The organism is Rhodococcus sp. Ni2, assembly GCF_021352185.1.
GTDB classification, from domain to species: Bacteria; Actinomycetota; Actinomycetes; order Mycobacteriales; family Mycobacteriaceae; genus Rhodococcus_F; species Rhodococcus_F qingshengii.
Window position 1 is genome coordinate 1027148 of record NZ_WOXZ01000001.1, and the last position, 57671, is coordinate 1084818.

Annotated in this window: 57 protein-coding genes (2 of these 57 running past the window's edge); 16 read left to right on the plus strand and 41 right to left on the minus strand. The window is 62.1% G+C overall.

Annotation, left to right across the window (positions count from 1 at the left end):
• The 3 genes in view from GN300_RS04885 to GN300_RS04895 are tightly spaced (at most 2 nt apart) and all read left to right on the plus strand, a layout consistent with a single transcriptional unit that may run on beyond the window.
• Positions 1-64, plus strand: partial view of an ATP-binding cassette domain-containing protein gene (locus GN300_RS04885; RefSeq protein ID WP_007731456.1) — the end only. Its footprint begins 1148 nt before the window's first position; the window shows 64 of its 1212 coding nt (coding positions 1149-1212); the start codon falls outside the window, past its left edge; its stop codon occupies positions 62-64.
• 2 nt (positions 65-66) lie between these two features.
• Positions 67-885 carry an ABC transporter permease gene (locus tag GN300_RS04890; protein WP_003939758.1) on the plus strand — a complete coding sequence of 273 codons (819 nt, stop codon included), beginning with the start codon at positions 67-69 and terminating at the stop codon, positions 883-885.
• A complete protein-coding gene (locus GN300_RS04895; protein ID WP_003939988.1) occupies positions 882-1877 on the plus strand; it encodes a glycine betaine ABC transporter substrate-binding protein in 996 nt (331 codons plus the stop codon). Before GN300_RS04890 ends, GN300_RS04895 begins: the two co-directional genes overlap by 4 nt.
• A 27-nt stretch (positions 1878-1904) precedes the next feature.
• On the opposite strand, the gene GN300_RS04900 is transcribed toward GN300_RS04895, so the two are convergent.
• Complete coding sequence (locus tag GN300_RS04900) at positions 1905-2681, minus strand: trans-aconitate 2-methyltransferase (protein ID WP_030535206.1); 777 nt, start codon at positions 2679-2681, stop codon at positions 1905-1907.
• A gap of 75 nt (positions 2682-2756) precedes the next feature.
• The gene (locus tag GN300_RS04905) at positions 2757-3794 is read right to left on the minus strand and encodes a phosphatidylinositol-specific phospholipase C domain-containing protein (RefSeq protein ID WP_063315822.1); all 1038 of its coding nucleotides are present in this window, start codon (positions 3792-3794) and stop codon (positions 2757-2759) included.
• Positions 3795-3984: 190 nt separating this feature from the next.
• Here GN300_RS04905 and GN300_RS04910 point away from each other — a divergent pair, with 190 nt between their 5' ends.
• Positions 3985-5523 (plus strand): long-chain fatty acid--CoA ligase, encoded by a 1539-nt coding sequence (locus tag GN300_RS04910; protein WP_063315821.1) that lies wholly within the window; start codon positions 3985-3987, stop codon positions 5521-5523.
• A gap of 19 nt (positions 5524-5542) precedes the next feature.
• Here the strand turns inward: GN300_RS04910 and GN300_RS04915 are convergent, their stop codons facing one another.
• The 4 genes from GN300_RS04915 to GN300_RS04930 form a co-directional block, all read right to left on the minus strand.
• Complete coding sequence (locus GN300_RS04915) at positions 5543-6607, minus strand: acyl-CoA dehydrogenase family protein (protein ID WP_063315820.1); 1065 nt, start codon at positions 6605-6607, stop codon at positions 5543-5545.
• Positions 6604-7731: an acyl-CoA dehydrogenase family protein gene (locus tag GN300_RS04920; protein WP_063315819.1), complete on the minus strand. Its 1128-nt coding sequence runs from the start codon at positions 7729-7731 to the stop codon at positions 6604-6606. The genes GN300_RS04915 and GN300_RS04920 overlap by 4 nt, the downstream gene beginning before the upstream one ends.
• Positions 7732-7789: 58 nt before the next feature.
• Entirely contained in the window at positions 7790-8938 is a 1149-nt protein-coding gene (locus GN300_RS04925; protein ID WP_178377370.1) for a TetR/AcrR family transcriptional regulator, read from the minus strand.
• Positions 8939-9060: 122 nt separating this feature from the next.
• A complete protein-coding gene (locus GN300_RS04930; protein WP_021332060.1) occupies positions 9061-9615 on the minus strand; it encodes a TetR/AcrR family transcriptional regulator in 555 nt (184 codons plus the stop codon).
• 186 nt (positions 9616-9801) lie between these two features.
• Between GN300_RS04930 and GN300_RS04935 the strand changes: the two genes are divergently transcribed.
• Positions 9802-11025, plus strand: coding sequence for a cytochrome P450 (locus GN300_RS04935; RefSeq protein ID WP_063315818.1), 1224 nt, complete (start codon positions 9802-9804; stop codon positions 11023-11025).
• Positions 11026-11031: 6 nt separating this feature from the next.
• Here GN300_RS04935 and GN300_RS04940 read toward each other — a convergent pair whose 3' ends face one another.
• The 11 genes from GN300_RS04940 to GN300_RS04990 all read right to left on the minus strand — a co-directional run bounded on the left by GN300_RS04940 (position 11032) and on the right by GN300_RS04990 (position 22535).
• A complete protein-coding gene (locus tag GN300_RS04940; RefSeq protein ID WP_207624343.1) occupies positions 11032-12417 on the minus strand; it encodes a lipase family protein in 1386 nt (461 codons plus the stop codon).
• Entirely contained in the window at positions 12417-13700 is a 1284-nt protein-coding gene (locus tag GN300_RS04945) for a hypothetical protein (protein WP_063315816.1), read from the minus strand. Before GN300_RS04945 ends, GN300_RS04940 begins: the two co-directional genes overlap by 1 nt.
• Positions 13701-13996: 296 nt before the next feature.
• A complete protein-coding gene (locus GN300_RS04950; protein WP_233405571.1) occupies positions 13997-15070 on the minus strand; it encodes a hypothetical protein in 1074 nt (357 codons plus the stop codon).
• 1 nt (position 15071) lies between these two features.
• Positions 15072-15671: a signal peptidase I gene (locus tag GN300_RS04955; protein WP_063316043.1), complete on the minus strand. Its 600-nt coding sequence runs from the start codon at positions 15669-15671 to the stop codon at positions 15072-15074.
• 8 nt (positions 15672-15679) lie between these two features.
• Entirely contained in the window at positions 15680-16285 is a 606-nt protein-coding gene (locus tag GN300_RS04960; RefSeq protein WP_021332053.1) for a SipW-dependent-type signal peptide-containing protein, read from the minus strand.
• Between the two features lie 9 nt (positions 16286-16294).
• Entirely contained in the window at positions 16295-16966 is a 672-nt protein-coding gene (locus tag GN300_RS04965; RefSeq protein WP_233405572.1) for a signal peptidase I, read from the minus strand.
• 65 nt (positions 16967-17031) lie between these two features.
• Entirely contained in the window at positions 17032-17574 is a 543-nt protein-coding gene (locus GN300_RS04970; RefSeq protein ID WP_019745195.1) for a hypothetical protein, read from the minus strand.
• A gap of 26 nt (positions 17575-17600) precedes the next feature.
• The gene (locus GN300_RS04975; RefSeq protein WP_003939763.1) at positions 17601-18101 is read right to left on the minus strand and encodes an alternate-type signal peptide domain-containing protein; all 501 of its coding nucleotides are present in this window, start codon (positions 18099-18101) and stop codon (positions 17601-17603) included.
• Between the two features lie 218 nt (positions 18102-18319).
• A complete protein-coding gene (locus GN300_RS04980; protein WP_233405573.1) occupies positions 18320-19261 on the minus strand; it encodes an Ig-like domain-containing protein in 942 nt (313 codons plus the stop codon).
• Between the two features lie 722 nt (positions 19262-19983).
• On the minus strand, positions 19984-21579 hold the full coding sequence (locus tag GN300_RS04985; protein WP_063315812.1) for an amidohydrolase: 1596 nt from the start codon (positions 21577-21579) through the stop codon (positions 19984-19986).
• Positions 21576-22535 carry a DMT family transporter gene (locus tag GN300_RS04990; RefSeq protein ID WP_021332049.1) on the minus strand — a complete coding sequence of 320 codons (960 nt, stop codon included), beginning with the start codon at positions 22533-22535 and terminating at the stop codon, positions 21576-21578. The genes GN300_RS04985 and GN300_RS04990 overlap by 4 nt, the downstream gene beginning before the upstream one ends.
• A gap of 51 nt (positions 22536-22586) precedes the next feature.
• On the opposite strand from GN300_RS04990, the gene GN300_RS04995 reads away from it, so the two are divergent.
• Together GN300_RS04995 and GN300_RS05000 are read left to right on the plus strand one after the other, a co-directional pair.
• A complete protein-coding gene (locus GN300_RS04995; protein ID WP_021332048.1) occupies positions 22587-23144 on the plus strand; it encodes a TetR/AcrR family transcriptional regulator in 558 nt (185 codons plus the stop codon).
• Between the two features lie 208 nt (positions 23145-23352).
• Positions 23353-24993, plus strand: a complete 1641-nt coding sequence (locus GN300_RS05000; protein ID WP_063315811.1) for an ABC-F family ATP-binding cassette domain-containing protein — start codon at positions 23353-23355, stop codon at positions 24991-24993.
• 68 nt (positions 24994-25061) lie between these two features.
• Here GN300_RS05000 and GN300_RS05005 read toward each other — a convergent pair whose 3' ends face one another.
• From GN300_RS05005 to GN300_RS05030, 6 genes are all read right to left on the minus strand, one after another.
• Positions 25062-25550, minus strand: a complete 489-nt coding sequence (locus GN300_RS05005; protein WP_007731425.1) for a nuclear transport factor 2 family protein — start codon at positions 25548-25550, stop codon at positions 25062-25064.
• Positions 25551-25576: 26 nt separating this feature from the next.
• On the minus strand, positions 25577-26890 hold the full coding sequence (locus tag GN300_RS05010; protein ID WP_007731424.1) for an MFS transporter: 1314 nt from the start codon (positions 26888-26890) through the stop codon (positions 25577-25579).
• A gap of 76 nt (positions 26891-26966) precedes the next feature.
• Entirely contained in the window at positions 26967-28424 is a 1458-nt protein-coding gene (locus GN300_RS05015) for an FAD-dependent oxidoreductase (RefSeq protein WP_050654819.1), read from the minus strand.
• Positions 28421-29203, minus strand: coding sequence for an SDR family NAD(P)-dependent oxidoreductase (locus GN300_RS05020; protein ID WP_063315810.1), 783 nt, complete (start codon positions 29201-29203; stop codon positions 28421-28423). Before GN300_RS05020 ends, GN300_RS05015 begins: the two co-directional genes overlap by 4 nt.
• Complete coding sequence (locus GN300_RS05025; protein WP_007731420.1) at positions 29196-30032, minus strand: SDR family NAD(P)-dependent oxidoreductase; 837 nt, start codon at positions 30030-30032, stop codon at positions 29196-29198. The genes GN300_RS05020 and GN300_RS05025 overlap by 8 nt, the downstream gene beginning before the upstream one ends.
• 49 nt (positions 30033-30081) lie before the next feature.
• Positions 30082-30531: a nuclear transport factor 2 family protein gene (locus GN300_RS05030; RefSeq protein WP_042452740.1), complete on the minus strand. Its 450-nt coding sequence runs from the start codon at positions 30529-30531 to the stop codon at positions 30082-30084.
• 138 nt (positions 30532-30669) lie between these two features.
• Between GN300_RS05030 and GN300_RS05035 the strand changes: the two genes are divergently transcribed.
• The 6 genes from GN300_RS05035 to GN300_RS05060 all read left to right on the plus strand — a co-directional run bounded on the left by GN300_RS05035 (position 30670) and on the right by GN300_RS05060 (position 36139).
• A complete protein-coding gene (locus tag GN300_RS05035; protein ID WP_003939719.1) occupies positions 30670-31392 on the plus strand; it encodes an IclR family transcriptional regulator in 723 nt (240 codons plus the stop codon).
• Between the two features lie 114 nt (positions 31393-31506).
• Complete coding sequence (locus GN300_RS05040; RefSeq protein ID WP_007731415.1) at positions 31507-32472, plus strand: pirin family protein; 966 nt, start codon at positions 31507-31509, stop codon at positions 32470-32472.
• Position 32473: 1 nt separating this feature from the next.
• A complete protein-coding gene (locus GN300_RS05045) occupies positions 32474-33220 on the plus strand; it encodes a pirin family protein (protein ID WP_003939960.1) in 747 nt (248 codons plus the stop codon).
• A 115-nt stretch (positions 33221-33335) separates the two neighbouring features.
• A complete protein-coding gene (locus GN300_RS05050; protein WP_003940511.1) occupies positions 33336-34118 on the plus strand; it encodes a pirin-like bicupin family protein in 783 nt (260 codons plus the stop codon).
• A 44-nt stretch (positions 34119-34162) separates the two neighbouring features.
• A complete protein-coding gene (locus GN300_RS05055; protein WP_063315809.1) occupies positions 34163-35089 on the plus strand; it encodes a PaaI family thioesterase in 927 nt (308 codons plus the stop codon).
• Between the two features lie 66 nt (positions 35090-35155).
• On the plus strand, positions 35156-36139 hold the full coding sequence (locus tag GN300_RS05060; protein ID WP_063315808.1) for an intradiol ring-cleavage dioxygenase: 984 nt from the start codon (positions 35156-35158) through the stop codon (positions 36137-36139).
• A gap of 13 nt (positions 36140-36152) precedes the next feature.
• Here GN300_RS05060 and GN300_RS05065 read toward each other — a convergent pair whose 3' ends face one another.
• From GN300_RS05065 to GN300_RS05075, 3 genes are read right to left on the minus strand one after another with little or no spacing between them, the layout of a single operon-like run.
• The gene (locus tag GN300_RS05065) at positions 36153-38513 is read right to left on the minus strand and encodes an excinuclease ABC subunit UvrA (protein WP_063315807.1); all 2361 of its coding nucleotides are present in this window, start codon (positions 38511-38513) and stop codon (positions 36153-36155) included.
• Between the two features lie 52 nt (positions 38514-38565).
• Positions 38566-38976 carry a VOC family protein gene (locus GN300_RS05070; protein WP_003940539.1) on the minus strand — a complete coding sequence of 137 codons (411 nt, stop codon included), beginning with the start codon at positions 38974-38976 and terminating at the stop codon, positions 38566-38568.
• A gap of 5 nt (positions 38977-38981) precedes the next feature.
• Positions 38982-39431, minus strand: coding sequence for a helix-turn-helix transcriptional regulator (locus tag GN300_RS05075; protein ID WP_030535180.1), 450 nt, complete (start codon positions 39429-39431; stop codon positions 38982-38984).
• Positions 39432-39543: 112 nt separating this feature from the next.
• Between GN300_RS05075 and GN300_RS05080 the strand changes: the two genes are divergently transcribed.
• Positions 39544-41502, plus strand: coding sequence for a M13 family metallopeptidase (locus tag GN300_RS05080; protein ID WP_063315806.1), 1959 nt, complete (start codon positions 39544-39546; stop codon positions 41500-41502).
• A 67-nt stretch (positions 41503-41569) separates the two neighbouring features.
• Here the strand turns inward: GN300_RS05080 and GN300_RS05085 are convergent, their stop codons facing one another.
• From GN300_RS05085 to GN300_RS05145, 13 genes are all read right to left on the minus strand, one after another.
• Positions 41570-41896 (minus strand): YnfA family protein, encoded by a 327-nt coding sequence (locus GN300_RS05085; RefSeq protein ID WP_003940244.1) that lies wholly within the window; start codon positions 41894-41896, stop codon positions 41570-41572.
• A gap of 16 nt (positions 41897-41912) precedes the next feature.
• The gene (locus GN300_RS05090) at positions 41913-42998 is read right to left on the minus strand and encodes an ABC transporter ATP-binding protein (protein ID WP_007731405.1); all 1086 of its coding nucleotides are present in this window, start codon (positions 42996-42998) and stop codon (positions 41913-41915) included.
• A gap of 15 nt (positions 42999-43013) precedes the next feature.
• Positions 43014-44345 carry an ABC transporter substrate-binding protein gene (locus GN300_RS05095; protein WP_003940485.1) on the minus strand — a complete coding sequence of 444 codons (1332 nt, stop codon included), beginning with the start codon at positions 44343-44345 and terminating at the stop codon, positions 43014-43016.
• Between the two features lie 37 nt (positions 44346-44382).
• The gene (locus tag GN300_RS05100) at positions 44383-45285 is read right to left on the minus strand and encodes a carbohydrate ABC transporter permease (RefSeq protein WP_042452747.1); all 903 of its coding nucleotides are present in this window, start codon (positions 45283-45285) and stop codon (positions 44383-44385) included.
• Positions 45282-46256 carry a carbohydrate ABC transporter permease gene (locus tag GN300_RS05105; RefSeq protein WP_003940557.1) on the minus strand — a complete coding sequence of 325 codons (975 nt, stop codon included), beginning with the start codon at positions 46254-46256 and terminating at the stop codon, positions 45282-45284. Before GN300_RS05105 ends, GN300_RS05100 begins: the two co-directional genes overlap by 4 nt.
• 74 nt (positions 46257-46330) lie before the next feature.
• Positions 46331-47254 carry an Ig-like domain-containing protein gene (locus GN300_RS05110; RefSeq protein ID WP_007731397.1) on the minus strand — a complete coding sequence of 308 codons (924 nt, stop codon included), beginning with the start codon at positions 47252-47254 and terminating at the stop codon, positions 46331-46333.
• 216 nt (positions 47255-47470) lie between these two features.
• Positions 47471-49153, minus strand: coding sequence for an FAD-dependent oxidoreductase (locus GN300_RS05115; protein ID WP_007731395.1), 1683 nt, complete (start codon positions 49151-49153; stop codon positions 47471-47473).
• Positions 49154-49234: 81 nt separating this feature from the next.
• On the minus strand, positions 49235-50128 hold the full coding sequence (locus tag GN300_RS05120) for a hypothetical protein (protein ID WP_063315805.1): 894 nt from the start codon (positions 50126-50128) through the stop codon (positions 49235-49237).
• A 10-nt stretch (positions 50129-50138) separates the two neighbouring features.
• Complete coding sequence (locus GN300_RS05125) at positions 50139-50357, minus strand: dodecin (protein WP_003939815.1); 219 nt, start codon at positions 50355-50357, stop codon at positions 50139-50141.
• A 15-nt stretch (positions 50358-50372) separates the two neighbouring features.
• Positions 50373-51584, minus strand: coding sequence for a serine hydrolase domain-containing protein (locus GN300_RS05130; protein ID WP_003940004.1), 1212 nt, complete (start codon positions 51582-51584; stop codon positions 50373-50375).
• A gap of 108 nt (positions 51585-51692) precedes the next feature.
• Positions 51693-52193: a DUF6764 family protein gene (locus tag GN300_RS05135; RefSeq protein WP_063316042.1), complete on the minus strand. Its 501-nt coding sequence runs from the start codon at positions 52191-52193 to the stop codon at positions 51693-51695.
• Positions 52194-52286: 93 nt separating this feature from the next.
• Entirely contained in the window at positions 52287-53327 is a 1041-nt protein-coding gene (ligD, locus tag GN300_RS05140; protein ID WP_003940248.1) for a non-homologous end-joining DNA ligase, read from the minus strand.
• Positions 53327-54373: an ATP-dependent DNA ligase gene (locus GN300_RS05145; protein WP_039973226.1), complete on the minus strand. Its 1047-nt coding sequence runs from the start codon at positions 54371-54373 to the stop codon at positions 53327-53329. Before GN300_RS05145 ends, ligD begins: the two co-directional genes overlap by 1 nt.
• Before the next feature lie 109 nt (positions 54374-54482).
• Between GN300_RS05145 and GN300_RS05150 the strand changes: the two genes are divergently transcribed.
• A complete protein-coding gene (locus tag GN300_RS05150; RefSeq protein ID WP_007731384.1) occupies positions 54483-55100 on the plus strand; it encodes a hypothetical protein in 618 nt (205 codons plus the stop codon).
• 87 nt (positions 55101-55187) lie between these two features.
• Here the strand turns inward: GN300_RS05150 and GN300_RS05155 are convergent, their stop codons facing one another.
• A complete protein-coding gene (locus GN300_RS05155; RefSeq protein ID WP_007731382.1) occupies positions 55188-56339 on the minus strand; it encodes a magnesium and cobalt transport protein CorA in 1152 nt (383 codons plus the stop codon).
• A 302-nt stretch (positions 56340-56641) separates the two neighbouring features.
• Positions 56642-57259: a TetR/AcrR family transcriptional regulator gene (locus GN300_RS05160; RefSeq protein WP_003940047.1), complete on the minus strand. Its 618-nt coding sequence runs from the start codon at positions 57257-57259 to the stop codon at positions 56642-56644.
• A 100-nt stretch (positions 57260-57359) separates the two neighbouring features.
• On the opposite strand from GN300_RS05160, the gene GN300_RS05165 reads away from it, so the two are divergent.
• Positions 57360-57671, plus strand: the start of a protein-coding gene (locus tag GN300_RS05165; RefSeq protein WP_007731375.1) for an SDR family NAD(P)-dependent oxidoreductase. The gene runs 603 nt beyond the window's last position; the window shows 312 of its 915 coding nt (coding positions 1-312); it begins with the start codon at positions 57360-57362; its stop codon lies off the right edge, out of view.

A 57671-nucleotide genomic window follows, 5' to 3' on the forward strand; every position in this document is an offset into this window, starting at 1 on the left:
AATGCGCGAGGAGCATGCGCACGACCACGACGAAGAGCCAGACACCGAGAACGTCGAGGGTTGAACATGACTGCCACGACAGAGGAGCGCGTCTCCGCGCCTGAGATGGAACCGGACGCCCCCGATCTGGGTGCGGCCGAGAACGCCGCCACGCGCCGTGCGGAACGGATGCGACTGTATGTGCAGCCGGTCATCGTCCTGATCCTGGTTGCGGGCGTGTTGATCTGGGCATTCAGCCGAGATCTCAACGCGACGCAGAAGGCGAGCATCAACCTCGACAACATCGTCACTCTGACCTGGCAGCACGTACTGATCACCGCCGCCGTGGTCATCATCGTCGTCGCCATCGCGGTTCCACTCGGAACCCTGCTGACCAGGCCGAAATTCACCCGCCTGGCACCGTTCTTCGTGGGAATAGCCAACATCGGAGCCGCAGCGCCTGCCATCGGCCTGCTCGTGCTGTTCTATCTCGCGACAAGAACGACCGGCTTCTGGATCGGCGTGTTTCCCATTGCGTTCTATTCGTTGCTTCCGGTGCTGCGCAACACCATCCTCGGCTACCAGCAAGTGGACAAGACCTTGATCGATGCGGGGCGCGGGCAGGGAATGTCTTCGCTCACGGTCCTACGTCAACTCGAGTTCCCGATGGCCGTCCCGTACATCCTTGCAGGACTGCGTACTTCGCTCGTTCTGGCCGTCGGTACCGCGACGCTGTGCTTCCTGGTCAGTGCCGGCGGACTCGGCATTCTGATCGACACCGGATACAAGCTCCGCGACAACGTCACCCTCGTTGTCGGTGCCGTACTGGCGGTGTCGCTGGCCTTGCTGATCGACTGGCTCGGCGCGCTCGCCGAAACTTATCTCGGGCCCAAGGGATTGCGATGACCAAGACTTCGATCACCAGAACGTGGGGCTGGAAACTCGCGGTTGCCACGATCGGCCTCACACTTGTCGCTTCGTGTGGTCTCGAGTCCGGTGGCGCACTGCCCCTGGCCGTCGGCCCCGGCAGCATCGAGCCGGTTCCGGAGCTCGAGGGTGTGAAGATGACCGTCGGCTCCAAGGACTTCACCGAGCAGATCGTGCTCGGGTACGTCATCGAATTCGCGATGGCCGCTGCGGGCGCGGATGTTCGAGATCTCACGAACATCCAGGGCTCGAACAGCACCCGTGACGCACAGTTGAACGGCCAGATCGATCTTGCGTACGAATACACCGGAACCGGCTGGATCAACTACCTCGGCAACGAGACACCGCTTCCCGATTCGCAGGCGCAGTTCGAGGCCGTCCGCGATGCTGACCTTGCTGCGAACGACATGGTGTGGACCGATCCGGCGCCGATGAACAATACGTATGCATTGGCGATGAGCAAGGAGACCGCTGAGAAGACCGGTGTCAAGACCGTTTCCGACTACGCGAAGTTGGTCGAATCCGATCCCGGAGCTGCGGTGACGTGCGTCGAGACCGAGTTCAACGTCCGCCAGGACGGATATCCCGGCCTGGCAGCGAAATACGGTTTCGACGCCTCTCGTGCCCAACGCCAGATCCTGCAGACCGGCATCATCTACCAGGCGACAGCCGATGGCGATCAGTGCAAGTTCGGCGAGGTGTTCACCACCGACGGTCGCATCATCGCACTTGATCTCGTTCTGCTCGACGACGATCTCCAGTTCTTCCCGAAATACAATCCGGCACTGGTGATGAAAAAGGACTTCGCGGAAGCACATCCGCAGGTAGCAGAAGTCATGGCACCGATCTCGGAGCGACTGACCAACGAGGTGATGACCGAGCTCAACCGGCAGGTCGACGTCGACGGCAAGGAGCCGGCGGACGTGGCCCGCGACTGGCTGGTCTCGGAAGGCTTTGTCACGGCGCAGTGATCGGCTGACCGCAACCCAGCCGAGTAGTTACCGTTTGCGTCCGACGCAGAACACCCGCCGGAACGGAAAGAGCGTTCCGGCGGCTGTTGCGGGGTAGGCCTCCCTCAGCAGATCGGAATACTGACGCTCGAACTCCGGAGCGTCAGCTTCGCCGAGAACGTCGAGCACGGGTCGTAACCCCGTCCCCCGTACCCATCCGAGCACCGGGTCGGCACCTGCCAGCACGTGTACGTACGTCGTCTCCCAGGCGTCGACGTCGAATCCGTGTTCTTGGAGACGCTGCGCGTACTGAACTGGACTGTCGACGCCTTCCGGGCCGCGTAGGACGCCACCCAGTCGCTCACTCCATTCCGCTGATTCCGCGAGATCTCGCATGAGCGCATGGGACGGAGCATCGAAGTTACCCGGCACCTGCCACGCCAGCCACGATCCGGATTCCAGGGTGTCCGCCCACTGGTCGATCAGCTCGCGATGGCTCGGAACCCACTGCAATGCAGCGTTACTGACGACCACGTCGTAACCGGTGGCGTCGAAGGACATGATGTCCCCCAACTCGACGGTGACGTTTCCCGGTAGGTCTGTAGGGGCCTGCGCGACCATTTCGGGAGACGAGTCGAATCCGGATACCGAGGCGTCCGGCCATCTTTCCCCGAGCATCGCGGTCAGGGTGCCTGATCCGCAGCCGAGGTCGGCTACCCGCGTCGGGTCTTCGGTGGCCACCCGTGACACCAGGTCCACGAACGGGCGTGACCGCTCACCCGAATAGCGGCCGTAGACTTCGGGATTCCACGTGACAGTGCGCATGAACCCATCCTGCACCCTGTTCCTGAGAATTGCCGCCCGTCAGATCTCGCTCTTCACGATCCGGCCTTTCGAAAATCACCGACGCGGCACCACGGTGGACAGTACGTTCGGCAACCTCGACCAGTCCGCGGTGATGTAACTTGCGTGCTGCCCGGCCAACAGGTCGAGACGCTCGCTCGCCTCGGTTTCGGTGGCATGGGTTCCGTCGATCTGCGGAGCGACCTTGTGCGCGTCGGTCATGACGAGCAGGTAGCCGCGATCGTGGTACCAACTCGGATCCACGACTCCGGCGGTGTAGTCGAGAGCGTCACCGTCGAAAATCACGAACCACGGACGGATCCCCGGGTCGGTATAGCGGTCGAGACGTGGGTCTCCCGGTGATGCACGGTGAACAGCGGGAAAGGCGGCGCCGAGTTCGACGAGCCCGGCGGAGGACAGATCTCGCAGGTGCGTCGCATACTGCCGGTCCGTCCACTCCGTATCGAGAGGGTTTCCCTCCTCGATCGTTCCCGGTATCAGCTCGAACAGAAATTTCCCGGTCATTTCGGAGGTGCTCGGCCATCCACGCTCGGTGACGGCGGCATCCGGGGTGGAGTAGGACTCCCCCATCAAATCGGCCGGCGTGAAAACCGCGTCTCCGAGTGTCCCGAGAATCAGGGCGTCGAGATCCGCGGGCCCACGTCCGTACCCGGCAGTGAACCCGTCCTTGATTTCCAACTTGATCATCACCGGCGGATGCTCGGGATTGGCCTCGTGCCACGCCCGCATATCTGCCAGGCATCCACGGAATCCCTGATCTCGTAGACCGCTTCGCAACCCGGATGCGTCCTGAGCGCCGACGCAGTTGCTGTCGCTCACCACCGGATTCATGTGCGACACACGCCAGTCCGGACCGCCCCCGTTGGTCCACAGGTCCAGCTCGAGCAACGACGCCCCGGAATCCAAAGCGTCGGCGAAGTACGGAAACGTCGCCTTCTCGTAGGAATTGTGGACCCCGACTGACGTGGTCTCGGAAAACGAGCGCACTTGGTTCGTAGTCGTTTCGGCGCCGGCAGAGGGCGCCGAGACGACCGCCACGAACGCACTCATACCGGCTACCAGGATTGCTCGCATGTTCGACACTCTCGCAGAAATCACCCCACGGCAGGATGGAATCGTCAGAGTTAACTGGACAATCGTCTAGATTGCACCGGAGTGGGGCATGATTTCAGGCGGTGGGTGAGGGCAATTGTCAGGCCAATAGCATCAGTGCCGGAACTGATCCGAGTCAGAGCACTCGCCGCACACTCGCAGGAGGAATCGCATGCAGCTGACTCAATTCGTTCACCGATCCCTACGAGCGTCGCCCGAAGCGGTGATGACGATCTCCGATGGCCGAGTGCGCACGTCTCGCGAATCGGTCGACCGGATCAAGAGGCTCGCGGGCGGGCTGCAGACGTTAGGCCTGCGCACCGGTGACAGAGTCGCGATCTTGGCATCGAACTCCGACTACTACCACGAGGCGCTCCTGGCCTGCTGGTGGTTCGGAGCAGTGGCCAGTCCGGTCAATTCTCGCTGGAGCACGGCGGAAATCACATACGCCCTGGAAGATTCAGGGTCGACGGTATTACTCGTGGACGAGAATTTTGCTTCCGTCGGATCTACCCTTCGCGAGGCGTGTCCAGGCCTGACCACTGTCGTCTACTGCGGCAACGACCGAGTTCCGGACGGAATGCTCGACTACGAACAGGTGATCGCGGAGGCGATTCCGGTCGACGATCTGCGCGTCGGCGGCGACACGCTTGCACTACTCCTCTACACCGGCGGGACCACCGGAGTGCCGAAGGGCGTGATGATCAGCCATCAAGCGCTGATGACCTCGGCGCTGGGCACTCTCGCGGCAGGCGGCGTGGCAATCAGCAACGGAACGAACCTCGCGGTGAACCCTCTGTTTCACATTGCCGGGATCGTCGGATGGTTGGCTCAGTCGCTGATGGATGGAACCCAGGTCTTCGTAGCGAACTTCAGCCCACGGACGTTCCTCGAGGCCGTGGACCGCTATCGCCCGACAACCGTGGGTCTGGTGCCGACAATGCTCCAGATGTTGGTCGCCCACAAAAACGAAACGGGCGAAGACGCAACCACCTACGATCTGTCCAGCGTCAGGATCCTGAGATACGGCGCTTCGCCCATATCTCCGACGCTTCTCGGGCAGGTCATGCAAATGTTCCCCAACAGTTCCTTCGCTCAGGGCTACGGGATGACTGAAACCGCGCACATCAGCATGCTGAGTCCAGCCGATCACCTCGAAGGTGGTGATCTCCTCCGCAGCGCTGGTCGCGCGCTCCCTCATTGCGAGGTGAAAATCGTCGACCCGGCCGGCTCGGAACTCCCACCCGGCAAGGTGGGCGAAATCGTCACGTTCGGCAGCCACGTCATGCTCGGATACTGGAACAAACCGAAGGAGACCGCAGAAGTGCTCCGCGACGGGTGGATGCATACCGGCGACGCCGGATACCTCGACGCCCGCGGTTACCTGTTCATCGTCGATCGCATCAAGGACATGATCGTCACCGGTGGCGAGAACGTCTACTCCACCGAGGTCGAAAACGCTCTGGCACAACACGAATCCGTCGCGGCCTGTTCCGTGATCGGTCTGCCCGATGCCCAGTGGGGCGAGCGTGTCCATGCCGTGGTCGTCCTTCGGCATGGTTTCGACGCCGACGCCGACGAACTGCGCGCTCACGTGAAAAGGCTGATAGCCGGATACAAATCTCCGCGCACCTTCCAATTCGTCGATGCATTGCCGCTGTCGGCAGCAGGCAAGGTGCTGAAGCGCGATCTTCGTTGCAAAGCAACGTAATCCTTTACGACGGTCAGGATTACAGCTTCAATGTCGGTTCTGGGTCGGTGATCAAGCGGTGCAGTGACGGCGACGCCGCTACGGCCTCTCCTAGTTGCGTCGCACTCGCGATTTCGTCGCCGAACTCCGATCGCCAGGCGTGCAGTCGACGCGTCAGTTGTTGCAATCGGTATTCGCGGGTCATGCCGATTGCACCGTGTGCCTGGTGGGCGGCGCGGACGCTCACGAGCGCATTCTGCGAAACCACCAATTTGGTTGCGCTCACTTCGAAGTCGGCGTCGCCTCTGATGAGTGCATGTGCAGTGCGATCGACGGCCACCGTGGACATCGAAGCCATCTGAGCAAGCGTCACGATATGCTGCTGGACTGCTTGAAACTGCGCGACGGGCCTACCGAATTGCACCCGGTCGGACACATAGCGCCGGGTCAACGTCGACGCCGACTCCATCGCTCCCGACATCTGCACCGAGCGCAAGAACGCGCCGAGCTTGCTGAGAATCCGGGCATCGACCGGGTTGTCGCCGTCAATGGTCCGCGCTTCGGAGAACGTCAGGCTCTCACGCGGTTGCCCCGCAAGATCCGTCCCGCCACCGATCTCGGCGTCGGAGATGTCAAGGAGTACGACGCGATCACCGAGAACTGCTGCCAGCACTGATGCGGCACTACCCCACGGCACGTCGTGAAAGGTTCCCGACAGGAAACCGTCGTCGGTCCGGCGCACATCGTCGCGCGGCGAACCCGGGGCGACCGTTGCGATTCCGGAGGGCACGGGTAACCCGCCCGCCGTTGCCAGCCTGCCCGCGAGGTACGTCTCGGCGAGCGGCAGCGGCGCAGCGTGCCTCGCCGCCGCGCGCTGGACAGTCACGGCGTCGAGGAGCGAGCCACCGGAACCACCAACCGATTCGGGAAGACCGACCAGAGGTAACCCTAGTTCGACTGCCGCGCTCCATAATCCGGCGGGCAGACCGCCGATCTCCGCCTGCGCTACCACCTCGGTGCCGGACTTCTCGGCGAAAAATTGCTCGACCATCGATTCGAGGTCGGCGTCGAATGTGTACGCGTTGATCTGTGACCCCGAATTCATCGGTCCAACCCTTTCATGATCACGGTGCGGAGAATTTCGTTGGTACCGCCGCGAATCGACCACGACGGCGCCACCAGCACGGCCCGGGCGAGCAGCGACTCGTACGGATCGTCGGATGCAAGGTCCGGAGCCCGGCCGAGGTGCCGCGCGACGGTCGCAACACAGTCCTGTTCGAAGCGTGTTGCCATCTCCTTGATCAGCGCGGCCTCCGTGACCGGCGAGCGACCGGCGTCGACCATCCGTGCGATGGACAGCGACATCCCGCGAAAAGCCCAGCAGCGTGCGGTAATCGAGCCCAGATCGGCGAGGGCAGCTGGACCGCCTTGCGCTGCTTGGTTGGCCGCGAAGTTCTCGAGGACCGGCATCAGCGACATCCAACGGTCGACGCCACCTCGCTCGAGTGCGAGTTCACCGGTGTTTTGTCCCCAGCCCGCTCCGACGTCTCCGAGGCGACGCGAATCCGGCACGAAAACATCCTGGAACGACACCTCGCAGAAGTCCTCACTACCGTCGATGAACGGAATGGGTGAGACGGTCAGGCCCTCGCTGTCGCGATCGACGATCAGCTGAGTGAGTCCGTTGTGCTTGTCTGCCGAGGTTCGAAGCAGGGCGAGTATGTGTGTGGCGTGGAAGGCGCCGGTGGTCCAGATCTTGGTGCCGTTGACTTTCCAGCCACCATCGACACGTTCGGCGCGAGTGCGCACCGATGCCAGGTCCGAACCCGAGTCGGGCTCACTCATCCCGATCGAGAACGAGAACTCACCGCTCGCGATACCGGGAAGGAAGAACCGCTTCTGTTCTTCCGTGCCGTTGGCGGCGATGCTCGGACCCGACTGTCTGTCTCCGATCCAGTGATAGCCGACCGGCGCTCCCCGCGCGAGAAGTTCTTCGACGACGACCAATCGATCCACTGCTGACCGTCCGCCCCCGCCGTATTCCTTCGGCAGCGACATGCCGAGCCACCCACGTCGACCCAGATCTCGCGAGAACACCGGATCCACCGCCCCGGCCATCCCGAGTCCGAGCGAGTAGGTACCGGGGGTGAGTCGCTTGTCGAGGTACTCCCGCACTTCAGCCTGAAGAACAAGCTCCTCGATCGTCAGTTCTGTTGCGTCGAAACGCATGACGTCTCCGATCAGTTTCGTGAGTCGATCCGCCGCCCGTGGCGCTTACCCGAATTTTTCATGCGCCCAGCAGCAGGGCGCAGCCGATCTCGAAGAGTCTGTCCGACAGGTCGTCGCGACGGCGAAGCCGGCCGATTCGGACGGCGTTCTCCACAACTGTCAAAGTGGCATTGACGGTGATCCTGGCGGTGGCGGACTCGAGGCCCGGACGGACTTCTTCGAGCATCTTGACCCATAGCGCGACGTACTCACGTTGATTCTGTTCACACGTGCGGCGGAACTTGTCCGGTAATTGGTCGAGTTCGCTGATCAACAACCCGATCAAATGACGCTCGTTGATCGCGAAATCGATATGTGCGGCAAGCAATCCGGACAGCGCGTCCTCCGGGCCGGTTGCGGCGCCGAGAGCCTGTGCAACGCCGAGCCGGCGACGCTCGCCGCCCCTCGAGACCGCGGAGATCAGCAGGTCGATCTTGGCATCGAAGTGGTTGTACACATTCGGGCCTGTCGTTCCTGCAGCCTCACCGATGTCCTCGGTATTGACTGCTTGATATCCACGCTCGTCGAACAGCCGAATTGCTTCGGTCAACAAGAGTTCACGTCTGGGTATCACAACGGGCAGGTGACCCGTTGCCGCCACGACTTTCACTTCTGAGCGACCCAGTTCCGCGTATGCAGCGCGGTCTGCCAACTCGACAAGCAGCAGTTCCATCTGACGCCTCGGCAAGGACACTCGATGCGAAGACACACTGTTGAAGACTGCGATGACAGCCCAGGCGAGCAGATAGCTGTCTTCTTCGTCGAGGTCGGGACGCTCAATTCGGATCAGCGCTGCATCGCGCGAAGCTGCACTCTTGAGGGTCGAACGCATTTCCTCACGTTGCTCGTCAGGCAGATAGCGTGCCTCTCGCTGCCACAGGAGCGACAGACCCCGACGTTTGGACACCGATGCCGCAAGTTCGGTGATCAGTGTTTTCAGATCCTCGGCACCTGCGACCCGATCGTAGAGCGATTCGATGCCTGCGTTGACCGCGGCGTAGAGGAGATCCGGCTTGTTCTTGAAGTGCCGATAGAGCGCAGGTGCCGTGATTCCAACTGCAGCAGCCACCTGAGCGACAGACACGTTGTGATAACCGTGCTCACGGAAAAGCTCACCTGCAGCCGCAAGAATCTGCTGCTTACGGTCGCGGGGCCTGCGTACGACCATCGTGACTCTCTCCTTCGCGGCAGCGGACAAGCTCAGAGTACCGAGCCGAGGAATGAAGCAATGAACCGAACCGTCTACAGCAGCGACGATCCGATGCACCGTTCACGAACACGGAATCCCGCTCAGGAGTAGATGAACGACTCGACCATCCCTCGTTCGGCGGCCCTGTCTGCAAGAGGCCACGCCAACAGCATCAACACGATCCGAACCACCCACTGCGACTCTTGACCTTCAGGATCCAATCCTGCAAGTTCCAGTGCAGTACGCGGGAGCAACGGCGAGGACACGAGATACTCGTCGATTCCGTTGGCCCGCGCTGCCGCAAGGCCGTGGCTCATGGCAGCGTCGGATCTGATCGCGTCGACGGCGACGAGGATCGACTCCACGATGCGCTCGTCGCCGTGCAGTGATTCGACGGCAGTTGCGACCTTGCTCGCCACGGATGCCGCGCCTCGTGACAACAACCCCTCGCGGATCGCGGACTTGCCACCTACGTAGCGGTAGAGCGTTGCCCTCGAACAGCCTGCGCGGGCAGCGACGTCGTCGGCGTTGAACCGATCGAATCCCTGTTCTCGAATCAGCTCTGCCGCAGCCGCGAAGATGCGCTCGGTTGCGAGTTCACGGCGGTTACCGCCGGCCAACCAGTCGGCGGCGCGGCGCTCGTTTGCACCGGTCACTCTCCGTCACCTCGTCTCACTCTGAGACAGATTCAATCAGAGATCTCTATGCCAAGGAAGGCGGTGAGCCTCTGACCTGGGGGGAAGCATGGAAGGCTCAACGTGCGTGAGATTTTCTCAAAATGCCAGTTCAGAGGCATTTTCCACCTGTTGACTTCTCCTTCCTGGCCGTGAAATCTTCCCTTCGTGACACCATCGACGCTCGACATCAACCCTTTCCTGCCGTCGAACATCGACGACCCGTACCCGCTATACGACGTACTCCGGCGCGAGCACCCCGTGTACCGCATTCCTGATACCGACTTCTATTTGGTGTCCACGTGGGAATTGGTCACAGAAGCCGTTTCCCGTACCGACGACTTCTCTAACAACCTCACCGGCGTGCTGGTTCGTACACCGGACGGTTCGGCCGTGACCTTCGACATGAACGGCGGCGGCCAAGCTGTTCACGTTCTCGCGACTGCCGACGAGCCCGACCATCAACACCAGCGCAAACTTGTCTTGCCGACACTGGTCGCCAAACGTATACGAGCACTCGAGCCGGTGATGACCGAGTACACGCAGCAGTTGTGGGACAACGGCTTCGACGGTCGACGGATCGAATGGGTCACGTCGGTAGCGGACACGCTGCCGCTGCAGATGGTTGCCACGCTGATCGGCCTGCCGGCACACGACGTCCCCCAATTGCTGGCGTGGTCGTACGACAGCACCGAACTTCTCAGCGGCATCGTGACGTCGGAGCGTTTGACAGGCGTCGTCACCTCGGCGGCCGAACTCACCGGGTACCTCTACAGCAAGTTTCGTGACGCACGGGCTCACCCTGTGGATGATCTACTCGGAGACCTCGTCCGTTGCTGTGACGCAGGCGAACTCAGCGAAGACGTGGCCGTGCTGATGTTGGTGCAACTCGTCGGTGCGGGTGGCGAATCGACCGCCGGACTGATCGCCAACTCTGCACGGTTGCTCGCCGAGCGCCCTGAGATTCAGACGCAGCTGCGCGAGGACCCTCTACTCGTGGGCGCGTTCCTGGAAGAAACGCTCAGACTCGAGTCACCCTTTCGCGGACATCACCGACATGTCAACGCGGACACGACACTCGGTGGCATGACACTGGCCGCCGGCAGTCATCTCATACTGCTGTGGGGTTCGGCGAACCGCGACCCCGAGTCGTTCGCCGAACCACAGGTGATGAACCTCGACAGAGTCAATCCCCGAGCACATTTCGCCTTCGGCAAAGGAGCACATTTCTGTGTCGGGGCCGCGCTGGCTCGTCTGGAAGCAAAGATCGCGATCGCAGTCCTTCTCGAAAACAGTGCGCACTTCACAATCGATTCCGAATCCCCACCCCCTTGGGTCCCCAGCATGTTCGTACGCCGCCATCAGAGTTTGCGTCTCGCTGTCACCGGATAGTTTCACTCAGTTGTCGAAATTGTGGGCTATCCAGTCGATCGTCTGCATTCCGAACAGATCAGTTCCCCAACCGTATGGATCCGTGAATGCGCGGTCCATACTGCAGTCGGTGGGCTGGTAGCTCACGTCGGTCCCTCCACTCCTGTACGTGTCCGCCAGTTCTCGCGCATCAGCTGCCGGTACAAGTGACATCGGGGAGTCGTCCTTTGCACACGACGTTATCAATACCTTCGACGCCGGAGCAACGTGGCCCAGTACGTTGTCGTCGTACGCGCGCTGGAAACTGAATTCTGTGATCGGATCGATCCCCGGCTCGAAAAGGCTCGCCAGCGGCACGAACGGAAGCGTGAAGTACGCCGGCATCTGGCACTCATCCCGGTACACGTCGGCAATCGCTCGGCCCACGGGATTGAGCTTGTCGTTCAACTTCATCTCGGGGTACCAGGGTTCGAGGCCAAGGAGCGTCGCAAATCCGAAGCCGGCACCGACCGAGGAATCTGTTGTCTCCATGAATGTTCGGGGCTTGATCACCATTCCCTCGAGGACTGTCGAGACGATGTCGAGTTCCGGTGCGTAGGACTGCGCAGATTCGGCGGCGAATGCAGTACCGACTCCACCACCAGCGATTCCGAACAACGCAATCTCCGCCTCAGGATTCAGCCCGGAATCCTGCACCTGAAATGCTGCACGCACAGCATCCAACTGCGCGTGCCCCGCGAACTTACCCGCGAAGACCCCGTGGGGATCACGGTCTCCGTTGTTCCCGACGTCGGAAATTACTACGGCATAACCTTTTCCGAACATCAGCGCCAGCGGACCCAAGGCCGACCAGGAGGCGCCGTCCAGCGGATCGCCGCCGGTCCAGTGTGAACTCGGATGACAGTAGCCGCCGACGCTGTCGTTGGCCTCCTGGTAGCTGATGACTTTCTTCTCCGATGCCGGTGTTCCGTCGATCGGGATCATCATGATCCCGGTGCTCACCACCGGCGTCGAACCGTCGATTCCGGTTGTGACGTACATGATCTTGTAGGCGTCGAGCTGTCCCGGTTTGTATCCCGTGAACAGTACATCCACCTTCTTCGACTTCAGGAGGTCACCGGGACGCTCGACGCCGGTCAACACCGGCTCGTCGTAAAACGGATCATCGGCGGTGAGCGCAGTGAAGATCTCCTCTTCCGATGCGAACTCCCCCGACCTGAGCGCACCGACCGTGAACCCGTTGAAAATCTCTCCCAGAGTGGGAGTATCGGTCCGAAACTCCTGGGATACCGGAGCTTGCGCATCGTCTGGAACACCACTGCCTGGGGCCTCGGCTTCAGCAGTCGCAGGCAGAACCAGCGCAACGGTCAGCGCTACCAGCGGGGCAAACCTTCGAAATCTGGCACCCGACATCACTGAACCGTCACTTTCAAACTGGAGAGGGCCGATTCGAGCGTTTGTGGGAGGGTCACCATCGGGCGGTGACTCTCCAATTGAATTTCGTAGGGAACACTTAATGTGGCTACGAGCCGTGGCCAATCTTCTTCGACCATCGCTCGGTACTTCGGCAAGAGCTGTGAGGTGATGTAGTCCCACCGTTCCTCGTACACCGACCAGTTCCAATCCGGTAGGGGCAGTGTCACTGTCGCGGTGCGTCCGTCCGCCAGTGTTGTCGCGAACTCGAGAGACCGAAACGAGCGAGGCGGTACGACGCCGGCGACCGAAGGTGAACCGGCGACAGTCGATGCGTAAGTGATCGCCTCTCCCACATCACCTTTGTAGGCGCGCACGGTATCCCACTGGTCGCGGATGATCATCCCTTGCTCGCGTTGGAGCAGTGCTACGTTCCCACGTGCAATCCGATTCGAATCGCCGGAGGCTACATCACGCCAGGCGTCCATGACATCCTGACCGAACAATCCGGCACTCTGCATTTCCTCCAGCGCGGGAAGTCCTTCATCCACGTATGCCTGATGCATCGGCATCAGATCCGAGAAGATGTTCTTCTGCATCACCAGGATCATCCCCAGCACATAATCCAAGTCGTCCGCCGTGACGTTCCTGCCCACCGCGGCGAGCGCGCGCAGCCCTGCCGGCAATTGGTTCAGCGCTTGCATGCCAACCTGATCCGTGACCTGAGAAACTATCGAATTGGCAACATATTGCAGATTCGGAAACGAGTACATGTCCGCCATCAGTTCGAAGTCGATCAGTCCCCCGCCGAAGTCCGCACCAACCTGTCCGCCCATGCCCGCCCACTGCAATTCCGGGTGTCCGAGTTGCAGATCCTCGTAGTAGCGGTACGACTTCACCAGGTTCGTGCGATTAGCCGACACTCCGGCGCGCGGATTCCACGATGAGAGATCGATTCCGGCGGCTTCCGTGGCAGCGACCAATCGATACTGAAACAGCAAGGCCGCATAGGATTCCGGACTGCGACCACTGGCGCGGGCTTCTTCCACAAGGGCTTGCAAGGTGCCGAGATCAGTCGGCAACGCGGGATGGACACCGCCCGGACCGTGTTCGGCATTCCGATTCACCAAAGGCAAATTCAGGTACTCGTCCAGCTCGGACGCCGACGCTGAAATCTGTACCGAGAGCAACGCGGACATCGCCAGCGCACATGCCGTCGCGGCTGCCAATACGTCGCGCGCCCAATGACGTCGCCGAACACCTGCCCCCAGGTTCATCCGCATGTCTATCCCTGTACTCAGGTCGGCATCGCCCCGATCGACGTCGACACCATAAACTTACTTTGCAGTAAGATAACTCGAGCCCCGAATAAGTGCCAATCCACTGCGAACACTTCAGGCATCTCTACACGTCGTTGCCGTCTGCAGTTGGATTATCCAGTTCACGGGCGGCCGAAACCTCTCCAGCGGGCGACCAGCCGGTTACCTGATTGGCCACACCGTCGGAACATGCGGACCTACGACTGTTCCCCCGGGTCCGGAGACTCGGGGGAACAGTCGAGAGGTCGAGTGATGAGCCGTTACCCGAAGTCGGGCATGTTCTGCCCGCTGTCCTTGTAGAACTTCCACGTGCCGTCCTGCGGCGACTCCATGATGCGGTAGACCTCGGTTGCCCCGACAATCCACAACTGGCCGTTGTACCAATGCAGAGTGGAACCCGATTCGACACGGCCACTTGCGAGTTCGTTGCCTTCGGCGTCGACCACTGCAACCTTGTTACCACCCGCAGTCCAGCCGCCGGTGAGGCCGCCACTCTCGACTGTGTCCGTCAGAACCGGCTTCGGATCAGCCGAGGGAGTGGTCTCCGGCGACGTGGTTTCCGGGGTGGTCGGTGCCGGAGTTGTCGTGCTCGGTGCCGTCGTGGTCGTGGCCTCCGTTGTGCTGGTCGGCTCGGTAGACGTTGTCGGATTGGCGGTCTCGCTCGTGGACGGAGCTTGGGTGGTGGTCGTCTCCAACGCATCAGGCTCGTTCGGCACCATCGCTTCGGCCTGCATCCTGCTGAGCGGATTCCCCCCATTCGGCGCCGGGGTGCTCGGATTCCAGGTGGAGACGTTCTCCCACTGCGCATTCGCCTTGTTTGTGCCAGTGCTACCTTCACATTCTGTGCGGCTACTCACAAGATCCTTGTGCGACATGCCCTTATTGGAAACCGTGTAACCCGAAGATGTCGCCGGACCATTGACCGTATACACCCGGGCATAGAGCCCATCACCTCGTGGACTGACAGCTGTGATGCCGCTGATTTTTCGATCATTTGCGGCCTTCGGGAAGGGTCCTTGTCGGACTACACCGCTACCGCGATCCACCAGCTCGACCACATAGCCTGTCGCACCTGGAACTTCGGCCCAGGTGATTTCCGCCCGGTTGGCCGCCAAGTCGTACCAACGATCGGGGTTTGTAGTGCAGGTCACCGACGAGGTCAAAGGCGTCGGATAGAAGTTGCCCGTCGCCACCTGTGCACCAGTCGAATTGACCACGTCAGTTGGATTGGCCAACGTCCCGCTGGCCTGAGCCAGGCCGAAAGCCACTGCAGCAGCGCCGCCGATGGCGATCAACGACCGCAGCGACTTCATGCGGGTGCTAGCCCGACGCATTTCAATCATTATGAGCCTCCTGAAGCTTCCCGCAGGTTTCGTCAGCATCGACGCGGGCGTCATTTGTAGTGGCGGCGCGGGCATTCTCCAGACGCCGGTCTTTAGTTCGTCCAAATGCGATGACCAGCACCGCGCCTACCAATCCGCCGCCGAGGAAGGTTGCGAGCGGGCTGGAAAGCCAAGCAACGACATAGCCGAGCCCACCGACGCTGATGAACACTCGGTCGGCCTCGGTGATGGTGTAGGGCAGTCGATCAGCCACATTGTTGGCATCGCCCTTGAGCGTGGCGAGCACGGTGTCCGCTCCTGCCGATTCGAGTTCGACTACACGGTGGGTGATGCGCACGCCTTGGTCGTTGTCGACGCTGATCACGTCGCCGACAGCCAGTTCAGTTGCAGGCACGGTCTTCGCCAGCGCCAGCGCACCGGTGGAAATTGCAGGTTCCATCGAACCCGAGCGAAACACCAGCGGTTTGATCCCGAATATCAGGGACGCGAGAGTGGCGATTATGCAGATGAGTCCGGCGACCGCAGCCACATTCAAGGCAATTTCCTTGCCACGACTGCGTCCCACGCTCACCTCCTCATCGGTGCTGTCCATCGCGATGATCACTGCCCCGTTGCGGTGAAGTTGAAGCCCAGATCGGCGATCTTGAACTGCTCCGTCTGACCCGCGGTCGAATCGACGGTCACCTTGATGCACACCTGCTCCGAAACACCGGCAGCGAGTGATCGGCCAGAGACGAGTGTCGGGTTCCCGGAGAACGCTTGCTGCGTCCCGATGATCGGTCCTGAACAGGTACTGCCGTCGTTGGCGCCGGTCTGATGTAGCGAAACCTTGAGCTTCCCGATCAGCGCGGACGAGCCAGTGGCCGTTGCCGATACCGCCCACTGGAAGTTGGCCGTTCCGGTGTTCTGAACCGTCAATGCCCCGGCCTCACTCTGGCCTGGCAGCATGCTGTTGCGCTTGAGTTCGGTGAATTGGTGTGCGGGCCGCTGGTTGTCGACTTTCAGCTGGACCGACGAAGTGCTGAACATGCCGGTGGTCGCAGTAGCGCTGTCGGACCACGCCGCCATCGTGCCGACCGCTCCGAGGCCCAGGACCATGCCCAGTGAGAGCACGGCCCGGGTCCGTATCCAACCGGTCTCGCCCAGACGGCTTCGCATCCGCGCCCCGAGACGCGCGTCGCCGCCCGATTTCTGTTCTGTAGACATTCTGCTGTCCTATTTCGATTCGGAGGTTGGTGCCGATGGATCGGCGGGCAATACCGGCGCGCCGAGTTCAGGGCCGGAAAGAGTCGGGTCTGTGCCACTTTCGTCGTCACCGGCCTTGCCCCGCTTGTCGCGGATGCCACTGACGACCATCCACACGGCATATACAGCCAGGCCCGCAGCTACGCCTGTGGTGAGAATCGAACGCGATTGCCCTTTGATCACCGAGTTCACCCGGCCCAGATACGGCGCCGAGTAGATGACCCGACCACGGATCTGCTCGGGCACCAGCGACCACGAGTCGGCGACGGGGTTGTTGTCGCCGCGAGTGTGGATGCGACGCTCCCCTTCCCCCGTGTAATAGATGCCTTCGATGCGGTGGGTGACCACCGCTGGATCGCCGGAGACGGGCTGGAACGTGATCACGTCCCCGGTGGTCAGATCCTCGTTGGGGGTCGGCTTGACCACGATGAGCGTGCCAGGGGGCATGGTCGGTTCCATCGAACCGGTGAGAACCGTGTACGCGGTGGAGCCGGTGAGTCGAGGGATAACGACCATCACCGCGAGAATGCCGACCATCAGCAGCAGCAGTACCCACGAGACGATGGTGCGAGTCCACCACCATAGGGTGGTCTTGTCGTCTCCGCCTTGTTCGGGATCATGTTGCCGCTCAGATGTTTCCACGTGTGCGCTGTGCCGGGGTCGATACTCGGCACGTTCGCCTGCACGCCGGCTTCTCGCGGTGACGGTCATGACTGGCTCACTGAGCTTGCGTCGAAAGTGAACGTCGCGTTGGACTGCTGGCTCGCTGCCGCGCCCTGGCCCAACGTGGCCCGCAGGCACAACACCTGCATCTGCCCGGCCGGAACCAGCTGTTCGGAAAAGGCCGCGCCGTCCATGGCACCGTTGTAGAGCTCAGTGCCCACGTCGCCAGTGGCGGTGCAGGCCGCCTCGTTGGCTACCTTGGCCACGCGCAGGCTCAGCGGCGGTGGGGTCGCGCCGTTGAGTACAACATCGGAAAGCACGTAGTTCATCTGCACGTTGCCGGAGTTGATCACCGGCAGAGGCATCTGAATGCTGTCGCCCGGGCCCTTGTTGTCCAACTTGAACCCATCGAGGTTGAACTGCTTGACCCCTTCACCGCCGGCAGAGATATCGAGCATGCCTGCCTGGATAGTGCCGCCGGTCGATTCTGCGGTATCGCGCCACAGCGCGCCGGTCTGCTGCACCGAGACGAACCCGATGAGCAGAACCGACGACGCTGCGATCGCCCATTTGTATTGGGTCTTCACGTGACCTTCTTCTGGTTACGGATTAACTACGGGGTGAGCGTCTGCTCGAGGGTGACCGAGGCTCCCGACAGCGTGGCTGCCTGGCCAGCGCCGTCCGTGTTGGTGGTGTCCGGCTTGAACGTGATCGTCGTGGTGATATCGCGCGTGCCAGTGCCCGCGGAGACGCTCGCGTTCTGACCACCGGCAGTCGCGACCTCCAGCTTGCTCGCGAGAGCCCCGGAGATTCCGCCGACGGTAGGTGTCAGCGTCGCCTTCAGGTTTGTGCCGACGAGGGTGTAGTTGTACGTGGCGGTGTAGGTGAGTACGTCACCGGGGACAATTTTGTCGCTGGCCGGGTTGAACGTGTTCGCGCCGAGCTTCCATACGCCGGAGCCGGCCGCTTCGCTGATCGTCATCGAGCCGGCATTGACGGTCTGGCTTCCGCCAGCGCCGGTCGACGCGTTCCACGCAGCCATGGTTCCGGCACCACCTGCGAGCAGAACAGCAGCCGCACCTGCGGCGATCGCACCCTTTGTGGTCTTGTTCATCTGGTATTCCTCCTGTGCAGTTCGCGGCGGGACATCCGACGCGCTTGGTTGAGCCCGGGCCGTGCGGATGTGCACTCCGGTGAAACAGCCCCAGGAAGGGGCATGGGAAATGAAGCCGCCGAATTGAATTCGGTGACCGAGAAGGTTGGCGATGCGCGGAGATGGTCGAGATCGCCCCGTGCATCGCGAGGTCTAAGTGGCCGGTTGGGCCGGAGTGGTTATCCGCCGAGGCTGCCGAACAGGTCGAGACTTCCGAGCGAACCGGTGCTACTTCCGAGCGAACCGCTGCTGCTGCCACCTGGATCGGTGGTTTTCGCCGTGACCTTCACCGTCACCGCGGTAGAGGCCGGGCTGGTCCCACCCTCATTTGTCGCAGTGGCGGTGATCGGATGACTGCCGGGCGTGGTGATCGTCAGGTTGCAGCTGAAGTTCCCACTCGTATCCGCGGTGGCGGTGCAGGTGGCGCCGCCTCCGGTCACGGTGACGGTACTGTTCGGCTCTGCCTTGCCGGAGACCTTGACGGGTGTACCCGCCTCTACTTCGGCGGCGCCCAGAGACAAGTCGGTCGGAGCACTCGGGGCGACCACGGCAGGCTCGCCCTCCACCAGGACCAGACCCCAGCCGGGGTTGATCTCGTATCCCTGCAAAACTTCGCCGGCAGGGATGCCGATCATGAAACCAGCCATCACGTTGGCGTTCTGTGCGAGAGGCGTTTTCACCAGCTCGATCCGCGTCGACGAATTCGCATTCGGCCCGATCACGAACTGCTGGCCGACCTGGCCGTCGAGCTTGCCCCGCACTGTCGCAGTGCCGCCGCCCGAGACGGACCAGCTCTCACTGAAAAGAGTGAGCGTGGCAGGAAGGTCGCAGACATTACGAACGTTGAAGGCCAACTGCGTGCCCTCGTCACCGGGGATCGGGATGTAGTCGGTTCCACTGGGATCGAAGGCCGCCGGCTTCACCCAGGGTCCACCGTTCTGGGACATCTCCAGGCACTGGTCAGTGATGTCGTCGCCCGGGGCGGCCGCGGCGCTACCAGGTGCAAGCAGCGCACCCGAGGTCGCGAGGAGCAGTGCAGCCGGCAGAGCCGCCAACACAGCAGTGGCGCGCCGGGGGAGACGGGATTCTCGTCCGTCCCCGACCGGGAAAAATCGAGGCATGTGAAGACTCATTTCGTCTGTCCCGTTGCCGGGCATTGGGTGAAGAGATGGCGGAACGAGGTACATCCGCCATCGGTGCCAAACATGTTGCAGAAAGCTTGCGAGCCGAACCGTGACGCTGTGCATGCCCTCGCTCATACATAGCAACCGCTCCGCTTCGGATCAATTTTTATCACACGTATCAGCTTTTGTGGCGGTTTTACTGGTCAAACGTTCAGAAGGAATTTCGACATCCCCCAAGGGCTAATTCTGCACCCTGACCAGTACCGTTAGAAATAGTTAGCTATGCATCGCAACTATTTACCAAAAAGTGTTCTGCGATCGAACGGGCGATTCATTCCGATCCAAACAAGAACAAGTTCTAGATACTCTTGGTATGTCCGGGAATCCACGAACGAACTCGCCGAGAACAGCGACCCTCGAGCAAACAGAAGGATCGAGCCGTTTCGAGACCCCCGCATTTCGTCCACTAGCGCCACGGACACGGGCGCCATCGATCGCTGCGCCCCGCCGGATCGGCCGGCCAGGACAAACTCTCGCGCGCTCCGAAACCAGCACTCCACCAATAACTTTGTCCGACCATCGAATCGCGACTGCCCGTGCTGCATCCAAAGCTGTGGGCCGGGAAGCAAATTCGCTCCCCGGCCCACGTGCATCTACAGTTGCGAAGCCGGTAAGGAGTTGACTACCGGCACCCAATCCCAAGGTAAAACGACGAGCATCTACGCCCCGAAGACGGTCTCACCTCCGACAACCGTGCGCAGGACCGACAGTTCATTCAAGTCTGTCGATTCGCTGCGCAGCGGATCTCCGTCGAGCACAACAAAATCCGCCAAAAGTCCCACCGCTATCCGACCTTTGTCCGATGACTCACCGGTGAGACGAGCGGCTGCGCTTGTGTAGCCGGCCAGCGCCTCGGACGCGGAAACCCGTTGCTCCGCACCCAGAACGTGACCTTCTCGCGTCACACGATGTACGGCGGTGTTCATCGTGAAGAGCGGGTTCACTGGAGTGACAGGGCAGTCGCAATGCAGCGCGTAGGCAAGCCCCGCCGCCACGACCGACGCCACGGGGCTGATCCGCTCGCCGCGACCCGGTCCGAGAAAACGATCGCGGTGCCGGTCACCCCAGTAGTAGACGTGGTTCACGAAGATCGACGCCACCACCCCGAGTTCGACCATCCGCGCGATCTGATCTTCCCGCAACGTCTGAACGTGCTCGAGTCGATGCGAAACTTCGATGTCCGGGTGCGCCGTCCGTGCCGCTGCAATTGCGTCCAATGCAAAATCGATGGCCTGATCACCGTTGGTATGAATCGCAACGTGTCGGCCGACAGCGTGATGTTCCTCGACGAGTGCCCCGAGCGCACCTGCCGGGATTGCCATTCCGCCGCAGTGGCATCCGCCCAGATCGTGGTACGGCGCGGTCAGCGCAGCGGTGTGCAACTGAATCGACCCGTCCGAAATGAGTTTGACGCCGCCCACACGAACTCGCTCGGTCGGATCGGCGAGTTCACCCAACTGATCGTGAACCCCGTGGCCGAGATAGAGGCGCGCACGCAGCCTCAAGTCACCATCGGCGTCGAGTTGCCGGTACGCCTCGTACATCTCGGCCGTGACGTACATGTCGTGGAAACTCGTCACGCCCACCGACGCCATGACTTCCTGCGCCCGCAGCATCGCGATCTTGGACGCATCCGGGTTCATATCCGGAACAAGTCCGTGCACCAGAGACATTGCCGGAACCTCGCACAGTTCACCGGTGGGTACACCGTCGCTGTCTCGAACGATGACACCACCCTCCGGATCGACCGTGGTGGCATCGATCCCGGCCTTCTCCAGTGCGACCGAGTTGACATAGATTCCGTGAGCAGACAAGTGCCGCACCAGGATCGGATGCTCGGTGGAGGCTTTGTCCAGATCAGCTACGGTCAGGCCTCGATCTTCCGCCACGAGGCTGTCGTCGAAGCCCCACGCTTCGATGGGCTCGCCAACTGGTGTGATCGCGGCCCGCGCGGCCAACGCCGTGATCAACTTCTCGATGGTCGGGCACGTATTCGTCGTTGCGTCGACCCCACTGAGCATCAAACCCCACATCATCGGATGAAGGTGCGTCTCGATGAACCCCGGCACAACCACCGCTCCGGCGAGATCGACAACGGAGGTTTCGGAATCGGTCAGCGCCGAGATCTCGGCGTCAGTTCCGAGGGCGACAAATCTGCCGTCCTTGACTGCCACAGCGGTGGCGTTATCGCCGACCGCACCGTCCATGGCCCTGATGTCGCCGTTGATGTAGATGTGGTCAGCCGCCGTGGTCATACGCTTGTCTCCATTCGTTTTCCGACAACAGTCGTCGAGGATTTCTTCGCGGGTATCCGCGTCGCCACAACCACTCCGGCCAAAATCATTCCGGCACCCGCAAGTTGGACGAGAGTTGGGGTCTGTGCAAGCAGCACTGCGCCGAACAACAGTGCTGACGCCGATTGCAACACGAGGCTGGCGGCGACTGCACTGGCAGGCAGACGCTGACTGGCGCTGGCTACCAGCAGCCACCCGATCACCTGAGATACCAACGCGAGCAGCACAAGCCAGCCTTGAGCTACGAGTGAAGGGGTCAGATCCAAAGTTCCACTCACGAGGCCGTATGCACCTGCCGTGAGGGCAGTGGCTCCCGTCGAGACGAACATCGGCAACGCCGTTCTGCCCGCCGCCCGAGTAGCCAGACCCATCAGGAAGATGTAGACCGCGTACGCGCCTGCGGCGATCACGGCAAACGACACTCCGACAGCAGGATTCGACCCGGTGAGCGTTGTGCTCGCCCCGGCTACCAGAGCAACTCCGACAAAGAGCAACGGAAGGCTGGCGACCAGTTCCCGGCCGATCCGTTGGCGCAGAACAACGTAGCCGAGGATTGCGACGAACAGCACCTGCAAATTCAGGATCACAGTCGAAAGACCTGCCCCGATCGAATGAATCGACTCGTGCCAGAGCACCAGATCGATTCCGAGGAACGCGCCGGCAAGTAGAGACTTCACGATCCAGGGCGCCGAGACCGAAGGCCGGGGTGACCGACGACGCTGAACGAGCACGAGCATGCCGAGAGGGATGAGCGCATAGAGACACCGAAAGAATGCACCCGTCGACGGAGACACTCCTGAGAGTTCATAGAGCACCGAGGTCAACCCGAGGATGCATGCACCGGTGACGACTACGCGCAGGTCACGACGGCGTAGTTGATCGCCGGACAGCTCGCGTGGCGATACTTCATCACTCATGGTGATAATGTATCACCGACGCGAGGCCTGTCATACAGGGAAGATGCGTGCATGAGAACTCCGGTTACCCGTGAACGCGTGATCGCTGCCGCAGCCGATCTGGTCGACAGCAAAGGCGCCGACGCTCTGGTACTGAGTCAACTCGCCGAGACCCTCGACGTCCGGCAGTCAGCGCTGTACAAACACGTCGACGGGGTCGACGACGTCCACCATCAACTCAGCCTCCTCGCACGCAGCCTTCTCGCCGAACAACTGCGTGCCGCCGCGGTCGGTCTCTCGCGCGACGACGCCGTCATGGCGCTCGCGGACGCATGGCGTGCGTTCGTCCGAGTACACCCCGGGCTCTACGCCATCACCGACCGCTACCCCACTGCTCCGCATCCCGATCTGGTCTCCGCCGTCGGCGAGGTGGTCGACGTCATCAACAAGGTGATCGCGGGATACGGTCTGAGCCCGGATGATTCGGAGCAGGCGGCGTGGTCTCTTCGCAGTGCGCTGCACGGCTTCTGCATCCTCGAATCGGTAGAGGGACAACCGGCCGGCACCGACCCGGATCGGGTGTATCGACGACTGGTCGAACTTCTCTGCGCCGGTATTGCTCGTATGTAGATACCGGCTCCTGTTATCGTCGGATGAAACAACACAGACCAAAAAGGATCAGACATGGTTGGTGAACTCGACATCTCCGGATAAAACCGGGCATGACGGCCACCGGCAGACGCCTCGGAGCGCTGCCGTCGTGGCCATGTTGTCGTTCACTTACCCGACTCTTCGCGGAGCAGCGTTGCCGCGCCCGCACAACACCTGAGGTCTATTCATGTCCGATACCTACATCGTTTTCTCGAATCTGTCTTTTGCCTGGCCGGACGACACTCCGGTCTTCGACGAATTGTCATTCACCGTGCCCGGCGGCCGAACCGGGCTGGTGGCCCAGAACGGCGTCGGGAAAAGCACTCTGCTCAGATTGATCGCCGGCCAGTTGCGGCCGCGCGCCGGCAGTGTGTCCGTCGACGGCGTTCTCGGATACCTTCCGCAGGACCTGCCACTGACGGGCGATCTGACCATTGCCGAGGTCTTGGGCATCGCCCCGACGCTCGCTGCGTTGGACGCAGTCGAATCCGGGGACACACGAGAAGAACACTTCACGACAATCGGGTCCGACTGGGATATCGAGGAACGAACGCGAGCCCAACTCGGTCGACTCGGTTTGGCCGACATGACGTTCGATCGTCGCCTCGACACTCTGAGCGGCGGGCAGGTCGTCTCGCTCGGACTGGCGGCGCAACTCCTGCGACGCCCCGATGTCCTTCTCCTCGACGAACCCACCAACAACCTCGACCTGGACGCGCGCCGCAGGCTTTACGACGTTCTCGACGACTGGAGTGGTTGTCTGTTGGTGGTCAGTCACGATCGAGGACTACTCGACCGCATGGACCGCATCGCCGAACTTCACAGCGGCGAGATCAGCTTCTACGGTGGCAATTTCACCGACTACGAAGCCGCGGCACGCTCGGCTCGCGAAGTGGCGGAGAAGAACATCCGCAACGCCGAGCAAGAGGTCAAGCGCGAGAAGCGCGAACTGCAGCAGGCCCGAGAACGTGCTTCGCGACGCGCAAGTAACGCTGCCCGCAATCTCGGGAACGCGGGCTTGCCCAAGATCTTTGCGGGGACCATGAAGCGCAATGCTCAGGAGTCGGCAGGCAAGGCCAACGAGACACACCTCGCCCGGGTCGACGCGGCGAAGGACCGACTCGACAAAGCGGGCCGCGCTCTTCGAGACGACCAGACGATTTCACTCGAATTGCCTGGCACACATGTACCCGCCGGCCGGACGGTGTTCCTCGGTGAGCGAATGCAATTCGCGTTCGGTGATCATGCGATCTTCGCCGACTCCGGAATCGACCTGGCCATTCGAGGACCGGAGCGTATCGCGTTGACCGGGCCGAACGGCGTCGGAAAGTCGACGTTGCTACGCATCGTCAACGGGGATGTGGCGCCGACTTCCGGTGAGATCACGCGAGCCGACGGTCGAGTGGCATACCTGTCGCAGAGGCTCGACCTACTCGACCCCGCACGCACCGTCGCAGAGAACTTTGCCTTGTCTGCTCCAGGCCTACCGGCACCGGAACGCATGAACATCCTGGCACGCTTCCTCTTTCGGGGTGCGGGTGCTCATCTTCCCGTCGCTGCACTCTCGGGCGGTGAACGACTGCGGGCTACATTGGCGTGCGTTCTCTTCGCCGATCCGGCCCCGCAGCTGCTTCTTCTCGACGAGCCGACCAACAACCTCGACTTGGTGAGCGTTGCTCAACTCGAAAGTGCCCTGAATGCATATCAGGGGGCGTTCGTGGTGGTCAGCCACGACGAGAGATTCCTGGCCGAGGTCAAAGTCGAACGCTGGCTCAGGCTCTCGGACGGCCGTTTGACCGAGGTCGCCGCACCGGGCGCAGTGAGCTGACACGAGAAGTGAACAGGCGAAAGGCCTTCACACACGATGTGTGTGAAGGCCTTCGTCTGCACTACTGGTCAAGGCGTCCTGGTGTACACCGGATCGTCGAAGGATCGACGTTGCGTCACCCAGTCCGTGGACAGGATGTTCTCGATCACGTCTTCACGGGATTCGTCGAACACGACAATCCGATCGGCGATTCGCCATTCACCGTGGCGCCTTTCGAACCTGTCGACGTAACGGCATTTGATCGTCGCAAGCGTCTGCACCGTATCCGTACCGGAACGCTCTTGCCGCAGAAAGCACAAACAGTACGACTCGCAATGAGCGACATCGCCGTTGACGTCGATCAGTATGTTGGAAATGCAGTGAATCGACGAGTCGATCGTCTTGTGTCTGAGCTTCATGTCTTCGATCAGCCCGTCGACGGTTCCGATGTAGCCACCGTGGTTGTCTATCGCGTCGTCGAAGTAGCAGAGGGCCACGCTGTCGAAATCCTTCCGATCGACGGCCCGAGCGTAGCGATACAGAACTTCGGTGATTTCTTGCTTGTCAGCGAGGGACACGGTCAGGCTCCTGTTCTACCCGATGATCAATCAACCTGCAGTTCAACACCCTTGGTCTCCTTGATGAAGAAGACCGTGACGAGGGTGATCACCGCACAGAAGACGAAGTATCCAGCCGGAGCGAGAGAGTTGCCGGTCAAGCTGATGAGATAGGTGGCGATGAAAGGCGCGGTGCCACCGAGGAACATGTTGGTGACGTTGTTACCCAATGCCAGACCGCTGTACCGCACAGATGCTTTCAGCATTTCGACATAGGTCACGTACGAAGCACCGTTGACAACGGAAACGCAGATGAAGAGCACTGACTGACCGACAACCGCCTGCCAGATGCCAGAACCGGCCATCATCATGAACATCGGGATTCCGAGAACCACTGCGGCGGCACTACCGGCGAACAGCACCGGCCGACGCCCGTACTTGTCTGCCATGTATCCCGAGATCGGCAACGTGATGACGCCGAGAACCAGTGCAAGAGAAGTGGAAAGGAAAGCAACGCGCGACGAATGACCGCCGGTGGTCTGCAGGTACGTCGCGGCATACACCGAGGCGATGTAGTAACCGCCGGTGATGAGTGCGCCCAGCAGGATGATCTTGACGACGCTGCCACCGGAGGTGCTGAGCAACTCACGGATGGGAAGCTTCTTGGTCTCACCCTTGTCCTGCAGTTCTTCGAACTGAGGAGTGTCTTCCATCTGGCTGCGGATCCAGATACCGATGCCACCGATCAGCAGGCTGAGCAGGAACGGGATACGCCAAGCCCATTCGAGGATCTGCTCTTGCGAGAATACCGACGTCAGGCCGAGGGCCATGAGCGAAGCTGCCAGCGAACCCAGGTAGGTGCCGGTATTGACCATCGAGGTCTGCGTCGCACGCCACCGTTTGGGAGCGGACTCGGAGACGAACGCGTTGGCGCCGCCGAGTTCACCGCCGGCCGCGAAGCCCTGCAGGCAACGAGCCAGAACCAGGATGGACGTCGCCCACACACCCAACGTGGCGTAAGTCGGCAGCAGGCCCATTCCGGCTGTCGCGAGAACCATCAGGAGGATGGTCCAGGACAGCGCGTTCTTGCGGCCGTACTTGTCGCCGATGTGGCCGAAGAAGATGCCGCCGGGCACGCGTAGGAAGAAGGCCACGGCGAATGCTGCAAAGGTACCGAGCAGTGCTGCGTTCGGGTCATGGGAAACGAAGAACAGCGCGGCGATCGTCGTGGCCATGTATCCGTAGATACCGAAGTCGTAGTACTCGACGACGGTACCGACGATGGCCGCGCGAATTACCTTCGTCGTCGACTGTCGTTCGGTTGCCACGCTGCTGCCCTCGGTGGATTCGGCTCTCGCCATGGTCTCATTCTCTGACATGTTGTTCCCTGCCTGGATTGGATACTGACTGGATTCGGTGCCGCGCAGACGTCGGACGTCAGGAGTGCGCGATGGAATGGACCGGTGCGCTCTCAGCGCTGGTCCTGGTGTAATTCGCCGCATTACGTCCCGCTACGCGGCCCATGGTCAAAGCGTTGGCAACCGCATTGCCGCCGCCCACGTATCTCAGTCCGAGGATTCCGGCGCCGGCCTCACCTGCGGCGTACAGACCCTCGATAGGTACTCCGGTGCTGCCGAGCACGGCCGCATCGGTGTTGATCTCCATTCCCGCATGCGTACAGACGAGCTCTGCCGGAAGGATCTTCGCGGCATAGAACGGAGCTGTCGCAATAGGATCCGGATTGCCGACGGCACCCTTGTTCCGCAACGTGCGATGGCGGAGGAAGTCGTCGTCGTGACCGCTGGGCAGTTGGTCGTTCCATCGACGCAGGGTTTGCGCCAACGTCGCAACCGGAACACCCGTAGCCACTGCGAGGTCTTCGATCGTGTCCGCACGAATCGTGCCACCGGCGGCAACTTCTTCCTCGATGCGTTCGGGATTCCAATCCGCATATCCTGGAGCCAGATTCACGCGAGCGTTCTCGTCGAAGATCATCCAACCGTATCCACCCTGATGGTCGATGATGCCGGTCGAGACCGCGTACGAGCTGTCCTCGTCCATGAAACGACGGCCGTCCTGGTTGACGTAGATCCGCGACTTCGGCGGAAAGCCGGCCTGCCAGTGGTGGAATCGCTGGAAGTAGACGGTGGGCAGCATCAGACCCCAGCCGTCGCCCGCCAGGGAAGCACCGAGGTCTTCGGCAAAACGAAGATGGTCTCCGCGGCTCCCCTCGGCTGCGACGACGAACAAGGCCTCTCCGGCCTTGTTCGCGTCCGGGAAGTGGCGTTCCACCAAACCCGGATCTTGCGCGAATCCACCGGAGGCAACAACGACGGCGCCCGCAGGCACCTCGATGTCGTCGGCGACAACGCCGACAACCCGACCGTCTTCCTCGATCAGCTTCTGCACCCGTGTTCCGAAGATGACCTCGATCCCGTGCTTACGACGAGCCTTGTCCAGCACCTGAATCAGTCCGTATCCCTGGTCCTTGGGCACGTGGCCGCGCCAGACGTCCTCGACGCCGGCTTGGGCGAGTCCCGGCTGGTGAGCGTTACCCGAGATCGTCGCGGGAATCTCGACGCCGAGTCCGATGAGCCATTCCAGTGTCGGACCGGCGTTTTCGCAGAACGCACGAATCAATCCGGGTGAGAGCATCCACTGGTTGAGGTCCATGTAGTGCTGGAAGAACTTCTCTGCCGAGTCGTCGACGCCGAGGCCGGCCTGCACGCTCGTTCCGGCGGCCGTGAAGATGCCGGCCGACAGCGCGGTGGATCCACCGAGTTCGGTTTCGGATTCGAACAGCAGAACGGATGCGCCTTCTTCAGCTGCCGACACCGCAGCGGCGAGACCTGCTCCGCCGCCACCGATGACAACGACGTCCCAGTGCTCGGTCATGAAAGTTCTCCAGTCTCCGCGATGATGCGGTGGTAAAGACCGTTCGACACCAACCCGCCGTCGACAGTGAGTTCCGTACCGGTGGTGTAGGTCGAACTGTTCGAGAGCAGGAACAGCACTGCTTCGGTGATCTCGTCGAGAGTTCCCATGCGTCCGAAGGGAACCGACTTCAGTGACGCGGCGACGAAGTCGTTCGCGCCGCCGAGCAGCGCCGTACCGACCAGTCCCGGGTGCACCGAGTTGACGCGAATCCCCCACTGCGCGAAGTTACCTGCGGCCGACTTCGACAGACCGGTCAGACCCCACTTGCTCGACGAGTAAGCCGGAGAGAAGTATCCGATCTGACCGGCGATGGACGAGATGTTGACGATCGATCCGCCACCACTCTCGCGCATCAGCGGCGCCACCGCCTTCATACCGTAGAACGGGCCGAAGAGGTTGATCTTCATGGTCAGCTCCCAGATGTCGTTCGGGGTGTCCATGAATTCGAGCCGACGCGAGATGCCGGCGTTGTTGACCAGTCCGCCGAGTTCCCCACGGGTGGTGCGAATTTCGTCGACAACCCGGTCCCAGGCATCGACATCGGTGACGTCGAGAATATGAGCGGACGCCGATCCGCCTGCGGCGACGATGTCGTCGACCACGCCGGATGAATCCGAAACATCGGCAATGCAGACATGCGAACCGCGCGCGGCGAGAGTGCGCGCGTGATGCGCCCCCATCCCGGCAGCACCGCCGGTAACGAGAACGACGCCGGGATATGTCATGGACTCAGACATGCCGCGAACCACCGTCCACCGCAATGCTGTGCCCGGTGACGTAACGCGCGCTGTCCGAGAGCAGGAACAGCAGCGGGCCGAAGACCTCTTCGGGCGAGCCCAGACGATGCAGTGGTACCGCGTCGAGCGCGTTCGCGAGCGCGATCGGATCTTCCTGAACCCACTTCGTCATCGCCGTGTCGATGTAGCCGGGTGCAATGGAGTTGACCCGAATACCCTTGTCGCCGAACTCCACTGCGAGAGACTCCGTGAGGTGCGCAACGGCAGCTTTCGACGTGCAGTATGCGCCTCTCCCCTTCCGCACACGCAGCGCAGACACCGAAGACATGTTGACGATGGCGCCGCCGGGACCGAGGTGACGTGCCGCCGCCTGCGCACCGTAGAGCACTCCTTCGACATTGACACTCAGCGTTGCGCCGATCTGCTCCGGGGTGATCTCCTCGGCCAGCGCAAACGGGAAGATACCCGCATTGTTGATCCAGAAATCGACCCGGCCGAACTCCTTCAACGCCAACTGTGCAAGCAATTCATGCTCGTCGGGCTTGGTGACGTCGACCCGAGCTCCGACGACGCGACCCGGCTTGTCCGCCAGTGCATTCGATTCGAGGTCCGTGTTGATTCGTGCGGCCGTGGCGAGCATCTGCTCTTCGTTGATGTCGGCGCCGACGACATGTACGCCGCGCGTTGCCAGTCCTTCGGCGAACGTCGCACCCATACCCTGAGCCGCGCCGGTCACCACTGCGACCTTGCCTGCCAACTCCGGGTACACCGCCGACATCTGCGTCACAACGGTACGGCCCGGGTTCGTCTGGTCAGAGCTTTCGGTCATGATGTACTTCTCCTACTGAATATTGTTGTGCAAGAAACATTTCGGTACTTCAAGCTTGTTCGGACGCTCGGGGCGCGTCGTCGCGGGAAACGGTGCGGCGGGCGATCTTCCACTCCTCACCGACCCGAACCACGTGATCTGTGACAGTTGTCATCCGCACCAGTCGCGAGTCTCCGCCGCGAGCGGTGGCAACGATCTGCAGGTACCCGTGCACTGTGAGAGCACTCTCGTCCACCGCCTCGACGACGAGATTGGTCAGAACGTGGCGATGCACCTCGTCGGCAGCTTCCGCCGCAGCGAAGAAGCGAGCAGCAAAAGCCGCAAGGTCGTCGAAACCGACCACAGGTTCCGGATAACTGGGGGAATGAAACTCACCGCCATCGGTGAATGTCTGCGCCCAATCCTGCTGGCGCCCAGAGTCTATGCAATGACTCTGGTGGCCGTACAGCTGGTGGATTGCGGCAACATCCTCCGTTGCCACGACGCTGCAGTTGCTCATGAAGGTTCTCTCCGAACACGCTGTGCTGCATCCACCCGAAGGTTGTGCAGCTCCGTAAAGTGTGCGATAATCGCACACACTGTGCGATATGTTCAAAGCGTAGGTGGCATACCTCACAAACGTCAAGAAAGGGATTTGATGTCAGAGCTGAGCGAGGAACACCGACCGCGCAAAAGCGCAGTTCAAGTGGACTCGAGCATGTCGAAAACGCTGCACCACGGACTCGAGATCCTGGAACTCCTGACGTCCTATCCGCACGGCTTGTCGGTCACCGACATCGCCGACGGAGTGGGAGTCCACCGAACCGTCGCACATCGGTTGATCCGCACGCTCGAGGCTCATCACCTGTGCCGCAAGGACTCCTTCAAGCGCGTCACTCTCGGCGCCGGCCTGGTCACCCTCGCCGAACCGGTGGAACAGGATTTGCGCACTCTCGCTCGCCCGATACTTCAAGAACTTGCCGAGGCCACCGAGGCGACAGCGCACCTGGTGGTCCGCGAGAGCGATACCGAAGTGCGCGCGCTGATGGTGGTCGAACCACGCAGCGCCAAGGTTCACGTCGCGTTTCATCCAGGGCAGGTCGATCCGATCGACCGCGGCTCCGCCGGGCTTTCCATCCTTGCCTCACTCCCGCCGACGAGCGGGGAACGAGAGGAAGTGACGGCGGCACGCGCACGCGGCTACGCAGTGACCGTCGGCGAGGTCATCCCGTCCGTCCTGGGAATCTCGGCGGTGATCCCCGGCCGACGCCGCGACGCCATCTCCAGCCTCGGAATTTCCGTCTTCGACTCCGAGGACCAAGCAGCGCTGGGCGCCGAGGTCATGGCAGCGGCAAAGACCCTCGGCAGCATGTTGCGCTGATCCGAACACCAGTCGAGCCCCGGGAATACCCGGGGCTCGACTTTGTTGACTCCGAATGAGATAGTTGAACAATCAACTACCTGCCATCAGCTTCACGGATACAAGGAGTACGACATGCCTGCTGTGACAGTCGAGAACATCTTGGCCCTGCCCCGTCTCGACGAGCCGGCAGAGTCAGCAGTCGACCGCCCCGTCAAGAGCATCACCACCGCACCGGTCGGATACGAAGGTGAAGGCTTTCCCGTTCACCGCGCCTTCGCCGGCATCGACCTCTCCGCCCTCGATCCCTTCATCCACATGGACCAGATGGGCGAGGTCAACTACGCACCCGGAGAACCCAAGGGCACACCGTGGCACCCGCACCGCGGCTTCGAAACCGTGACCTACATGATCGACGGCATCATGGAGCACCAGGACTCCAACGGTGGCGGTGGCATTATCGGCGGCGGCGACACCCAGTGGATGACCGCGGGTGGCGGCATCCTCCACATCGAAACTCCGCCGGAGCACCTCGTCCTCAGCGGCGGCCTTTTCCACGGCGTCCAACTGTGGGTCAACCTGCCTCGCGACAACAAGATGGCATCTCCGCGGTACCAGGACATCACCGGTAACAAGGTGGCCCTGCTTTCCTCGCCGGACGGCGGAGCCTTGGTACGCGTCATCGCCGGAGACATCGCCGGCCACGCCGGACCCGGATCGACGTACACACCCATCGCGCTCTCCCACACGACTGTGGCCCCGGGTGCGAGCCTGACGCTTCCGTGGAACCCCGAGTTCAACGCGATCGTCTACGTCCTCGCCGGCGAAGGCACGGTCGGGGCCGAGCGTCGGCCCATTCGTGTCGGACAGACAGCTGTCTTCGGACGCGGTGACTCCATCACCGTCGCCGCTTCCGATCGCCAGGATTCACGGACCGAATCTCTCGAGGTATTCATCCTCGGCGGCAAACCGATTCGTGAGCCCATCGCGATGGCCGGGCCGTTCGTCATGAACACCAAGTCCGAGGTCATGCAGGCCTTCGAGGACTTCCAGGCCGGACGCCTTGGATCCATCCCGGCGGCACACGAGACGCTGAGCTGACATGTCGTCGGTAGTCGTCCAGCGAGCTGACGAACGTGCGCATCTCAACTACGGCTGGCTCACGGCGCGTCACAGTTTCCCCTTCGCCGGAAACTTCGATCACGCCGCGTACGCGCACGGACTTCTGTTGGTGAACAACGACGACATCATCGAAGCCGACTACGGTTTCGACACTCATCAGCACCGCGACACCGAGATCGTGACGTGGGTGCTCAGCGGATCTCTGGTTCACCAGGATTCCGCTGGGCACTCCGGAGTCATCCATCGCGGACTCGCGCAGAGAATGAGCGCCGGTACCGGAATCCTGCACTCCGAGCGCAACGATCGCTTCCGGGCCGACGGCTCACGTGTCACCGAGCCCGTTCACCTCGTCCAGATGTGGATACCCCCGGACGAATCCGGAGTGACTCCGAGCTATCAGGAACTCGACATCAACTCCGAACTCGACGGCGGTGGCCTGATCACCCTGGCGTCGGGGATGCCCGCGCATCGCGACCACAGCGCGATCAGCTTGCACAACAAACATGCGGCACTGCATGTTGCTCGCCTCGAGACCGGTGGGTCGGTATCTCTCCCGGATGCGCCGTACGTGCACGGCTTCATCGCCGGTGGCACTGTCGACGTCGAGGGAGTCGGATTGCTCGGTCCGGGAGATTCGTTGCGACTCAAGGATACTGGCGGTCAACGAGTCGAGGGAATCGGCGATGCGGAGATACTCGTGTGGGAGATGCACGCGTCGACGAACTGACGACACCACCGAGTACGCCCAATGTTCGGACTACACAGCAGGTTCGTCGTAGGGTGGATGCCGGTAGTGGCGGATCCCGATTGTGGTGGATCCCGGTGGTACAGAAGGAGGAGCCATGGCATCTGGTCGAGCACAGGCCCCACGGACGACACCGCACATCGATGTGCACCGCTCCGGCGATCGCTTGAAATCCCGCGTCTCCTGGCTGGATTCGAAACATTCGTTCTCGTTCGGACAGCACTACGATCCGGACAACACTCATCACGGATTGCTGCTCGTCAACAACGACGACACCGTACTGGCGGGAACCGGTTTCGACACCCATCCGCACAAGGACATGGAAATCGTGACCTGGGTGCTTCGCGGTTCGCTCGTGCACCAGGATTCCATCGGCCACACCGGCGTCATCTATCCGGGACTCGCCCAGCGCATGAGCGCCGGTACCGGAATCATGCACAGTGAGAAGAACGATTCGTGGCGTATCGGCGGCGAACAGCATTCCGACCCCGTGCATTTCATTCAGATGTGGGTGGTACCGGACGAAGGTGGACTGACCCCCGGTTACGAACAGCTCGAGATCGACGACGAACTGCTGCGCGGCGGTCTGATCCCGGTTGCCTCCGGGATGGAGCGCTACAAGGATCATTCGGCGATTCGCATCAACAACAAGAACGCCGCCATGCATGTCGCACGCATTCTGCCGGGCACCTCCGTGAATCTTCCGGGCGCACGGTTCCTGCACGTCTTCGTCGCGCAGGGCACTGCCGAGATGGAGGGCGTCGGCACACTATACGAAGGCGATGCTGTCCGGTTGAGCGATTCAGGTGGCCAGCAGCTGACCTCCGACGCCGGGGCCGAAGTCCTCGTCTGGGAGATGCATTCACGTATCGGTGGTTGAGACCCGGTCTCGGCAGGACTCGGCGCGCTGGAGATACTCGACAGATGAGCATCGACAACTCCGCCGCGCCCGTCAAGAAGCTTGACCCACTCAACACATTGATGGGTGTGCGCGCCGTTTCGGTCGAGCCCGGGGACCTGGCCTTCGCGCAGGCCGTCGGCGAGCGATTCCACGATCACCGTGGCAAAACCGTGCTCGGTTCCATCGGAGTCATGATCGACGGTGCCATGGGTGGCGCGGTGTACTCGGGACTGACCTCGGGCCATCAGTCCGTGCTCGCGCAGGTCACGGTCAGTGCGGGCGCCGACATCCCCGACATCGCGGACGTCGGTGCCACCGGAACACTCGTGCATCTCGACGACGGCGTCGGACTCGCATCCGGGCAACTTCGCGACGAGAACGGCACCCTTCTGGCAGTGATGGCCGGTCGCGCCATGGTGGTCTCGCGTCCCCCCGTCGTGGGAATCGACGACTACGTGGAGGGCGAGCCGCTGCCCGTCCCGACGCCGGAGAAGACAAGCGACCTGAGCGGGCTGTCCGGGTCCGACGTCGTCGAAGGAATCCGCGACGGCAAACTCGAACGCGGTCCACTCGCCGGTCTCCTCGATCTTGCTGTCGTCGACGTGACCCCGGGTTCCGTCGTCGGTGAGTTCGCACCCGTGGCCTGGATGGCCAACCCGTTGGGCGCCGTTCAGGGCGGTGTCCTCATCTCGGCAGTCGACGCCATCACTGGCCTGTCTGCCCAGACCCTGACCAGCGTCGACCAGGACTATCGCGTCCTCGACCACAAGATCGACTTCCTGCGCTCACCCGACATCGGCGGGCCGGTCTTGCGCGCCGAGGCCTCCGTGATTCGTGCCGGGCGCAGGCTCGCGCTGATCGAAACTCGCATCGTCGACGCCGGCGGACAGGTCTATGTGCGGGCCACTTCGAGCATTCAGATGCTCTCCCAGCAAGTTCACAGCGGATAACCAGTTCCGCACCAGGTCGCCCGTCCACCATTGAGACAACAGCCCACACAATGGAGGTACAGCGGCGTGAACAAAGACATCGAAGCGAGCAGGCTGCGCGTGAGCCGTCGGCGGGCTCTCGCCCTCGGCGGAACCATCAGTCTCGGCGGGCTCATCGCAGCGTGCTCCGGCAACAGTGGCACCGCCACGACGACTTCGGCTGCGGCTGCGTCGACGACAACCACTTCCGGCACCTCCGCCGCGGCCACGTCCGGCGACGCTGTCACCGCACTTCTGGCCAAAGCACCGCAGTGTGTCATGAGCAAGGAAGAGACGCAGGGTCCCTACTGGTTCGACGTCGACTCCATTCGCGGCGACATCCGCGAGGACCGTCCGGGCACCACGCTGCAGGTTGCGATGCGCGTGCAGGACAACAGCCAGTGCAACGTCGACGGCAGCATCGGCGCGGTCGGTAACGCCGTCGTCGAGATCTGGCACTGCGACGCCGGCGGCGTGTACTCCGGCTTCGAATCCGGTTCGCTGAGCGCCAACGGCGGCGGCGGTGGCGGAACTCCCCCGGCCGGCGGGATGGGTGAACCTCCGTCAGGTGCACCCGGAGGCGGAATGGGCGAACCACCGTCAGGCGCCCCCGGCGGAATGGGCGGTGGCATGGGAGGGTCCGGTGAGACCTCCGACGGTTCGTACAGCGTCGGCGACACCGAAGCCACCACCACCGACGACGGTACCTATCTGCGCGGGGCGCAGACCACCGATGCAAACGGCATCGCGCAGTTCACCACGATCTTTCCCGGCTGGTACATGGGCCGCACCACCCACATCCACGTCAAGGTTCACATCGACAAGAAGACGGTCCTCACGTCGCAGACCTTCTTCGACGAGACCCTTCTCGACGAGGTGTACTCGCAGTCCCCGTACAGCGAGCACACCGGTCGTGAGAACAACACGAACAACGCCAGTGACGGCATCTACGACGACACCGGCCTCATGACCGTCGAAAAGCAGTCGGACGGGTCCTACCTCGCCGTCATCAACCTGGGTATCGACGCCTGAGGTAGGAGCCCGGTCAGCTGCCGACGTATGCCGCGAGGTGCTTTCCGGTGAGTGTGGAGCCGTCGGCGACGAGCTCCTCGGGAGTGCCCTCGAAGACGATCCGACCGCCGTCGTGACCGGCACCAGGGCCGAGGTCGATGATCCAGTCTGCGTGTGCCATCACCGCTTGGTGGTGCTCGATCACGATGACTGACTTACCGGAATCGACCAGTCGATCGAGCAGGCCGAGCAACTGCTCGACGTCGGCCAGGTGCAGTCCGGTGGTCGGCTCGTCGAGGACGTACACGCCGCCCTTCTCACCCAGGTGGGTTGCCAGCTTGATGCGCTGACGCTCACCGCCCGACAGCGTCGTCAATGGCTGGCCGATCGTGAGGTATCCGAGCCCCACGTCGACCAGTCGGACGAGGATCTTGTGCGCAGCGAGGGTCTTGGCCTCGCCGTCGCCGAAGAACTCCTCGGCCTCGGCCACCGACATCGTGAGAACCTCGTTGATGTCCTTGCCACCGAATTTGTATTCGAGTACCTCGGCTTGGAAGCGCTTGCCCTCGCACTCCTCGCAGAGAGTGGCAACGCCGGCCATCATCGCCAGGTCGCTGTAGATGACGCCGTTGCCGTTGCACGTCGGGCAGGCACCCTCGGAGTTGGCACTGAACAGCGCCGGCTTCACGCCGTTGGCCTTCGCGAATGCCTTGCGGATCGGGTCGAGCAGCCCGGTGTACGTTGCCGGGTTGCTCCGGCGCGAGCCACGGATCGCACTCTGATCGACCGACACCACGTCTTCGCGTTTCGCGAGCGAGCCGTGGATCAGCGAACTCTTGCCCGACCCGGCGACACCGGTGACCACGACCAGGACGCCGAGCGGTACGTCGACGTCGACGTCCTGCAGGTTGTGTGCGTTCGCTCCACGAATCTCGATTGCCCCGGTGGACTCGCGAACGGTCTCCTTGATTGCGGCCCGGTCGTCGAAGTGACGGCCGGTGACGGTGTCGCTGGCACGCAAACCGTCGACGGTGCCCTCGAAGCAGACGTTTCCGCCGGCACTACCCGCACCCGGACCGAGGTCGACGATGTGGTCGGCGATCACGATCGTCTCCGGCTTGTGCTCGACCACGAGCACGGTGTTGCCCTTGTCGCGCAGGCGCAGCAGTAGGTCGTTCATCCTCGCGATGTCGTGCGGATGCAGGCCGGTGGTGGGCTCGTCGAAAACATACGTGATGTCGGTGAGCGAGGAACCCAGGTGACGAATCATCTTGGTGCGCTGAGCTTCACCGCCGGAGAGGGTTCCCGACGGCCGATCGAGACTGAGGTAGCCGAGTCCGATCTCCACGAACGAGTCGAGCGTTTCACCGAGCGTCGTGAGCAACGGCGCGACCGACGGTTCCTTCAGTCCGCTGACCCATTCCGCGAGATCGCTGATCTGCATCGAGCAGGCGTCGGCGATGTTGACGCCCTTGATCTTCGACGACCGCGCCCCCTCGCTCAGTCGCGTCCCGTCGCACTCGGGGCAGGTGGTGAACGTGATCGCCCGCTCGACGAAAGCCCGGATGTGGGGCTGCATCGCGTCGACGTCCTTGGCCAGGAACGACTTCTGAATCTGCGGAATCAGACCCGTGTACGTCAGGTTGATGCCTTCGACCTTGATCTTGGTCGGCTCTTTGTAGAGCAGATCGTTCAGTTCCTTCTTGGTGTACTTCTTGATCGGCTTGTCGGGATCGAAGAAACCGCAGCCGCGGTAGATCCGGCCGTACCAACCCTCCATGCTGTAGCCGGGGACCGTGATCGCACTCTCGTTGAGCGACTTGGTGTCGTCGTACAACGCGGTCAGATCGAAATCGTTGACCGCCCCTCGTCCCTCACACCGCGGACACATGCCGCCGGTGATCTTGAAGCTGCGACGCTCTTTCGTCTGACGTCCGCCGCGTTCCATCGTGACCGCGCCTGCTCCGGAGATCGAGGCCACGTTGAACGAAAACGCCTGAGGCGAACCGATGTGAGGCTTTCCGAGACGGCTGAACAGGATGCGGAGCATCGCGTTGGCGTCGGTGGCGGTTCCGACGGTCGAGCGCGGGTCGACTCCCATCCGCTGCTGATCGACGATGATCGCGGTGGTCAGGCCGTCGAGAACATCGACGTCCGGCCGCGCGAGCGTCGGCATGAATCCTTGAACGAAAGCGCTGTAGGTCTCGTTGATCATCCGCTGCGATTCCGCGGCGATCGTACTGAACACCAGCGAACTCTTCCCCGAACCGGAGACGCCGGTGAATACCGTCAGCCTCCGCTTCGGGATCTCGACACTGATGTCTTCGAGGTTGTTCACCCGCGCGCCTTGCACGCGGATCAAATCGTGGCTGTCTGCGGTGTGCAAGGCAGTCATCGTGTCTCCATCTGTCAGTCGATCGCCGACGGTCTCAGCGCAGTTGACGGGCTCAGCGCAGTTCTTGAATACGGATCAGGTTTCCCGCTGGGTCCCGGACGGCGCAATCGCGAACGCCGTACGGCTGCTCGGTCGGTTCCTGGACGACGTCGATGTCGCCGGCCTGAAGCCGCTCGAACGTATCGTCCAGATCTTTGGTGGCCAGGAGAAGTCCGCCGTAGGTGCCCTTGGCCATCATCTCGATGATGGTGCGGCGCTCCTCGTCGGTGATTCCGGGATCGACGGCCGGCGGATGCAGCACGATGGAGGTGCCGGGCTGGCCGGGCGGCCCCACCGTGATCCAACGCATCCCGTCGTAGCCGACGTCGTTGCGAACCTCGAAGCCGAGCGTGTCGCGATAGAAGTTCAGGGCGGCTTCAGGGTCGTCCTGCGGAAGGAAACTCGAGTGAATGGTGATGTCCATGGCGATCACGTTAATTGCGGCTGCGCGGTCTGCGCTTCTCGATTCCTGATCGGTCTGGTGACTTGTTTGGACACGCAGGACGGCATTCCTGCCGTCGACTGCTCGGCCTCGCGCCGATAGACACTGGGCGGAACCCCTACCAATTCGGTGAACTTGCTGCTGAAAGTGCCGAGAGAGCTGCAACCGACCTCGAAGCAGACGTCCGTGACACTGAGGTCTCCGCGCCGCAGTAACGCCATCGCTCGCTCGATTCGCCTGGTCATCAGGTAGGCGTACGGCGGTTCTCCGTATGCCTGACGGAATTGGCGACTGAGATGCCCCGCAGACATGTTCACTCCCCGCGCGAGCGCCTCCACGTCCAGAGGCCGCGCGTACTCCCGGTCGATACGGTCTCGCACACGTCGTAGTCGCGCGAGGTCCTGCAGGTGCGGATCTGCGGCAGGTCTGCTGGTCACGTATTCGATCGTGCCATGCCATACCGACGTTGCCCAGCACAAGAGATGAACTCGGCGTGGAGCGATCGCGCACACACCGAGCAGTTCGTCATGATCGTGTAAGGATGGAGAAATGACCACGGCTCATCGCTCAGGCATCGACCTCACCCACCTCGACGGCGACACACGGGCGCAGGACGATCTGTTCGTCCACGTCAACGGAAAATGGCTCGCCGAATACGAGATTCCGGCAGACCGCGCAGTCGACGGGGCCTTCCGGACGCTCTACGACAAGGCCGAAGAAGACGTACAGACCATCATCACCGAAGCCGCGGAGTCCAACTCGGCCGCCGGTACCGATGCACAGCGCATCGGCGACCTGTACTCGAGCTTCATGGACGCCGACGCCGTGGGGGCCGCAGGCCTCGGCCCCATCGACGACGAGCTCGACGCCGTCGCCGATGCGCCGGACCGGTCGTCGCTGGCCACCGTGATCGGACGCCACCAGCGCGTCGGCGTCGGCGGTGCCATCTCGCATTACGTCGACACCGATGCCAAGAACTCCGAGCGGTACCTGATCCACTTCAGCCAGTCGGGAATCAGCCTCCCCGACGAGTCGTACTACCGCGAGGACAACTACGCGGAGATCCGCGAGAAGTACGTCGCGCACATCGACAAGATGTTCACCCTCGCCGGCGTCGGCTACGACGCCCAGCGTGTGTTCGAGCTCGAGAAGAAGATCGCGGCCGGGCATTGGGACGTCGTCAAGCGTCGTGACGCAGATTTGAGTTACAACTTGGTGGGCTTCGAGGAACTGACCGAGCAGAACCCCGGTTTGGACTGGGCGGCATGGCTGTCCGGTCTCGGCGCCGATTCGGAGAAGTTCGCCGAGATCGTGGTCCGCCAGCCCGAATTCCTGCACACCTTCACCGCACTCTGGGCGTCGGAGTCACTGGACGACTGGAAGGCATGGGCGGCGTGGAAGGTGCTTCATGCCCGCTCCCCTTACCTGCATTCGGCCCTGGTCGACGAGACCTTCGCTTTCTACGGCACCACACTGTCCGGGACCGAAGAGAACCGTGAGCGCTGGAAGCGCGGGGTAAGCCTGGTCCAGGATCTGCTCGGCGAGGCCGTCGGCAAGCTCTACGTCGATCGACACTTCCCCGCAGAGGCGAAGACCCGCATGCTGGAACTGGTCGCAAACCTGCAGGAGGCGTACCGCCGCAACATCTCCGACCTCGAGTGGATGAGCCCGCAGACTCGTGAGGCTGCATTGGCCAAGCTCGAGAAGTTCACCCCGAAGATCGGTTACCCCGACAAGTGGCGCGACTACGCCGGACTCGAGATCTCGGCAACCGACCTGGTGGGCAACTACCGTCGCGGATACGCCGCCGAGTACGACCGTGACCTGGCCAAGCTGGGCGGCCCCGTCGACCGTGACGAGTGGTTCATGACACCGCAGACCGTCAACGCCTACTACAACCCGGGCATGAACGAAATCGTCTTCCCCGCAGCCATTCTCCAGCCGCCGTTCTTCGACGCGGCAGCCGACGACGCTGCCAACTACGGCGGCATCGGCGCCGTCATCGGCCACGAGATCGGTCACGGATTCGACGATCAGGGCGCCAAGTACGACGGCGACGGCAACATGGTCGACTGGTGGACCGACGAGGACCGCAGCGAATTCGGCAAGCGCACAAAGGCTCTCATCGAGCAGTACAACGAGTTCGAGCCCAAGGAACTGCCGGGCCACCACGTCAACGGCGAGTTCACGATCGGCGAGAACATCGGCGACCTCGGCGGGCTGTCGATCGCGATCGCGGCGTACAAGATCGCGACCGAAGGTACCGAACCTCCGGTCATCGACGGACTCACCGGCTTGCAGCGCGTGTTCTTCGGGTGGGCGCAGGTATGGCGCACGAAGGCCCGTGAGGCCGAAGCGCTTCGCCGTCTGGCCGTCGACCCGCACTCGCCGCCGGAGTTCCGGTGCAACGGCGTCGTCCGCAACCTCGACACGTTCCACGAGGAGTTCGACGTCAAGCCCGGTGACGCACTGTATTTGGAGCCGGAGAAGCGTGTGAAGATCTGGTAGCAGGGGCAAGCCCCTGTGCGCGCTTAGGGACCCCCTGGACTCCCTGAGCGCGCACGGGGCCGAAGGCCTACCGGGCGTACATGATCACCCCGACGCCGACCAGACAGATCAGCGCACCGGCGATGTCGAAACGATCCGGGCGGAATCCGTCCATCACCACCGCCCACAGCAGTGAACCTGCGACGAAGATCCCGCCGTACGCGGCGAGGATGCGCCCGAAGTTCGCATCGGGTTGCATGGTGGCGACCAGACCGTAGAGGCCGAGCGAGATGACGCCGAGCCCCACCCAGATCCATCCCTTGTGCTCGCGAATTCCCTGCCACACCAACCACGCGCCCCCGATTTCGAGCAGCGCGGCGAGTACGAACAGCAACAGCGAACGTGCGACGGTCATGCCGCACACAGTATCGCTACAGACGTACTCCGGTCTCCGCGGAAAAGAAGTACACCTCGCCGGCCTTGGGCAGCAGATGAAGCGACTCCCCCGGTGCCACCGACATCTTCCGGTCGACGCGAATGACGATTCGACCGGATCGGCTCTGCCACTGCGAATCCGGGGCACCCTTTGCATAGACGAACGATTCGGCTCCCAACTCTTCGAGCAGATCGGCATCCACGGCCAGCGAGCCCTTTCGCCACGCTCCCACCAGATCCCACGATTCCGGGCGCACTCCCACGACGACCCGCTCCCGCTCGGACGCCCCGGTGGGCAGCGGAATCCGCAGATCACCGAGCACTGCGACGGTTCCCTCGACCGGCGCTTCGATCAGGTTCATGCCGGGCGATCCGATGAAGGCGGCCACAAAGGTGTTGACGGGGTTGTCGTAGAGTTCGCGCGGCTTCGCCACCTGCTGCAAGCGACCGTCCAGCATCACCGCCACTCGGTCCCCCATCGTCATCGCCTCGACCTGATCGTGGGTGACGTAGACCGTCGTGGTGCCGAGTCGACGCTGTAGGGCGGCGATCTGCGACCGTGTGCTGACGCGCAGTTTGGCGTCCAGATTACTGAGTGGTTCGTCCATGCAGAACACCTTGGGATGGCGAACGATGGCTCTACCCATGGCAACTCGCTGACGTTGCCCGCCCGACAGCTTTGCCGGTTTCCGTCCGAGCAAGGGTTCGAGTTCGAGCATCCGCGCGGCCTCGAGTACCCGCTCCCGGCGCTCCGTCTTTCCCACTCCGGCATTCTGGAGCGCGAAGCCCATGTTCTGCTCGACGGTCATGTTCGGGTACAGCGCGTAACTCTGAAACACCATGGCGACGTCACGTGCTCGCGGAGCGAGGTGCGTGACGTCCGTGCCGCCGATCTCGATCCGACCGTCCGACGCGGACTCGAGACCGGCGAGCATTCGCAGGCTGGTGGACTTACCGCAACCGGAAGGTCCTACGAGTACCAGGAACTCACCGTCGGCGATGTCGAGGTCGAGACGGTCGACTGCCGGTCGATCAGTTCCTTCGTAGCGGTGCGTGACTCCCGCGAATTGCACGTTGGCCATGAGTGTTCTCTCCTACTACTTCGGCAGCTTGGGGGTGATCTGCCGGTCGATGATCTGCTGCAACTGCGTGGCAACGCCGGCGAATGTCGATGCGACGTCGGCCTTCTGGAGAGCGATCTGCTCGAGTCCGGTGCCGATGATCTGATCCCCACCCGGGACGAACACGCGTGCGTAGTCCTGCGAGCGCGTACGCGAGAGCTGATCCACAGCGGTACGGGAGTTGGGGTTCGCGTCGAGGAACGCCTTCATGCTCGGCTCCGAGGTTGCCGACTTGCGGACCGGCATGTAGCCGACGTTCTGCGAGAAGTACGCCGTGTTCTCACCATTGGTGATGAAGTCGATGAACTTGAGCGCGTTCTTCTTACGCTGATCGGAGATCTTGGACGGGATGGCAAGCCCGGCACCGCCGGTGGGGCAACCGGGAGTTCCGTCCACTGCCGGGAGGAAAGCGGTGCCGAAGTCGAAGTTGGCAGTCTTCTTGATGCCGGACAGATCGCCCGTCGACGCGATGGTCGACGCCAGAATGCCGGTACCGAATTCGTTCGCGATGTCAGTGGAGACCGCGGCGTACTTCTTGTCGTGAATCATGCTGGAGAGGAACTGCCCTGCGGCAATGGTCTTCTCGTTGTCGAGCTGCAGATTCCACTGGTCGGAGTACGAGCCGCCGAACGTCCAGATTGGGCCTTCGTAGGTCCAGCCGAGGTAATCCTTCGCGTTGCCCCACCCGTGTGCCAACTTGCCGTTGCCCACGACCTTCTGCAGCTCGGGTCCCCACTCGTCGAACTCCTGCCATGTCGCCGGCCCACGGTCGGGAAGACCTGCCTGCGACCAGACCGCCTTGTTGTAGTAGAACAACGGCGTCGACCGCGCGTAGGGAAGCGCATAGTGCTTGCCCTGGAACAGGTAGTCGGCGAGCAGTGAATCGACGTAGTCGGCCGAGTCGACCCCCACCTCGGAGAAGAGTCCGTCAAGCGGCTCGATTGCCCCGGCCAGTGCATAGTTGAACCACCAGACATCGGACAGCACAACCACATCGGGCACATCTCCACCGGAGAGGGCAGCGTTGAACTTCTGTGCCACCTCTTCGTAGTTCTTGCCGCCGTCCACCAAGTTGACCTTCAGGTCCGGGTACTTGGTCTGGAAGCGGTTGATCAGTTCCTTCTCCACGTCGGTGGACTTACCCGGGTGGTTCGACCAGAAGGTGATGGTGTTGGAATCACCCGACGCACCGGATGTTCCCGCAGCATCAGCGCTCGACCCGCCGGATCCCGCGCACGCGGTCAGTGCGGCTCCGGCGGCGATTGCACCGCCGAGGCTCAAGAATCCGCGCCTGTTCATGTTTGCCATTACTGCTCCTCGAGAAAGAAATGTGACGGGAAAGCTGTCAGCCCTTGACCGCACCGGAGGTGAGGCCCTTGATCATGTGTCGTTGCAGCAGAAGGAAAATCACCAGGATCGGTAGCATGGTCAGCACCGTTCCTGCCATGACCGGACCCCAGTTGGTAAGTCCGTCGTTGTTCTGCAGTTGGGTCAATCCGATCGGCAGCGGCGCTACCGAGGAATCGTCGGACATGAGGAACGGCCACAGGTACTCGTTCCATTCGTTGACCACCGTGATGATGCCGAACGCCACCATCGTGGGTCCGGAAACGGGGAGCACCACGCGCCAGAGCAACCGCCAGTGGCCGGCTCCGTCCATCCGCGCCGCCTCGACGATCTCCGAAGGGATCGAGAGGAAGTGGTTGCGCATGAGGAACGTACCGAAGGCTACACCCGCGAGCGGAACTATGATGCCCTGGAACGTGTTACGCCAGCCCCACTCTGCCACGAGCGCGTAATTCGAGATCACGGTGATCTGGTTCGGAACCATCAATGCGGCGATGATTCCGAGAAAGACGAAGTTCTTCCCCGGGAAGCGCAGGAAAACAAGCCCATAGGCGCTGAGAGTCCCCAGAACGAACTTCGCCGCCGACAGAATCGTCGTGATCACTATCGAGTTCCGCAAGAACATCCAGAACGGGACCGATGTGGTTGCTTCCGAATAGTTTTCGGGATGCAGCGACGACGGCCACCACGTTGCCGGCTGCGTGTAGATCTCCGGGCGCTCCTTGAACGAGGTCATCACGATCCAGTAGAGCGGCAGGACGATGATGACCAACGCGATCACCATTGCCGCATAGCCGAGGATCTTCACACCGACCTCACGCCGGTCCACGTTCTTGCGGTCCGGGCCGGGCCGAACGACGGAAGTCGTAGCAGCGCTTTTCTTTTCCTCTACCGCTGTCATTTCTCTTCTCCCCGATCCATGGCACGAACCTGGTAGACGGTGATGATCAGCAGGATCAGGAACATGATGGTGGCAACCGTCGCACCGTAGCCCGCCCGGAAGTTTCGGAACGTCTCGTTGTACACCTGGTAGACCATCGTTGTCGTCCCTGTCCCCAGCGGACCACCTCGGGTCATGACGTTGATGATGTCGAAGACCTGGAGCGAGTTGAGCATGACGGTGATGGAGAGGAAGAACGTCGTCGGGCGCAACTGAGGTAGGAGCACCCGGCGGAACTTGGTCCACGGCTTGGCGCCGTCGATTTCGGCAGCTTCGTTCAGCTCCTGCCGAACTCCTTGCAGTGCAGCGAGATAGATGACAAACGTGTACCCGAGGTTCTTCCACATGTATGTCACCGTCACCATGAACAGCGCCCAGTGGGGATCCTGATAGAAGTCGGGCGATTGGAGTCCGACACGGTGCAGGAGATCCTGGATCAGGCCGAAGTTGGGGTCGAAGACGAACTGAAACGCGACACCGATCGCTGCACCGGAGATGACGAACGGAGCGAAGATGGCCGACCGGACCAGGTTTCGCCCGACGAGCTTGCGATCGAGCAGCATGGCCAACGCCAAACCGATGACCATCGAACCCACCACTGTGACCAATGTGAATACCACTGTGTTGGTGACGATCTGCCAGGTGTCGCTTCGTCCGAACCACTCGCGGTAATTGCTCAGCCCGATGAACGTCGCCTTCGGGTCCGCAATGTTCCAGTCGAAGAACGAAAGTCGGATGTTGTCCACCAGCGGGCGATAGGTGAACAAGATCAGCAACGCGAGATTGGGACCTACCAAGAGCGCGAACAGCGCGTAATCACGCCATGGTCTGCCCCACAGACCTGGCTTGCCTGAAGTGGGCAGCGTTCTTTCCGGACTCGATCTCACTGAGGCAGTCTGACCGCCCGCAACGAATGAATGGTGAACGTACAAGACACTCGAGCTGAACGCGACACGAAAAAGGCCCTGCGCGAATACTTCTCGCGCAGGGCCTTCCTCGTCGATGTCTAGCGGTTCCAGTCGCCCAATCCGTCGGCGCCGCTGAGGACTCCACCTGCGGTGTTCTGCACGATCACCGGGTCACCCTTGCCTGCGTTCTCGAAGAACCACTTGGCGTCCTCGGTGCTGACATTTAGGCAGCCGTGGCTGACGTTGGTGAAACCTTGTTGCGCAACCGACCACGGAGCGGCATGGACGAAGATGCCACTGTAGGAAATTCGTGTCGCGTACTCGACGTAGGTGCGGTAACCCTCGGGAGAATCGATCGGGACGCCGTACGTGGACGAATCCATGTACATGTCGCGCAACTGCTCACCGACGATGTACGTGCCGTTCGGTGTTTCGTGACCCGGCTTGCCGAACGACGTCGGCATGGTGCGCACGACCTCACCGTTGCGGGTGACGGTGACCTGCTTGGTGTTGTCGTCCGCGACGGTGACGAGTGCGTCACCGATGTTGAACGTGGAGTGCGAATCACCGGCGTCGACGGTCACGGAGATGTTCGCCGGCCAGAACTGTGTCGGCTTCCAACGGACCTGGCTGTCGTTGATCCAGTAGAAGCTGCCCTCGACCGGCGGATCGGTGGTCACGCGAATCGCGCGTTCGGCCGTAGCACGGTCGCCGACGGCCTCGTTGAATCGAATGATGATCGGTTGCGCGATACCGACGGTCTCGCCCGCGGACGGATTGAGCGACGGCGCGGAGAAGTTGGGGACGCCGATGGGAGCCTGAATCGGTGTACCCGGGATGCCCGGAACCGGAATCGCCGGATCGAGGTACGGAACGCCGGGAATGACGGGCAACGGAATGTCGGGTCCACCGGGGAAGAGAGGAACAGCCGCGGAGGGTCCGGCCAGAGCCAGGCCGGCGGCCACTGCTCCGACGATTGCCACGGCAACCCGTGACGTCCGACGACCCTGTTTGCTGCCCATGTCACTACCTTCGCTCGACTGACCACGTACTCACGTGGATCGTGCGCGGCCGGCATCGATACCCGCCTGGTACCGATGCCGATGCACCATTCGGACGCACCCGCTCGGAGCACACCTACACACCCGAGCACGCCGAAGAGAGCAAACCGCACATTTCCATAGTCATTAACACACAAAAGCGGCAATCGAGCAATTCGGATGTTCGCCCAAACGTTGCTATCCCTCGCTCCGGGCAGCCGCCAACATGGATTCGATGGAGATGAGTTTGGTTCGCGGCCGTCCGGTTGCGGCACCGGATGCGCGTTCTGCCTTGTCGATCCGCTGCCAACCTTGATAGTCCACCTGATCCGGCGACCGGTCTGCCAACAAAACCTGCAACTTGTCGGCATCCTCGGTCGGGGTGGCGAGGCGCCCACCAGCGAAGTCGTCGAAGATCATCGACACGGTCTCGGCGGAGCAGTACTTGTTGGTGCCGATCACGCCAGTCGGTCCGCGCTTGATCCAACCCGCGACGTAGACACCCGGGATCGGCGTGCCGGTCTCGGTGTCGATTACTCTGCCGTTCTCGTTGGGGATAACGCCGCGAGCGTCGTCGAAGGGCAAGTCGGCCATCGGTGTGCCGCGGTATCCGACCGACCGAAGCACCAGTGAAGTGTCGATCGTCTCCTCGGTTTCGGTAGGCCGGGCGGAGAGCTGACCGGTCGGCGTTGCCACCAATTCGTTTTTCACGATCCGCACCTGTGAGACTGCACCGTCGCCGAGGACCTCGACGGGAGAGGTGAGGAACCGGAGAACGATCCGCTTGCGAGAAGGATCTGCGGTACGCGAAGCAAATTCCTGCGCCTGCTTGACCTTGAGCAGGACGGACGGCTCGGCGGCATCGCTGTCCACGAACGCCTGACTGGCCTCGTCGAGTTCGGCTTCGATCGGGTCGACGACTACGTCCACGTTCGCCATCTGTCCGAGCGCCAACAGTTCGGGATTGGTGTACGCGGCCTGCGCCGGCCCACGACGCCCGAGAATGACCACCTCACGAATCTTGCTGTTCCGCAGCGCTTCCAATGCGTGCTCGGCGAGGTCCGTCTTCGCAAGCTGGTCAGGGTCGGTCACCAGGATGCGTGCGACGTCGAGTGCGACGTTGCCGTTTCCGACGATCACCGCTCGCTCGCCAGACAGATCGAAAGTCCGATCGGCATATCCCGGGTGGCCGTTGTACCAGGCGACGAACTCGGTGGCGGCGTGACTTCCCGGCAGATCCTCGCCCGGGATCTCGAGCTTGCGATCCCCGGCAGCACCCACCGCGTAGATCACTGCGTGGTGATGGTCCAAGAGTTCCGAATGCGAGATGTGGGTGCCCACCTCGACGTTGAAGTGGCAGCGCACAGTCTTCTTCGCGACGACGGCGCGGAACTGATCGGTGACCCCCTTGGTTCCGGGATGGTCTGGCGCCACGCCGGCGCGCACCAAACCGTAGGGAGTGGGAAGTCGATCGAACATGTCGACCTCGACGCGAGGCTTGCCGGTCAGTTCCATCGCCGCGTAGCAGGCGGCCGGGCCGGAGCCGACGATCGCTACTTTCAGCGTTCCCAGTTCGGGATCGATCTTGGCCATCGTGATCGGCTCGGGCCAATCCGGGCCCATCGGATGCTTCTCGAAGTACGACGCATTCATCTGCAGGTACGGCGCGTCGTCCTCGTCGAGTTCGTTGTCCGGGAAGATCGCCTCGACCGGGCATTCGTCCACACACGCACCACAATCGATGCAGGTGTCGGGATCGATGTAGAGCATTTCGGTGGTCGCGAACGGGGCTTCGTCCGGTGTCGGGTGAATGCAATTGACCGGACACACGTCAACACACGAGGCGTCGTTGCAGCACGGCTGCGTGATCACATACGCCATGACATTCCCCTATCCCTGAAACACGAAGCTCGAACTGGTTCCCAGACTATAACGTGTTCCAATTTGGCGCGAGAATCGTTTTCAGATCACCCCATTGCGCTTCAGCAGCCACACCGCCTGCACGGTGGCGTGACCTCGCCATTCCAACGCCGCGGCGGGCGAATAGCTGTCGAAATCCACCGCCCAACCGCCGTCGCCATGTTGTCGCGCAGCGAGCGCAGACAGTTCGGACTCGATCACTGATGCGTCGAACAACGCGCGGGTCGGGCCGCCGGGAAGCGGTGAGAAATCGAGGGGCCGCATGAATTCGCCCTCGGCTCCCCCGTCCACGTGAACCAAGCCGTCAGCCGGGATACGCGAACCAAGAGTGCTCACCAACGACGACGCTTCGGGACTGTTCCGGTGAACCGCGTCGAGAAACTGCAAGGCAAAGGCCAGCTCGAGGGCATGCAGAGAATCCGCCCCGTCGATCGCGTCGAGGCAATATCGAACGGCAGAGGCGAACCACGGATGTTCGGCGACGGCCTCGTCGAATTCGGCAACGCGAGCCGCTGCAGCACACACGATGCTGGTGATCTGCAACGACGGCGCCAACGGATCCGCATCCACCCAGAAGGGCGCACAACCGGCCGGGTCGGCGATCGGGAAGGCGAACGGGAAGGCGAACGGCAAACCGCCGTCTGCCAGCGAATTGGTCTGCAACCAGTCGCACAGTTCGACCGCTCTGGGCGTCGGCGTTCCGATGTCGGCAAAGGCTTCGAAGGCGTGCAGCGCGCCGCCAGGTTGGCTCGATGCCGAGCGAAGATCCGGTTCGAGTCCCCAGCCGTACCCACCGTCCGGGTTGCGATAACTGTCCACAGCCGCCAATGCCGCGGTCCGGTCCCCCTGTCCGAGAATCAATTTCAGTCGATGCCGATCGAGAGTTCTGGCATGTCCCGCCATGAACCCGACGGCCGCCCTGAGATCAACACTCATGAACGACGACTCAAGATTCGTCGCCGTCGAGCCGGAAGCCGACCTTCAACGTGACCTGGAAATGCGCCACGGCGCCGTTCTCGATGTGACCGCGAGTTTCCACCACCTCGAACCATTCGAGGTTGCGCACCGTCTCGTTCGCCCGGGCGATGGCGGTGCGAATTGCCGCGTCACTGCTCTCGGTGGACGAGCCGACGATCTCGGTCACCCGGTACACGTTGCTGCTCATGGCATTCCCTTCGTGTCAGATTCGACGAACCAACTCCTGCGCCTCGGCGCCGAGCCTCGCAAGGCGAAGATCACCGAGAGCTGTCACAGCACTACCCAACCTGTTGGTGGTGAAACCGAGCGAGAGTCCGCTGGACAGGTCCGCATACGCGCCTGAACCGCCGACTCCGTAGTGGCCTATCGCATTCCGCGGCTGCCGCCGCGCGGCAATGATCGGCGGGTGGTAACCGAGAGTCCAGTTGGGCCGCACCGCCAGCACGTAATCCCGATCGCGAGTCTGGATGGTCGACATCTGGTCGATGGTCGATTCCTTCAGGAACCGCTTCCCGTCGATCACGCCGCCGTTCGCGATGGCGCCGTACATCTTCGCGAGAGCACGCGCGCTGAACACTCCGTTCCAGCCCGGCATGACGGCGTCGTGGACAGCCGGGTTGCGCACCATGACGTCGAAACCGTCCGGCATCGCGGCCTCCGCGAGTCCGCGAGTCGGACCGACGTGTGAGAGCACGGTCGACGCGAAGGCCCAGTTCAAGCCGGCAGGGTTGATATGTGGGAACAGCTTCGCGATCCGTGGACGCTCGGTTTCGGGTACGCGGTACCAGAATTCGTCGACTCCGAGGGGCTTCGCTATCTCCGCTTGTACGACGTCGATGAACGGCTGACCGGACACCCTGGCCACAAGTTCGGCTACCAACCAGCCGTAGGTCACAGCGTGATAGCCGGGGCCTCGAAGCCGACGCGGATCCGGTTTCTCGGCAGCCAGGGCGGCAACGACCGCGTCGTAGTCCATCAGGTCGAGAGGATGCGGCATCAAGCCGCGAACTCGGTGAAGGCCCGCGCGATGTGACATCAGTTCACGGACGGTGATCTTGTCCTTGCCGGCCGCCGCGAATTCAGGCCAGTACCGAGCAACCGGGGCGTCGTAGTCGATCAACCCACGTTCGGCGAGTCGGTGAACGACGGTGCTGGCGACGCCTTTGCCGGTCGAGAACGACAGCGACACCGTGTCGTGGTCCCAGCGCCGATCACGATCGGCATTGCCGGCCCAGATGTCGAGAACTTTCTCGCCGCCCAGGTACACGACCAGCGCGCCGCCGCCTTGTTGCGGTTGGCGATACATCGCGAAAAAGCGGTCGGCCAAGGGAAGGAATCGCCGGTCCACGTACAGCTCGGTGCGCGAAGGCACCTCCACCCGGGCGAGCGAACCCCGTCGTGCACTGGGAGTCATCGCGTCCTCCGATCCCCGCTGATCAAGTTGCCCGGTCACCCGATCGGTGGCAGGAGCTTGACACCATTGTGACCACTGTCACGCAAGAGGCTCAGGGCCGGGGTGCCCTCACGGGGTGACCCACGTCGAAGTGCCGTCGCTGAAACATCCCTGACCTGTGGCGATATTGAAAACAAGGGTGGGACCACCTGAGCAGATCGCCCCGACGTCCGCGTCACCCACCGCCGCTCTGCCGCCAGGTCCGCTGAGCACCACGGCAAAGGGTGAGGAGTCGGTGCGACCGAGTGCGAGCGAACCCGGGCCGTACGCAACGGCGGCAAGTAACCCACCGCGCGACTCCGCCGCAGCAACGCCGCCGAAGAGTCCGACGCCCGCCGACCTGCCACCGTCTCGAGAATCCGCGACGCCGACACCGTCGCCCTCGACGTGTGAAATCGCGTAACTGGAGGGATCTGCCACCGCTCGGCATGCGGATGACCCGTCGACGATCGTCTGATCTTGCCCGAGCGCCGAACAATCCAACGTCGCGGCTGACGCTGTTCCGCTACCGAGTGACAATCCGAAGGCGGCAAGAATCACGCCGCCCACCGCTAAGCTTGCTGCTCGCATTTTCCGGCGATCCATATCCAACCCCCACAGTGCATTCGACGTGACCGTACATTCGACGTCTGATCGAATTACCCGATATGTCCGCCTCTGACGCTACCCGTCTTTGTTCTTCCGATCGCGGTCCTTGCTCGGTTGAACACGTTTGGGTTCACCGGGCATTTTGGGATAGTTCGGCGGGTACGGCAGATCGCCCAGTCCTGCCGCCAGATCCTTCTCCCACATCTCCAACAGAACGTCGAGGGCAAAGGCCTTGTCGTGCATGGCTTCCATCGGATCACCACGATCGGCGAGCAAGCCGGGAACCGTGGCGATGGTGCAGTCGTCTGGATGCACGTCGCGCAGTTCGTCCCAGGTCACCGGCGTCGACACAGTTGCGATCGGCGTCTTACGAGCGGAATACGCCGCCGCGATCGTCCGGTCACGGGCATTCTGATTGAAGTCGATGAAGATCCGTTCACCCCGCTCTTCCTTCCACCACGCGGTTGTGGCGCGATCGGCACTACGACGCTCGACTTCACGAGCAAGGGCGATACCCGCGTGACGGACCTCGACGAAATCCCAGCGCGCCTCGAGCGGGATGTAGACGTGAAGGCCTCGGCCACCGGACGTCTTGGGAAATCCTTCCAATCCCAACTCGGCGAGCAGAGGGCGAAGGACCTCGTCCGCGATGGCAACGGCCTCGTCGAACCCGGTCCCCGGTTGCGGATCGAGATCGATGCGCAGTTCGTCCGGGTGGTCGGTGTCCGGGCACCGCACGGCCCAGGGATGAAACGTGACAGTCCCGAGATTGGCGGCCCACACGATGTTCGCAGCACTTCGCACTCGAAGGACGTCGGCCTTGCGACCCGACGGGAACGTGACCTCGCAGGATTCGACGTGCTCGGGCCGCTTTGCCGGCAGCCGCTTCTGGTAAACCTCTTCACCCTCGATGCCGTCGGGGAATCGCTGAAGATGCGTGGGCCGATCTTGGAGCGCCCGCAACGCTGCACCCTGCAGCGCCACCGTTCGGTAGTACTCGACAAGATGCCGTTTGGTTCCGCCGTCCTCACCCAACTGCGGATAGTAGATCTTGTCCGGGCTCGACAATCGGACCGCGATCCCGTCGACGTCCAGTTCCTCTGCCGGGCTCGCCATCACTTACCGCCTGCAAGAACATCCGCGAAGTCGTATCGCACCGGAACCTCCAACTGATCGAATGTGCATTCGTCGGGCACCCTGTCCGGACGCCAGCGCAGGAATCGTGCAGCGTGCCGAAAGCGTTCCCCTTCCATCTGGTCGTACGCCACTTCGAGCACCCGCTCAGGACGAAGCGGAATCCAGGAGCGGTCTGCGGCCGATCTCCACCGGCTGGCCTCTCCCTCGGCTACAACGTCGTCCCCGAGGCGCAAAGGTTCGAGTTCGGCCAACAACTCGATCCGCCGCGCCGCGGTGAAAGCAGAAGCGCCACCGACCATCTTCAATTCGGAACCGTCGTACAGACCAAGAAGCATCGACCCGATACCTGGCTGACTCTTGTGGGGACGGTAGCCCAGCAGTACGACATCCGCGGTCCTGGCGTGTTTCACCTTGATCATCTCGCGCTTGTTCGGCAGGTACGGTCCCGCCAGCTTCTTGGCGACAACCCCGTCGAGACCCGCGCCTTCGAAGGTTTCGAACCAGGCCATTGCTTCGGCGCTGTCTGCCGTCGCTGCCGTGACGTGGCAACTCGGCCCGCCACCGACGCAATCGAGGAGCAACGCACGTCGAACCCCGAAGTCCTCGATCGAGACGTCGCGATCCCCGAGCGCCAGTAAATCGAACCCGACAAATTGCGCGGGCGTCTGTTCCGACAACAATGCGACGCGGCTCGCGGCGGGGTGAATCCGCTCGGAGAGCGCTTCCCAACTCAGGCGCGTCACACCGTCGATCTCACGGGGAACCACCAGTTCTCCGTCCACCACACATTTTTCGGGCAATTCAGACTTGACGGCTTCCACCGCTTCGGGAAAGTACCGCGCCAGGTCCTTTCCTCCTCGCGATCCGAGCACCACTTCGTCACCGTCACGAAAGATGATTGCTCGAAATCCGTCCCATTTCGGCTCGTACGACCACGTCGGGTCACCGGACTCGGGCTGAGGCGGCACAGTGGCCGCAGCCTTCGCGAGCATCGGGGCGAGCGGCGGCATCAGGGGTAGCTCCACCTACCCATACTGACAGTCCGGTTGGCAATTCGACTACCGATGTATTGGAATAGGTCCCGAACAATCCACGAACCAACAGAACTATCCAAGAATCAACAAAGGGGTCCTTATGTCCGGAATCGTCCGGCGACTTTGCACTGCGGTGATCGCAACTTCTGCAATCGCCGCCTTCACCGTCGGTTGCGGTTCCGACATCGAGCCGAAAGCCATTGCGGAATCATCTTCCTCGGTTGCCGATTCGACCACTACCTCCGCAGCCCCGACCACCTCGAAGATCACCGGCCAGGAGGGTTCGGACGACGGCGGCGACGTCGACATCGACGTGTCGATCGGTGATTGCGTCAAACTCGGCGGTACCACGACGGCCGCGGAAATCGACAACGCGGACTGCGGTAGCAAGGATTCCAACTACAAGGTGGTCGCCAAGGTTCCCACCTCTGATCTGTGTGCCTCCGATGTCGACTCGTACTACTACGAGACCCTCGCGGGTGACGAGCAGGGCGCTGTCTGTCTCGACGTCGACTGGGTAGTCGGCGGATGCATGGATCTCGGCAGCGGAATGGACGAGCCCGCCCGCATCGAATGCTCGGATACCAGCGGCACCAACGTCGTCGAGGTCGTCGAAATTCTGCAGAACTCCACGTCGATCGACGAATGCGGTTCGGGGGCAGACTCGGGATTCGAGCACCCGGAACGTAAGTTCACGGTCTGCGTCGCAACGCTCTGATTCGAGCGCCCTCCCGAAAAACACCTGTGCGCCTTGACAACCGATCTCGGTTGGCAAGGCGCACAGCGCTTTCTACACCAATGCTTTCTACAGCCAGCCCCGACGCTTGAAGATCGTGTAGAGACTTCCACAGGTCAGGAACATCATCGAGAGCGCAAACGGATAGCCCAAGTGCCAGTGCAGTTCCGGCATGTCGTCGAAGTTCATCCCGTACACGGTTCCGATGAGCGTCGGCGCGAAGAGAATTGCCGCCCACGCCGAGACCTTCTTGATCTCCTCGTTCTGCGCGTAGCTTGCCTGCGTCAGATTGCGCATCTCCTCGTTCTGGTTCTGCGACACCAGAGTTGCGTTCACCGTGAGGATGTTTCCGAGCAACTGACGAAAGCCGTCGGCCCGCTCCACCACAGTCGTCGCATGGTCGGTGACGTCGCGCAGGTATCGCTGGAGTTCCTCGTCCGTGTGGTACTTGTCGAACCCTGCCGACAACCCACGCAGCATTCCCAGCAGCGGACGCGTCGCCCGCTGGAATTCGATCACCTCACGGGTCAGTTCGTAGATGCGACGCGAAACTCCGGGATCGCCACTGAATACTTCGGTTTCGATCTCGTCGATGTCGTTCTGCAGTCCGGCCACCACCGGGGCGTACCCGTCGACGACTGCGTCGAGAATGGCATAGAGAACGGCCTCGGTACCCAACCGCAACAGGTCAGGATCGTTCTCCATGCGAGTCCGCACCGCCGACAGATCCGGCGATTCACTGTGACGGACGGTCAGAATGAAGTTCGGACCACAGAAGATGTGCAACTCGCCGAATTCGACCCGCTCGGTCTCGTCGCGGTACCGCGCAGCACGCAGCACCACGAACAGTGTCTTGCCGTAGCGCTCGAGCTTGGGGCGCTGGTGCGCGACGATCGCATCCTCGACCGCCAGTTCGTGGAGGTCGAAATGTTGTGCAGCGGCATACAACTGGGCGTCGTCGGGCCGGTACATGCCGATCCACGCCATCGACTGCGAATCCGGAAGGCATGACAGCGCTTCCGCCAGCGTGGACGGCGACGCTATCCGCTCGCCGTCGCGGTACACGCCGCTGTTGACGACGGTCGATTCGACGGGCGCCACCGCCTCGGGCGGGGCAGCCTTGACGACGGTGCGTGCGGCACGCGAGTGTCCGGGATGTGAGTCACCGAGCCCCGCGGAACGACGTGGCAGTACCGAACGTGAACGACGAAATTCGCGCATGCTGAACAGCTTTCGAGGGAAGAGTGAACGACGACGCTTGCTTCACAGCAAAGCCGAAGCCGATGAACACACGATGAAGCTGCAGCAAAATACCGGATCAACCCGGGCGGCTACAGCTTCAGTTGGTACTCGGAGGTTGGCCACGCATTACAGCCACACCTCCTCTTCCCTGAATTCCTACGCAAGTCCGCGCACGACGCCAACATGCTACCCCGACTGTCAGAGCACGACAAACCGAACGACAAGCCGCAGGACAGCACGAACCGGTCGGAGGAAACCCGCTCGACGAATGCAGCTTTCAGTCAGTTCGCAGCGCGCAATCCGCCGATCAACAGTTCGACGATCTGGTCCGCCAACGACTCCGTCTCCGCCAACGTCTGCCCTTCACGTCTTCGGTACCAGAGGTCGATGCCGTTGAGACTGCTGAGGAGCACTTTTGCCGCCATCCGTGGTGAGCCCACGCGAATGGAACCATCCGCGACGCCTTCCGTCATCACGTCGACGAACAGATTCTCGTAATCGAGTCGCAGCGAATTCAGTTCCACGAGGACTTGCTGTTGTCTCGGTTTGAGCGCGGAGTTCATCTGGCCCCGGACGCCTTGGTGGATCGTGTGGTGGTACCCGAGATGTGTCATGAGATTGACCAGGTGGGCGTGCGACATCGCTTCGAGACGCGCGAGGCCGCTTTCTGCCCCGCCCATCCGAGACTCGACCTCAGCGCGGAGCAGGCTCATCCCGCGCTCGTATATTGCCAGGTAGATGTCGAACTTCGAACGAAAGTGGTAGTAGACAAGACCTTTGGTGGCGCCGATTCGATCGGCCAGTAAATCTACAGTCGTGGCCGCGTAACCGTCTTCGGCAAAGGCGTCGGCGGCGCTGGTGATGATCGCGGATCGCACGTCCGGAAGATCACTACTCATTCGACTTCCACTCCCATTCACACTGCCTGCCGGCCCTTGACTGTTTCCACGCCATCGCATAGTAATACTGAGTAGTATCCCAGATCAGAGAGGTTTTCCAATGTCGTTGGATTTTTCCGGCAAGGTAGCGATCATCACGGGCGCAGGCGGCGGACTCGGCCGTTCACACGCATTGGCCCTCGCCGCACGCGGCGCACGCGTCGTCGTCAACGACATGGGTGGCTCGGTCAACGGCAGTGGCGGCGCTGATACCGCAGCAGCCAAAGTAGTGGCGGAAATCGTCGAGCTGGGCGGCGAGGCCATCGCGGACCACTGCGACATCACCGACGTCGACGCCGTTGCCGCCATGGTCGCGACGGCCGTGGACAAGTGGGGCCGCGTGGACATCCTGATCAACAACGCCGGAATCCTG

Coding starts and splice junctions, on each gene's coding strand:
- GN300_RS04890 (WP_003939758.1), top strand. CDS start 67: ATGACTGCCACGACAGAGGAGCGCGTCTCCGCGCCTGAGATGGAACCG.
- GN300_RS04895 (WP_003939988.1), top strand. CDS start 882: ATGACCAAGACTTCGATCACCAGAACGTGGGGCTGGAAACTCGCGGTT.
- GN300_RS04900 (WP_030535206.1), bottom strand. CDS start 2,681: ATGCGCACTGTCACGTGGAATCCCGAAGTCTACGGCCGCTATTCGGGT.
- GN300_RS04905 (WP_063315822.1), bottom strand. CDS start 3,794: ATGCGAGCAATCCTGGTAGCCGGTATGAGTGCGTTCGTGGCGGTCGTC.
- GN300_RS04910 (WP_063315821.1), top strand. CDS start 3,985: ATGCAGCTGACTCAATTCGTTCACCGATCCCTACGAGCGTCGCCCGAA.
- GN300_RS04915 (WP_063315820.1), bottom strand. CDS start 6,607: ATGAATTCGGGGTCACAGATCAACGCGTACACATTCGACGCCGACCTC.
- GN300_RS04920 (WP_063315819.1), bottom strand. CDS start 7,731: ATGCGTTTCGACGCAACAGAACTGACGATCGAGGAGCTTGTTCTTCAG.
- GN300_RS04925 (WP_178377370.1), bottom strand. CDS start 8,938: ATGGTCGTACGCAGGCCCCGCGACCGTAAGCAGCAGATTCTTGCGGCT.
- GN300_RS04940 (WP_207624343.1), bottom strand. CDS start 12,417: ATGTCGGGTGCCAGATTTCGAAGGTTTGCCCCGCTGGTAGCGCTGACC.
- GN300_RS04945 (WP_063315816.1), bottom strand. CDS start 13,700: ATGCGGATGAACCTGGGGGCAGGTGTTCGGCGACGTCATTGGGCGCGC.
- GN300_RS04950 (WP_233405571.1), bottom strand. CDS start 15,070: ATGCGTCGGGCTAGCACCCGCATGAAGTCGCTGCGGTCGTTGATCGCC.
- GN300_RS04955 (WP_063316043.1), bottom strand. CDS start 15,671: ATGGACAGCACCGATGAGGAGGTGAGCGTGGGACGCAGTCGTGGCAAG.
- GN300_RS04960 (WP_021332053.1), bottom strand. CDS start 16,285: ATGTCTACAGAACAGAAATCGGGCGGCGACGCGCGTCTCGGGGCGCGG.
- GN300_RS04975 (WP_003939763.1), bottom strand. CDS start 18,101: ATGAACAAGACCACAAAGGGTGCGATCGCCGCAGGTGCGGCTGCTGTT.
- GN300_RS04980 (WP_233405573.1), bottom strand. CDS start 19,261: ATGCCTCGATTTTTCCCGGTCGGGGACGGACGAGAATCCCGTCTCCCC.
- GN300_RS04985 (WP_063315812.1), bottom strand. CDS start 21,579: ATGACCACGGCGGCTGACCACATCTACATCAACGGCGACATCAGGGCC.
- GN300_RS04990 (WP_021332049.1), bottom strand. CDS start 22,535: ATGAGTGATGAAGTATCGCCACGCGAGCTGTCCGGCGATCAACTACGC.
- GN300_RS04995 (WP_021332048.1), top strand. CDS start 22,587: ATGAGAACTCCGGTTACCCGTGAACGCGTGATCGCTGCCGCAGCCGAT.
- GN300_RS05000 (WP_063315811.1), top strand. CDS start 23,353: ATGTCCGATACCTACATCGTTTTCTCGAATCTGTCTTTTGCCTGGCCG.
- GN300_RS05010 (WP_007731424.1), bottom strand. CDS start 26,890: ATGGCGAGAGCCGAATCCACCGAGGGCAGCAGCGTGGCAACCGAACGA.
- GN300_RS05015 (WP_050654819.1), bottom strand. CDS start 28,424: ATGACCGAGCACTGGGACGTCGTTGTCATCGGTGGCGGCGGAGCAGGT.
- GN300_RS05020 (WP_063315810.1), bottom strand. CDS start 29,203: ATGTCTGAGTCCATGACATATCCCGGCGTCGTTCTCGTTACCGGCGGT.
- GN300_RS05025 (WP_007731420.1), bottom strand. CDS start 30,032: ATGACCGAAAGCTCTGACCAGACGAACCCGGGCCGTACCGTTGTGACG.
- GN300_RS05030 (WP_042452740.1), bottom strand. CDS start 30,531: ATGAGCAACTGCAGCGTCGTGGCAACGGAGGATGTTGCCGCAATCCAC.
- GN300_RS05035 (WP_003939719.1), top strand. CDS start 30,670: ATGTCAGAGCTGAGCGAGGAACACCGACCGCGCAAAAGCGCAGTTCAA.
- GN300_RS05040 (WP_007731415.1), top strand. CDS start 31,507: ATGCCTGCTGTGACAGTCGAGAACATCTTGGCCCTGCCCCGTCTCGAC.
- GN300_RS05045 (WP_003939960.1), top strand. CDS start 32,474: ATGTCGTCGGTAGTCGTCCAGCGAGCTGACGAACGTGCGCATCTCAAC.
- GN300_RS05050 (WP_003940511.1), top strand. CDS start 33,336: ATGGCATCTGGTCGAGCACAGGCCCCACGGACGACACCGCACATCGAT.
- GN300_RS05055 (WP_063315809.1), top strand. CDS start 34,163: ATGAGCATCGACAACTCCGCCGCGCCCGTCAAGAAGCTTGACCCACTC.
- GN300_RS05065 (WP_063315807.1), bottom strand. CDS start 38,513: ATGACTGCCTTGCACACCGCAGACAGCCACGATTTGATCCGCGTGCAA.
- GN300_RS05070 (WP_003940539.1), bottom strand. CDS start 38,976: ATGGACATCACCATTCACTCGAGTTTCCTTCCGCAGGACGACCCTGAA.
- GN300_RS05080 (WP_063315806.1), top strand. CDS start 39,544: ATGACCACGGCTCATCGCTCAGGCATCGACCTCACCCACCTCGACGGC.
- GN300_RS05085 (WP_003940244.1), bottom strand. CDS start 41,896: ATGACCGTCGCACGTTCGCTGTTGCTGTTCGTACTCGCCGCGCTGCTC.
- GN300_RS05090 (WP_007731405.1), bottom strand. CDS start 42,998: ATGGCCAACGTGCAATTCGCGGGAGTCACGCACCGCTACGAAGGAACT.
- GN300_RS05095 (WP_003940485.1), bottom strand. CDS start 44,345: ATGGCAAACATGAACAGGCGCGGATTCTTGAGCCTCGGCGGTGCAATC.
- GN300_RS05100 (WP_042452747.1), bottom strand. CDS start 45,285: ATGACAGCGGTAGAGGAAAAGAAAAGCGCTGCTACGACTTCCGTCGTT.
- GN300_RS05110 (WP_007731397.1), bottom strand. CDS start 47,254: ATGGGCAGCAAACAGGGTCGTCGGACGTCACGGGTTGCCGTGGCAATC.
- GN300_RS05115 (WP_007731395.1), bottom strand. CDS start 49,153: ATGGCGTATGTGATCACGCAGCCGTGCTGCAACGACGCCTCGTGTGTT.
- GN300_RS05120 (WP_063315805.1), bottom strand. CDS start 50,128: ATGAGTGTTGATCTCAGGGCGGCCGTCGGGTTCATGGCGGGACATGCC.
- GN300_RS05125 (WP_003939815.1), bottom strand. CDS start 50,357: ATGAGCAGCAACGTGTACCGGGTGACCGAGATCGTCGGCTCGTCCACC.
- GN300_RS05130 (WP_003940004.1), bottom strand. CDS start 51,584: ATGACTCCCAGTGCACGACGGGGTTCGCTCGCCCGGGTGGAGGTGCCT.
- GN300_RS05135 (WP_063316042.1), bottom strand. CDS start 52,193: ATGCGAGCAGCAAGCTTAGCGGTGGGCGGCGTGATTCTTGCCGCCTTC.
- ligD (WP_003940248.1), bottom strand. CDS start 53,327: ATGGCGAGCCCGGCAGAGGAACTGGACGTCGACGGGATCGCGGTCCGA.
- GN300_RS05150 (WP_007731384.1), top strand. CDS start 54,483: ATGTCCGGAATCGTCCGGCGACTTTGCACTGCGGTGATCGCAACTTCT.
- GN300_RS05155 (WP_007731382.1), bottom strand. CDS start 56,339: ATGCGCGAATTTCGTCGTTCACGTTCGGTACTGCCACGTCGTTCCGCG.
- GN300_RS05160 (WP_003940047.1), bottom strand. CDS start 57,259: ATGAGTAGTGATCTTCCGGACGTGCGATCCGCGATCATCACCAGCGCC.